Here is a 57,671-nt window from a genome sequence, read left to right on the forward strand (position 1 = left end):
TATACTTTACGAAGTTTAATTTCTCTAAAGGAAACTAGTGCTTGGCGGTAATGCGAGTTTTCTTGAAAAGATAAGAAACTAAAAAAAGACAGACAGCTACTTTCACGCTTCTCGTATAAGACAGTTAAATTTTTAAAACATTCTAAATACATTGACTTCGTTGGGGGTTATTACTAAGATAGAAAAAAGGTTTTAAGAAACAGTTGTGATCCGTGTCTGTGTTTTTGAGAAACAACCTTTTTAAAAAAGCTTACTTAGGTCATTTCGAGATTGAGAGGAGCAATTGTATATGGTAAAAAATTTATTTACTAGGTTAGAAGAAGTTTATCCAGAGATGGTGGAATTCAGAAGAGATCTCCACATGTACCCTGAACTTTCACACCAAGAGGTGAACACGCCGAAAAAAATTGCTGAATTTCTATCAAACTTGGGATTAGAGGTTAGAACCGGGGTTGGTGAAAAAGGAGTAGTAGGGTATTTAAAAGGTGGCAAGCCGGGAAAAACAGTCGCATTACGTGCGGACTTTGATGCTTTGCCGATTCAGGAAGAAAATGATGTTGAATATAAGTCTCGTGTTCCAGGAGTGATGCACGCATGTGGCCATGATATTCACACGTCTGCTTTATTAGGTGTAGCTAAAGCACTCTCTGAAGTGAGGGATGATATTAAAGGGAATGTTGTATTTATTCACCAATTTGCCGAAGAAGTCATACCTGGAGGAGCTAAGTTTATGATCGAGGATGGCTGTTTGGATGGTGTTGATGTTGTTTATGGAGCTCATGTTTCCTCTATTCATCCACTTGGGAGTGTTGGTGTAAGAGAAGGAGATATGATGGCATGCGGGGATACTTTCGAAATTGAAATTTCTGGAATTGGTGGGCACGCGGCAACTCCGCATTTGACTGTAGACCCTATTGTTTTAGGGAGCCAGACGATTGTTAACTTGCAACAGATTGTTAGTCGTAAAGTGGACCCACTAAAACCCGCAGTCGTTTCTGTTGCTGCATTTAATAGTGGGACAGGGTTTAATGTCATCCCTGATAAAGCTAGGATCACCGGAACCGTTCGAACTTTTGATGAAGATGTTCGGGACATGATCGAATCTTTAATGGAAGAAATTGTGGTGTCTACGTGCAAAGGAAGTGGAGCGGAGGCTACCTTTAACTATGTTCGAGGGTACCCAGCAGTAAAGAATGATTCATTAGAGACAAAAAGGATCGAAACCATTGCAAAAAACTTGTTCGGAGAGGAAAAGGTACTCCAAATGAACCCTCAAATGGGGATGGAGGATTTTGCGTATTATGTACAAAAAGTTCCTGGTACGTTCTTTTGGGTTGGCGGAGGAAACAATACTTTGGGAGAGGCGTACCCGCATCATAATCCTAAGTTTAATGTAGATGAACAATCGATGGTGGACATTGGAAAGTTATTCGTTTCAGCCGTTTTTGATTATCTTGGAGAAGAATGAAGTAACTAAAGTGAATGTCCGCACAAACATTTACATGTATTGAGGGGGAAGAACGTTGGATGAAGTTTTGCAAGCAGCCCAAAGTTTACCGGTATGGATTTTTGCTGCAATCGTTGTAGCGATCGTTATTTTTCAGGCGATTATATTTCTCATTGTCTCTGTTAAAACGGCTCCTGAGATTGGAATGTCTTCTGAAGAGACAAAGAGAGCTTTTCGAACCGGCGTCATTAGTAGTTTAGGGCCTTCTTTCGGAATTGCGATTGTTATTATTTCCTTAATTACTATCCTTGGTGCTCCTTTTACGCTAATGAGAATTGGCATTATAGGATCAGCACCAACGGAATTAACGGCCGCAGGGGTCGGTGCAAATGCTTTTGGGACTGAATTGGGGGCAGATGGCTTTAATCTCCAAGCCTTTACAACAGTTGTTTGGACGATGTGTCTTGGTGGAACAGGGTGGTTAATTTTTGCTGCTTTATTTACAAAATCACTCGGTAACACTCAAACAAAAGTTGTAAAGAAAAATCCTAAAATAATGGTTATTATCTCCACAGCGGCGATGTTAGGTGCCTTCGCTTATCTAGCCAGTCAACAAATGGTTCAAGGATATAGTCATGCCATTGCTGCCATTGTTTCGGGATTATCTATGATGGCGTTATTAACCTTTGCGAATAAAAAAGGGATCAAGTGGTTATCTGAATGGGCGTTAGGTATTGCGTTAATTATCGGTATGACCATAGGCCATTTTACAACATTATTTTAAAGAGGCAAGGAGGGATTGTTGAATGTCAGTACGAAAAGAAGTGGAATCAACAGGAGTTGATGAAGAACAGTCATCCAGTATGGAAACCTTTCATGATAAATCGCACTTTTGGGGACGATTAACGCTTTGGATGGTAGTCGTTGCATCTTTATTGCCACCGTTATACTTTTCTTTTATTTTGGATGCGCATCCTGGCTGGGGAGCGATTATTGGCGGACTCATTGGATATGCATCCTTTATCGGAATTATGTGGTTTTTAGAACCTATTACGTTTTATCCAACTTTGGGACGTTCCGGAACGTATCTGGCCTTTTTAACTGGAAACATTGCGAATATGTGTCTACCTTGTTCTGCATCTGCTCAAGAATCCGTTGGTGCTGAACCAGGGTCCAGGAAGGCTGAAATTGCTGGAACCTTGGGGATAACTGCTGCTTCGTTAGTTAATATTTTAGTCATTATCGCAGTTGTTTTCAGTGGTTCCTATATTATTATGATTCTCCCGGAACCTGTTGAACAAGCACTAAATTTAATACTTCCAGCTATTTATGGAGGCGTTCTGGGACAGTTTGCTCTTAAGAAACCTTTATATGGGTTAATTGCTATCACTTTAGGTATGGCTATCTTATTTGCCCCTATTTATAGTTTGATAAAAATTGTTTTGTGTGTAGTTAGTACGGTTGCTGTTTGTCTCTACCTTGAAAAATTAAAAGAATCAAAGGCGAGACATGAATAGGTTTCACAGAAAAAAATCTATAGAGGGTATACATAGGGAGGTCAACATGCGAATTAATGAAGATCGTCTTAAAAATCATTTTGAAGAACTAAGTCAAATAGGTAAGCTTGGAGATACAGGAGTATGTCGCCCCACCTTATCAACTGTTGAGAAGGAAGCATTTGAACTCGTGTTTACTTGGATGGAAGAAGCAGGGATGAAGTGTCGGATTGATCATTTTGGTAATTTAATAGGACGTAAGGAAGGAAAAGACCCCAATGCACCTGTATTAATGGTTGGTTCCCACTTAGATTCACAGCCCTATGGTGGGAGGTTCGATGGTGTAGCTGGTGTACTTAGTGGGATTGAAGCTGTAGCGACATTAACTGAAAATGAGTTTGTTCCTGATCGTCCTATTGAAGTTGTCTCCTTTTGTGATGAAGAAGGTTGGCGTTTTGGCAAGGGGCTTTTCGGTTCTAGAGGAATCCTAGGAATGTTAGATGAAGGAGAGCTTTTGAATAAAGATAAAGACGGTGTCACAAGAGAACAAGCATTACGTCACTTTGGGTGTGATCCGGATCGATCATTTGAATCGATTTATCCTCATGGTAGTATTCATTCCTTTCTAGAGCTTCATATCGAACAAGGCCCTTTATTACAAGAAAAGAATCAGCCCGTTGGTATTGTAACCGGAATTGCAGGCCCATTATGGCTAACTGTAAAAATAAAGGGGTATTCAGGACATGCGGGAACTGTACCGATGACGATGCGTCAGGATGCGCTTGTTGGTGCATCAGAAATTGTAGCTTTATTTCATGAAATCATGAAGCAGGATCCTCAGGGATCAACAGTTGGCACGGTAGGTTCACTAAGTGTTTTCCCTGATTCGCGTAATAGTATTCCAGAAGAAGTCGTGTTTACAATAGACTTACGGGATATTGATCTAGAGCGCCGGAATCATTATGAAAACCAGCTAAGAGAATGTGTTGCAAATGTTGCTGAAAAACACCAACTGTCTTATGAAATATTAGAAGATCAAAATAGTGAACCCAGTTTTTGTGATGAATGGATTAAAGACGCGATTCGCAAAGAATGTCAACAAGCCGGTCTCCATGCTCCTGAAATGATGAGTGGTGCCTTCCATGATGCTTTAATTATCTCAAATACATGTGACTATGGAATGATCTTTGTCAGGTGCAAAGATGGCATTAGTCATAACCCAGCTGAATATGCATCGTACGAGGATTTAGCTATAGGTGCGGACGTTCTATATGGCACTGTTTTGAAAATGATGAAATGAAAAGAAGTTTAATCATAACCATGGTCTATGTTGGCTATGTTCACACAAAGTAGCTGATCAAAACATTTGTGCGAAAAGCTAACGGGTTTACTTCAGAGGTGCAAACAAGTCATACATAAGCCAATACGCATGGATTTTCACATTTCACATGCGCTTTTTACGGTTATATCAAGGGTTATCTGTATATTATCAATAAAATCGCATTACATATCACACCCCTTTACTTAGGAATGGAAATAAATAATTCCATCTTGTGAGTTTTCTGCGACTTAATATGTGAATTGTTATGATAAACAAAGATATTGGCTATTTATGTTAAATGGTATTAGAGAAAATACAGAGCTTGTTTAAAGATGTACTTATAGAAGGGGAGGTCTCTGAATAAAACAAAAGGAGAGTACGTTGACTCATATTAAAAATATAGGACGTTTTTGTCTGACGGATGATAATGGATATATACTAAATGATTCAAGTTTAAAGAAGATTCAACCTGAATTTTTCGCGATGGTAGAAGAGGTAACAGAATATTATCAAACTCATTTGGGGTTAGACTTACATAGCGTATATATAAGGGGATCAGTTCCTCGTGGATTGGGTATAAATAGCGTTTCAGACTTAGATACAATAGCCATTACGAATAAAGAGACTAATGACATAGACTTGAAATGGGCAGACAAGGCTGAACAAGAATTGAATAGTAAATACAATTGTGTAAATGGAGTGGAATTTAGTTTCTATTACATTGAAGATGTTTTAGAAACCGTTAATTTTTCAATCATACCGTTTATGATTAAGACCCATAGTGTATGTGTATTTGGGGAAGATTTAAACGTGCATTTACCTAATTATAAAGCAGATAAAACACTTGGCAACGAACATCTTGTCAACCTAAGGAATCAAATTGAACGAGCAAAAGAAGACCTTTATGATAATGACGATATTGAAGATATTTTGGATTGTTGCGGATGGATTATGAAAATTATAGTTAGGGCGGGGCTTGCACTTGTGATAGAGAAAGAAAATAAATATACAAGAGACTTATTCCCAGCATTTGAGATATTTTCTAAATATTATCCAGAGAAGGAATCTGAAATGAAACAAGCAGTTAAATATGCTATTAACCCCATAGAAAATGCAAATGAAATAAAAGATTTTTTAGATGATATGGGAGGTTGGATGGTAAGTGAGTCTGAAAAGTGGTTGCAAGTTCACAACCCTAAAAAAGTCAGTAATATGAATTTATAGAAAATCTGTTTCTGATTGTGAAGATTTCTACTTAAAGTAACGGGTTAGCAAGAGTTGGAGATAGTATGGTTCAGGAGTTCCTTCTTGTGCTAACGAAGCAAAGAGTAGAAGATGATATAAAAATTTTTTTGTAAAGGAGGACTTATTCTTTGGATGCAAAATGTATAAAACTTCATGATTTTGGAAGTCCTCAAGATGTATTAAAAGTTGAAAATAAAGAAGTTGAACCTCCAAAGAGTAATGAAATCCTTGTTCGGATGTTAGCACGTCCTATAAATCCATCAGATTTAATACCGATTAAAGGGTCTTATTCTCAACGCATTTCTTTACCTCGTATTCCTGGTTATGAAGGTGTCGGAATTGTAGAAGATGTAGGGGCTTCCGTTTCTCATAGTTTTATTGGTAAACGTGTTTTACCTTTGCGTGGGGATGGAACATGGCAAGAATACGTTAAGACATCAGCAGAATTAGCAGTTCCGATACCGAAATCTATTGATGATTTTACGGCTTCGCAAATGTATATCAATCCAATTACAGCTTGGGTTGTATGTACAGAAGTATTGAAATTAAGAATGAATGATGTTTTATTGGTTAATGCGTGTGGCTCATCTATTGGACGTGTTTTTGCTCAATTATCAAAGGTTATTGGTTTTCGGCTGATTGCAGTGACTAGAAATATTAAACATACAGGAGATTTACTTCAACTTGGTGCGTCTTCTGTTATTAATACAACAGAAAAATCATTACATGAAACAGTTATGGAATTAACAAATGGACTAGGTGCTAATGCAGCTATTGATTCTGTTGGAGGTTCATCTGGTAATGATTTGGCTTTTGGTGTACGTCCAAACGGCAAATTTTTAACAATCGGTCTTTTATCGGGGGTACAGGTAAATTGGGCAGAAATTATTAATAAGGCAAAAGTAAATGCTAACATGTTTCATTTGCGGAATTGGAATAAAAATGTATCAATAGATAAATGGCAGAAGACCTTTAATCACCTTATAACATTGATAAATGATAAACAATTGCGTTTGATGGAGATAGATTCTAAATTTGACTTATTAAACGTAAGAGAAGCAGTAAATGTTGTTGAAATAAAAAAAACTAAAGGAAAAGTGTTTTTAACAAGTTGATTAATTAACTTTAATTCGTATTCAACAAGCGGAGTGCATAACAATAGTAGCGATAGCTCAATAAGCTGTCGTTGTTCTTGTTCAACGGGGAGAATTCTTAAAACTTCCTTGCATTTTATTCCTAAATAAAAGGGAATTCCTATTGGTACATCGTCAGCGAGTTGGTGCAAAACGGTCAACTTCCCTCAAAATAATTGGAAAGGTGAATTTTTCAACAAAAACTTATCTATTAAAGCCGTTCGGGAATTGAAAAAGAATGACCCGTTTCTAATAGAAGTGGATCGTATTGCTCTTCAAAAATCCGTTGAAATTGTACATGATGCCTATACTCGGTATTACAAAAAACATCATGGGATGGATTTGCCATGCGGAATAATTTATTGTAGAAAAAAATCGGTGAGTTAACCCTGTACTTTGCGCCCAAAAGGCTTAGAGAATACTTCTTTCTCTAAGCCTTTTTAATGTGAGATATACTGTGAAACCAGTTGTGATTCCCTATGTGGATGGGCTTGTGATTTACCGTTTTGCACCTTACAAACGGAAGCAAATGCGGATCTTAATAAATACCGCTATGCGGTTAGTTTCATTGTGCTACCTTTGATTTTTACAATAGAGAACGAAACCTACTATTATGAACACCTCCTTTTTTTGATTCCGGGATTACTTTTGAACATAAAAGAAGAGCTTATACTTCTCTTTCAACACCATTTATGCCAATATTAAAGTGAGATAAAATGGAATAAGGACGAGTATTGGAACCATTTAAACTATACTAAAATACACCGACATTTAGAGAGATTGGAGCAATTCAAGGATGTATCGAAATTTAGAGGACTGTGTAAATGATTTAGAAAAGCATGGCCATTTAGTTCGTATTCGAGAAGAAGTGGATCCTTATCTTGAGATGGCTGCGATTCACTTAAAGGTTTATGAGGCTGGCGGTCCTGCGTTACTATTTGAAAATGTAAAAGGTTCGAAGTTTCGGGCGGTATCGAACCTTTTTGGTACAATTGAACGTAGCAAATTTATTTTCCGCAATACGTGGAAATCCGTCGAGAATGTCATGGCTGTACGAAACGATCCCGCTAAAGCGTTAAAAAATCCTTTTAAAAATCTTAAAACGGGATTATCGGCATTGTCAGCTTTACCTTTAAAAAGTGGACGTTCCCCTGTAGCCACACAAGAAATTAACATATCTGACCTTCCGTTAATTCAACACTGGCCAATGGATGGCGGCGCTTTTGTTACGTTACCGCAAGTGTATACGGAAGATCCGGACAAGCCCGGGATTATAAATTCGAATTTGGGGATGTACCGTGTTCAGCTTAGTGGAAATGAATACGATTTGAATCAAGATGTCGGTTTGCATTATCAAATTCATCGTGGAATCGGCGTTCATCAAGACAAAGCGAATAAGAAAGGCGAACCTCTAAAGGTAAGTATTTTTATAGGCGGACATCCTTCTCACACATTATCAGCTGTCATGCCGCTGCCAGAAGGTTTGAGCGAGATGACATTTGCCGGCTTACTTGCAGGACGACGCTTTCGTTACAGCTATATTGATGGCTACTGTATTAGTAATGATGCGGATTTTGTTATTACTGGAGAAATCCATCCTGACGAAACAAAACCGGAGGGACCTTTTGGTGATCATTTAGGTTATTACAGCCTTACTCATGACTTTCCAGCCATGAAAGTTCATAAAGTATATGCTAAGCCAAATGCTATTTTGCCGTTTACGGTTGTTGGCCGTCCTCCCCAAGAAGATACGTCGTTCGGCGAGCTCATCCATGAGATAACAGGTGATGCGGTTAAACAAGAAATCCCAGGTGTAAAAGAAGTCCATGCTGTTGATGCTGCGGGAGTGCATCCTTTACTTTTTGCGATTGGTAGCGAGCGGTACACACCTTATCAACAAGTCAAGCAACCGGCTGAGATGCTTACGATTGCTAACCGAATTTTAGGAACAGGACAATTAAGCTTAGCCAAATATTTATTTATTACTGCAGAAGAGGAAAAGTCATTAAATACACATCATGAAGAAGATTTTCTAACTTATATTTTAGAGCGGATCGACCTCCGTCGTGATCTTCATTTTTATACAAATACGACCATGGATACGCTCGATTATTCAGGTGACGGACTAAACCGTGGAAGCAAAGTGGTCTTTGCAGCTTATGGCGATAAAAAACGAGAGTTATGCACAGAAGTCCCGAACGAGTTGAAGGAGTTAGGAAGCTTTAAAAATGCACAGTTGGTTATGCCGGGCGTTGTTGTTGTGCAAGGACCTGAATTTACAAGTTACACTGACGCGCAAAAGGATTTACAAAGCCTTAGTGAAGCGATTCGAGCAAAGGGCGAGCTCCCAACCTGTCCGATGATTATTGTAAGTGATGACAGTTCATTTATGAGTGAAACAACTAAGAATTTTCTCTGGGCTACATTCACGCGCAGTAATCCATCGCATGACATCTATGGTGTGAATAGCTATTATGAGAACAAGCATTGGGCTTGTGATAATCTCATAATCGATGCCCGGATTAAATCACATCACGCACCGCCGTTAGTCCCTGACCCAACTGTTGAAAAGAATATAGAGCGGTTATTTGTCAAAGGGGCAAGTTTAGCTGAAGTAAAGATATAGTTGAAGGGAAAAACATAATTAAAACAGACCACTGCATTCGTGTTAGTGGTCTGTTTTTAATAAGAGAAAGTTTTCTTTTATCAGGAAAAACTTGAATATATCATGATTTCACCCTGCACTAAACTGATACATAAAACGCTCCATATAGTAAATAAATACTTGGTTATAGTAGCCTGGAAAATACGAATTACTGGAATGCCCGGCAAATGGCATCAAGATTAAGGCTGAATTTGATTTGCCTTTTTCATCATAAGTTTGATCGAACTTTACTGAAACGGATTGATCGACAAGGCCATCGTGTGTTCCTTGGTATATTAAAGCTGGTGGGCTATCTTCTGTCACTAAAAGAGATGGATCCGTTAACTCGTTCGTTCCCTCTACGTTAACTTTTGGTGCTAATCCGTTTGCTGGATAAATGGGAATGATTCCTCGAACATTAAGTTGTGGATTTAAGTCATCATATTGGCCGCTTGCTAACCCTAGTCCAACAGCATTCGCTAATTGTCCACCTGCCGAACCTCCGGACACAAACACTGAATCTAAATTAGCTTCATAATCAGAACAATGCTCAACTAAATAGTCGGTGAATAAACCGATGTGACGAACCATGTCATCAATTGAAAAACCGCCCACAACATTTTCAGGGACTTTGGAAAACTCAAAAAGCTTTTGTTCATGACTAAGCCCGTACTGAACGTCAAAGACAACGTACCCTTGACTTGCAAAGTATTTATTCACCTGCGCACTATTCGAGGCCCCTTTATCCCCCGTCGTCCAGCCTCCTCCGTGGATTCTTATTAACACGGAATGGTTTCCTGGTAAATCATCTTGATTATCAGGTGGCATATAGGCGTCAAAATGAAGCAAAATCCCTTCGTCAACGCCCGTAGTTCCTTCATAGTATAGAATATCTTGTTCAACACGATAATCGTCCGAAGCGGTTCCAAAAAAGTAATTTGGCAGCGAAAAGGGAGTATCTGAAAAGTGCCTTTGTTCCTCAATTGGGATTACATTGTTCGGATCTTCACCGAAAGCCTCTGAATAACTGAATTCAGCCTTGTGAATCGTGAATGGCGTTGTTAACAGCGGTAAGCTTAAAATGACTGAGACCGTTATGCCAATTAGGATCACAAGAAAGTTAACGAATGGTTTATTTTTGTAGGAATACATTTTTAAAATCAATGCAGTTATGGCAAGAAATATAATGCTAAAAAATAAGGCATACTGTGGACCGAATAGTTCAACCAAATTACGACTTTTACCTATCACTAGCTGATAAGAAAAATATACCCCTATTATGATGATGATGCCTAATAAAATGATAATGCCAATCTTTATGACAGTTTTCGTGTAGGTAAGCTTTTTGGTATGGGCATGATAAGCGGAACCCTCTGACGTTCTATGATATCGCCATTTTAAGATGGCGATAATGCCACCAAAAACGAGCAAGGTAAAAATCAGGAACATCGTAACGGGACTGCGCGATGTCATATTCGTAACATCGGTCGAAACCATTCTGTTCATAATAGGAACGATAACCATGACCACAATTGTTAGAAATAAATAGAGATAATCCAAGGTTGTGTGTTTGCTTTTAAAAAGAGTGATTATCATGTTCCCAATTAGTGTCATGAGAAGGATAACTCCGTATAAATTCCACATCCAATGAGAGGCGTTCGTGACGAAGTAAAGGATCCCAAAAACGATGGATAAAGCATTAGCAGCTACTAATGCTTTTATGAAAAAAAGATGTCGCTTTCTTTTTTGAGGATTTAGGGAGCTTTCCATGTAGTTTTCTCCTTAATATAATGATGCAGATACCATTTGGGTGAAATCCCTCTGATTTTTAATTTACCTCTTAAGTGAAATAATTACTCGTTATTTACGCCATTTATCAACAGCAAAACACAGAGTTTTTTCCGGAGTATTCGTGATTTCTTAACAGCAGGGACATGAATTAATCTTATAAATCAAAAAAAATTGATTTACTTCTTGTAATTAGTAAAAAGTGGATTTATAATGAATACATCAAAAAAAATTGATTTATAGGAGGTGTTTAATGGTGAAGCTTACCATTCCTTTAAATGGAACGACGGAAGTCACAGATTTTGCAGAATATGAAAAAAGGTTTAAAGCGTTGGCAGACCAGAAGCGTCTTCATCTCCTTTCAATATTGTGTAAAGAAGGGTCCGTGTGTGTTTGTGACTTGACCGATATTTTGGATCTTCCACAATCAAAACTGTCTTATCATTTAAAAATATTATTGGATGCGGATATTATTTTAAAAGAAAAAAGAGGGACATGGAATTATTACAAAATTAATAATGAAGTGATCGACCACCTTTTATCTGAAGAACTCTGCTGCTTATTTCGCCCAGCTAAATAAAGCTGGGATTTCATTACACGAATACATCAAAAAAAATTGATTTATTTTTATCTATTACATCAAAAAAAATTGATCAAATAGGAGTGATGTTGTCATGATGGAAGCGTTTAAGAGTTTTGTAACGATTGCTACCCAGTTAACCCTTTTATTTATTGGAGTTTCGTTTCTATTAAATTTGCTTCAGGCTTACATACCTTACGAAAAGCTTGAAGCACGACTTAAAAAAGCACATCCATTGATTGGCGGTTTGATAGCATTGCTATTTGCCTTTATTACCCCCTTTTGTTCCTGCTCGACAATTCCAGTAATCGTAAATTTGCTTAAGAATAATGTAAGGTTTGGGGTTGTTATGGTATTTTTATTTGCTTCTCCAGTATTAGACCCCACGATTCTTACGATTATGACAGTCATTATGGGATGGCAGGTCACGATACTATATACCTTAGTCACGGCGTTTTTCTCCTTAACGATAGGGTTGCTTTTAGAAAATTTCGGCTTTGAAAAGTCCTTGAAAAATGTCGTCATGAGTGGGTATGAGCGTTCGGATAAGAGATTTTCTTGGAAAAATGCTTGGAAAGAAACATGGGATCTCATGAAGTCAGTTTACCCTTATCTACTGTTAGGTGCAGCGATCGGTGCAATCATTCATGGCCTTGTTCCAGCAGAGTTTATAAGCACTTATTTTGGAAGCGATGCGTGGTGGTTAATTCCATTGGCAGCGGTCGTGGGGATTCCGCTTTACATTCGGTTATCGAGCATGATTCCGATTTCTCAAATCCTTATCGTCAATGGCATGGCTTTAGGCCCCGTCATGGCGATGATGATCAGTTCAGCAGGCGCGAGTTTGCCAGAGCTTGTACTGTTGAAATCGATATTCAAAAAGGAGTTGATTGCTACGTTTGTCGTATCGGTACTAAGCATGTCAACCGTATCAGGCTTTATCTTTTACATTATCTAGATAGGAGGAATTCCAAATAGGAGTCAAATTACTCGAAGTGTTATTGCAAAAGGAACGAAAGGTACGAAAGTGCTGTGTTAGATGGAGTCAGTATATAAAGCAGCTTCTTATCGATGAAAAAGTGAATGAACAGCAGCAAGAGCTTGAAAGAAAATACTATCAAAATGGATAAAAGCATTGAACGAGTTTAGAAAAGGAGGTGAAGGAATATCGTGAAAATATTATGGAGTAAATTCAAGGGCAAGGAAAAGGTCGAGAAGGAATCAAAGTGCTGTAAGATTGAAATAAAAGAAGTTCAACAGCCATCTGCTTGCTGCCAGGAAAGAAAAAGCTCTCATTAATTTGGGGGCTTTTTTTGGATAAATGACGAATCCTTTTCGTAAAAAATTATTATTATTGCCTGTTTTCAGATTATTTACTATAATGGGAAAAATGTCGGGCAAATTCTAGTTTTATAATGTAGGTCGAACAATGAAGAGTAAGGGGAGAATGAAATGATCTCAACAAACGAAAAATTGGTTACCGCTTTACGGAGTGTTCTTCCGGAAAAACAAGTCACGATCAATCAAACGGTTTTAGAGCAACATAGTAAAGATGAGTCGTATCATGCTTCTAGTTTGCCGGATATTGTTGTTTTTCCGACAACGGCAGAAGAAGTGAGTAACACCATAAAAATAGCCGAACAAAACAAAGTGCCGGTTGTCCCATTTGGAGTGGGATCGAGCTTAGAAGGGCATGTGATCCCTTACGACCAAGGAATTACGATTGATTTTTCCCTCATGAATAAAATAATCGAGGTCAAGGAAAGCGACTTTCTTGTGAGAGTTCAACCAGGGGTCACCCGTTCTCAGTTAAATAAAGAACTGAAAAAATACGGGTTGTTTTTCACTGTTGACCCGGGAGCAGATGCCACACTTGGGGGAATGGCAGCAACGAATGCTAGTGGAACAACTTCCGTCAAATACGGAGTGATGCGCGACCAAGTACGTGATTTGGAGGTTGTTCTTGCAGATGGAACGGTCATACATACGGGTAATTTAGCGGAGAAGTCTTCATCTGGCTATCATTTAAACGGTCTCTTTGTTGGATCTGAAGGAACGCTTGGCTGCTTTACTGAATTGACGCTGCGAGTTTACGGTATTCCAGAACATATTATGGCTGCTAGAGCGACCTTTCCAACGGTGAATGATGCCGTTGCAGCGGTCGTTAGTATTTTACAAGCCGGTATCCCAATCGCAAGGGTTGAACTTGTAGATGAACCTTCAATGAAACAAGTAAACGTATATAGTGAAACAGCTTATAAGGAACAACCTACTTTATTTTTAGAGTTTCATGGGAATGAAGCCGGGTTAAAGCAGGACGTTGAATTTATGAACGAAATTGTAGCAGATCACCATTGTGAAAAAATTGATTTTGAGACCGATAACGCTGCACGAACTCAATTGTGGGAAGCGCGTCATAACTTAGCTTACGCTTATGTCCATGGAAATCCAGGGAAAAAGCTGATGGTGACCGATGTTTGTTTACCGATCTCAGAGTTAGCCGGCGCGATTGAACATGCCAGAGAGGCACTTGACTCGTTATCACTAACGGGAGGAATTGTAGGTCATGTCGGTGACGGCAATTTTCACGCCCTTTTGATGATTGATATGAACGATTCAGATGAGCTGAAAAAAGCGGATGATTTTAATGAAAAAATTGTGATGTATGCACTTGAACGTGGTGGAACGTGTACTGGAGAGCATGGTGTCGGAGTTGGGAAACGGAAATATCAAGAGAAGGAGCACGGAGACGGACTGCTTGTGATGGAAAAGATCAAACAAGCACTCGATCCTGATATGCTTTTGAATCCAAATAAAATTTTTAAACAGAAAAACAGGGGGTGACTGCATGAAAACGTTAGAAGCGATCAGTACGATAGCTGGAAAATATTTTGCGGTATGGGTGATCGGTATTGCTATGATTGCTTTTATGGCTCCGGATCCCTTTTTAACGTTATCAGGATATATCACAATATTATTAGGTGTTGTCATGTTTGGTATGGGGCTGACGTTAAAGGCGGTTGATTTTAAAATCGTCTTAACGAACCCTTTGCCAGTTATCATTGGCGTTTGTGCCCAATTTATCATCATGCCGCTTGTTGCTTTTTTGATTGCCTATCTATTAAATTTGCCAGCGGAATTAGCTGCGGGGCTCGTTCTTCTCGGTTCCGTTCCAGGTGGTACCGCTTCAAACGTCATGGTGTATCTCGCAAAAGGGAATTTGCCATTATCCATTGCGATGACGTCATTATCAACATTATTAGCACCGATTGCGACACCCTTTATTCTACTAATGCTTGCAGGTCAATGGCTCCCTGTTGATCCGATGTCAATGTTTATGTCGATTATTCAAGTCATCATTATCCCGATCGTATTAGGTATTGTCATCCGGAGATACCTTCCGAGGGTTGTTGAAAAAAGCATCACTGTCATCCCGCTAATTTCGGTTCTTGCCATTATCATCATTGTATCTGCTGTTGTCGCGGGGAATGCAAGCAATATCGCTTCAGCAGGCCTGCTTATTTTTACCGCTGTAGCCCTTCACAACGCGTTCGGATTGCTCATCGGTTACTTAACAGCGCTTGCGTTAAAGCTTGATGAAAGTAATCGAAGAGCGATTTCGATTGAAGTCGGTATGCAAAACTCAGGTTTAGGGGTAGCATTAGCCGCTGCTCACTTTGGACCATTAGCGGCTTTACCTAGTGCCGTTGCGGCTGTCTGGCATAACATTTCCGGCCCGATCCTCGCTACTTATTGGTCAAAAAAACAAGTGAACTTAGATCAGCCGTTTAACGCAGAAGTGCCGGAAAGTGAGAACAAGGCTCAGATTTGATCTGCTCATGGTTAAATAATAAAAAACGAGTGCAAAACCAATCGGTTTTGCACTCGTTTTTCTATGTTATTTGTAATGTTTTCTCCACCTTATTGGAGTCTCTCCTTCAAACAAGTCACTTTCTACTTCTATTCCTCTCCTACTCGAATCAACTGCTTCCCAATATTGTTTCCAGCAAATAGTCCGAGAAATGAGTCGGGAATATTTTCAAAACCATCGTTAATGGTTTCTTCATAGGTTAGCTTGCCTTCTTGAAGCCACTTTCCGAGCTCGCGCGCTCCTTCTTGAAATTGATCAGCGTAATCGCCTACAATAAACCCTTGAATACGAACACGCGATTTAATTAAATACGTATGAATACGCGGCCCAATATCGTCGCCTGTTTTATTATAAGAAGATATCGCTCCACACTGTGGTATTCGTGCAAAGGTGTTCAGTAGAGGGTATACAGCTTCAGAGACAGTACCACCCACGTTATCAAAATACACGTCCACTCCATCAGGGCACGCATCCTTTAAAGCTTGGTGAATGTTATCAGTTGTTTTGTAATTAATTGCCATGTCAAACCCGGCTTTGTTTTTCAAGTAGTCAATTTTTTCATCAGAACCAGCAATTCCAACGACTTTTGCCCCTTTAAGCTTTGCAATTTGGCCTGCGATCATCCCAACAGCCCCTGCGGCACCAGATACGACCACCGTTTCGTTTTCTTTTGGGTCTCCTATTTCTGTCATTCCAAAATACGCGGTTAAACCGGGCATTCCGAGAACACCCAAATAGGATGATATTGGAGCCAGGTTCGCATCTATTTTTCTCACCTGGCTTTCCTTAGCAATCGAATATTCCTGCCACGCTAAATTGCCGATTACATAATCTCCTTCACTAAGGTGGTCCCCTTTAGAACGTGTAATTTTTCCTACGATTCCTCCCGTAAGGACTTCATTTAATTTGAATGGTTCAACATAAGACTTAACGTCCTCCATACGACCTCTCATGTACGGGTCAACGGAGACATAAAGGGTCTGAATAAGCACTTCGCCATCTTTTGGTTCAGGGATCGTTGTTTCTACAAACCGAAAATTCTCTTTTGTTGGTGTTCCTATAGGGCGTTTCGCTAGCATAATTTGTTGCATCGTCGTCATTGATAGTCCCTCCTCTAAGATAATGTCTTTTCATTATAGGGATTATTTACCTGTAAACGCGAAGAATCTGCTTATGGAAAGACAAAAAACTGTTTCGGGATACCTATAAAAAAGGTGCCTGACCCCCGGTACGTTAACGCGTTAACGTACTGGGGGTCAGGCACCATCTAGCAATCAATGGCTATTTTCCTCTTTTCTTTTTCGAACCTCCCACCCCTACACGAATAGTATATAGGCAGAGGTCCATAATCTTTGTCCGAACTTACTTCAAATAAAAGGAAAGTGATAACGGTGCAGTTTTTTTATACGGTTCGCCCGGGTGATACGTTGTTTGCGATTGCAAGGAGGTGGGAACTTCCGGTTGACTCCTTGATTGCTGCGAATAATTTGCATCCGCCATACACGATTACTGTGGGCCAGCAGTTGTCGATTCCACTAGGAGTTAATGTCGTCCGTGTACAACCGGGAGATTCAGTCTTTCAGATTGCGCAAACCTATCAGGTGCCGATATCTGTCATTATAGAAGCTAATCAGCTTCAGCCCCCTTATGTCATTCATGCTGGCCAGCTGCTAAATGTGCCACCTGGCGTGCCTTATTATACAGTTCAACCTGGAGATACTTTGTATCAAATTGCTCGACGATTTAATGTAACAACGAAAGGAAGCCCTAATCATGAGCTCATTCGTGAAGTCAACCAGCTTCCATCGTCTGATCTTTTCCCTGGGATGAGGCTAACGATACCTTACGTGCCTCCTGGTGACCAAGGCTTAATTGCTTATAATTCAGATCGAGGCGGGGATTTCGATATTTGGTTATATAACCCCCGAAGCGGAGTGAATGTGCAGCTAACCAATGAATTGGCTGACTCGTTTTCAAATCCGATATGGTCAGAGGATAGCACTAGAATTGCTTTCATAGGTAAGAACAGAGTCCTTTATGTGATTCAAGTAATGACCGGTGCAATTGCCCAAATAGACCAATTGGAAGAAGGAGCAGAAATTGCTTGGTCGCCTGATAATGAAAGGCTCGCTTATACGAAACAAGATCACATCCTCTTGTATAACGTCGTGTCACATCAAGCAGAAAGCATTGCGGAGCCGGGAGCAACGGATGTCCAATGGTTTCCAAGCGGAGAAGAATTGTTGTATCAGGCGCCTGATGCATCAGGATTCAGTCAGCTATACCGTATTCAAACAGACGGAACTGGGAAAAAACAAATAACAAGCAATACAGAAGGCCGGCTTAACAATGCCCAGCTATCTCCGGACGGTACGTTTGCACTATATACAACTCCAGGTGTTAGTATCTCGATTATTCACACCGTGGAAATCGAAACAGGGAATGTCTTTGAAATAAGAGGAGGGCCACTTGCCAAAAATTATTTCCCGATATGGTCGCCTGATTCGATGCAGATTGCCTACAACGCTACCGCGTTTGAAGACAGAGGGTATTTTTCGCAAATCAGAACCGTGGGGCGCCGAGGGGAGACTGATACGATTTGGGCGCTTTCTAATTGTTTTGCGACACCCGTAACCTGGTCATCAGATGGAGAAAAAATCGCTTATCTTAGCGGTTGTACCGAACAGGATTTTGCCCACGAAATGTGGAGTGTCGATTTAGATCACCCCGTTCCGATCCAGCTGATTGAAGGAGTAAGAATCATGTCTTTCACCTGGTCTCCAGCTCCGATTGGTGACTTGTCGAGAGAAACCTATACCAACCCGATTTACAACGTGAGCTTTCAATATCCATCGCACTGGAAAAAAGTAACCGATGAAAGGTACGAAGGAAGGGATGGTTTTTTTCAAATTTCCGCGATTTCAGCAGGTGAACACATCGATGTGGTATGCCAAAGAGAAGCCTTTCACCCTTTATTGCCCTACGGATCCATGCCCAAAGTCTTTAAAACTCAGATTGAAAACGAGGAGGCATGCTACATTTTCCCCTCTGCAGACCAACCTGTAGACATGTTGAGACAGGCAGCCGTTATCGTAAGGTATCAGAAGCCTATACAAATTCAAGGTACAGCGTACAATTACTTTATTTTGTGGGCAGATGAGCAGCATATTAATGAGATCACTTCTACTCTCAACTTTTCTCATTAACATTAGAAATTCGGGATTTGCTTTTTGGGGGAGGTCGTAAAGGTTGTTGCACTCATTTGCCCCTAGACTACTCTCCCAAGTTTGGAGGGAAACTATAGACGAAAACAGAGAATGGTGCGAATTTTGCCGAAATTTAGCATGTAAATTTACATGATGGCATGATAGACTTCATAAGAGGATGTTCAAAAAGTCCGCTAAAAATAGCTGTCGTAGAATGTGATCTCCTGTTAAATATCACTACGTCCTGCGGCGAACGCAGGAGTCCCCCATCCTGAGGAAGTTCGTTGACATATGTCTCTTCCTCTGCTAGTGAAGCTACGAAGAGTATCCGTCGAGACAGCTCGTAGTGATGGCTACGACGTCTTGCTCGTCGCCTCGACCTACTCGGCTCTTTTGAACACGCACTATAAGGCGATTTGTAATCGTAACCACAGCGAAATGAGTTATGTATTGGAGTGTGGATACATGCTAGCGTTACTAGAAAATTATCGAGACGGAATTTTAGAGACCATCTTCGGAAACGTCAATCATTGTATCGTCGTAGTGAATCATGAAGGTTTGATATCTTATATGAATGATAGCTATTGTCGTTTTTTAGAAGTCGATATAAAAGAGGTCCAAGGGAAGCATGTTACCGATGTGATTGAATATACACGAATGCATATTGTAGCTGAGACTGGAAAAGAAGAAATGGCAGATCTTCAATATATTCGTGGCAACTACATGATTGCCGACCGTATACCGTTGCGTTCTGATGGAAAAGTGGTTGGGGCGCTTGGTATGGTCCTGTTTCGTGATACGGAAGAATGGATGAAGATGAATAGTCACATCAAAGATCTCCTCCTTGAACTAGAAACGTATCGTAATCAAATGAAAAAACAAAACGGTGCCACGTATTCGCTTCATGATATCATTGGCAGTTCCCCTGACATTCAACATCTAAAGAATAAAATTAAAAAAGTGGCACCTGGAGATGTTTCTGTCTTATTAAGGGGAGAAAGTGGGACAGGGAAAGAGTTGTTTGCCCATAGCATTCATCAGTTGAGTGAGCGTAACACGAAGCCGTTTGTCAAAGTCAATTGTGCAGCCATTCCAGAACATTTACTAGAGTCTGAATTATTTGGATATCAAGAAGGAGCTTTTACAGGGGCAAAAAAAGGCGGGAAGCCAGGTAAATTTCAGCTTGCAAACGGCGGTACGATTTTTTTAGATGAAATTGGCGATATGTCATTGCAGGCACAAGTGAAGATTCTAAGAGTGTTGCAGGAGGGAGAAGTGGAAGCCGTTGGGGCTGTTGAGGCTCAGAAGGTCGACGTACGGATTATTGCTGCGACGAATCAGCCCTTAGAGAAGCTTATCGAAACTCAACAGTTTCGCGAGGACTTGTTTTATCGAATTAACGTCGTTCAGGTCGATATCCCGCCACTTCGAAAACGCCCGGAAGATTTACGTCTGTTGGCGAAATTTTTACTTCATAAAATGACTGAGCGGACTGGAAAACGTGTGGTTGATTTTGGAGCGAACGTATATGATTGTTTCTTTCAGTATCAATGGCCAGGTAATGTCCGCGAGCTTGAAAATATTATTGAGGCTGCCGTTTATCTGACCAATACCGAGATCATTGAAGTAGACGACTTACCGGACCACCTTCAACCTAATACCTCTATATTAAACGAGAATCATAGTTTAAAAGAACTCATGGAGCAGACAGAAAAACAGGCCATTGAACGGACGCTAAAGAAGGTGCAAGGAGACAAAGGAAAGGCTGCAAAAATGCTAGGTATCGGAAAATCCAGTCTGTATGAGAAGACAAAGAAATATGAGTTATAAACCATTCCAGAAATCCGGAAAACCGTTCCGATATTCTGGAATGGTTTATTTTTCGTTGTTCATGTAAAGGTTTTCATCATTGTTGCAAAAAAATCCACGCACCCTTTTCGAAAATTCAGAATCATCGTGGTGTTTCGTGTTAAAACATACGACTTCTATTAAAATTGTTGTTCAAAAAGGAGGACAGATTGACTAGAAGCAGATCTTGTTTGACTAGAAAGTGAGCTTGTTTGACTAGAAAAGGATCTGATTTGACCAGAAAAGTATCCGGTTGACTAGAAAAAGATCTGATTTGACCAGAAAAAGATCCAGTTTGACTAGAAAAAGATCTTGTTTGACTAGAAAAGATCTCATTGACCAGAAAAGGATCCCGGTTAACTAGAAGACTTTAAAAGAGAGTTGGCATGATATTTGCACTATATAAGCCTAGAAGGGAGTGTCATGAGTATGAAAAAAATGTATCCATCATTTCAGGAAGCTGTAAAAGAAATCAAAGATCATTCGACGATTATGGTTGGAGGGTTTGGTTTAGTTGGAATTCCTGAGAATCTTATTCTTGCTTTAGTAGAAACGAAAGTGAAGCACTTAACGGTGATTTCAAATAACTGCGGAGTCGATGACTGGGGGCTTGGGCTGCTTCTTAAAAATAAACAGATTGATAAGATGATTGGTTCCTATGTAGGTGAAAACAAGGAATTTGAACGTCAAGTTATAGCTGGTGAACTAGAGGTCGAGCTGACCCCGCAAGGAACATTGGCTGAACGTATTAGAGCGGGAGGTGCTGGTATTCCAGCCTTTTATACACCAGCAGGCGTAGGGACTCCGCTTGCAGAAGGGCAAGAGGTTCGTACATTTAATGGGAAGGATTATCTTCTGGTAACGGGATTACGTGCAGATTTCAGTCTGATCCGAGCAGCGAAAGGGGACCGACACGGAAATCTGGTCTATAACAAGACAGCACAGAATTTTAACCCGATGATGGCAGCAGCTGGTTATACAACGATTGCAGAGGTAGAACAAGTGGTGGAAACAGGAGAGTTGGATCCTGAAACGATCCATACACCGGGAATTTATGTTCAAGGGTTAATTGAGGGTCAGCAAGAGAAACGAATTGAACGTTTAACTGTAAGATCACAAGGATAACTGGAGGGGATAGGAATGGCAGTAGAGATGGATAAGTCATTAGTCAGAGAGAAGATTGCGAAAAGAGCTGAGCGAGAAATTGAAAGCGGTTTCTATGTGAATTTAGGAATTGGGATACCGACGATGGTCGCGAATTACATCCAACAGGATAAAGAAGTGGTTCTTCAGTCTGAAAACGGCTTAGTTGGAATTGGGAGGTCACCATACGAGGAAGAGGTGGATCCTGATTTGATCAATGCCGGGAAAGAAACGGTCACAGCATCAGTTGGCGCTTCTTATTGCAGCAGTGCCGAATCGTTCGCGATGATCCGAGGAGAACACCTTGACCTTGCTATTCTTGGAGGGATGGAAGTCTCTGAGCAGGGAGATCTAGCGAATTGGATGATACCAGGCAAAATGATTAAAGGCATGGGTGGAGCGATGGATATTGTCCATGGCGCCAAGAAAATCGTCATTATCATGGATCATGTAAATAAACACGGGGAGCCGAAGATTTTAAAGGATTGTCACCTTCCGTTAACGGGAGAAGGGGTAGTCAACCGGATTATTACGGATCGTGCTGTGATGGACGTGTGCGAAAACGACTTAATACTCGTGGAAGTAGCAGAAGGGTGGACTGTTGACGAAGTGATGCAATCAACGGAAGCGGAATTGACAGTTAGTCCTGAACTTGTAGAAGCAGCATTTTAAACAGGAGCAAAAGGAGATGTTTTCGATGGTAGATAACAAAGTCGTTTTCATTACAGGAGCTGCAAGTGGAATAGGATATGAAATTGGCGTTGAATTTGCTAAAAACGGAGCAAAAGTTGCTTTCAGTGATGTTAATGAAGAGAAAGTAAACGAAGCAGTGGATAAGCTCGCCGACGAGGGATATGACTGTATCGGTCTCAAGTGTGATGTAACCAATGAAGAAGAGGTAAAACAAGCGATTGACGAAACGGTAGAAAACTACGGAAGACTTGATATTTTAATTAACAATGCAGGGTTACAACACGTAGCATCGATTGAAGACTTTCCAACAGAAAAATTCGAATTTATTACAAAAGTGATGTTGGTTGCACCGTTTATGGCTACGAAGCACGCGTTCCCAATAATGAAAAAGCAAGGTACAGGACGGATTATAAATATGGCTTCCATCAATGGATTGATCGGCTTTGCTGGAAAAGCTGCCTATAACAGTTCAAAGCATGGCGTGATTGGACTGACAAAAGTCGCTGCATTAGAAGGGGCAGAACATGGGGTTACCGTAAATGCTGTTTGTCCGGGCTATGTAGACACCCCGCTCGTACGAAATCAATTACAGGATTTAGCCGACAACCGAAATGTTTCTTTGGAGGAAGTAGTTGAAGAGGTCATTTACCCTTTGGTTCCGCAAAAACGTTTGTTATCTGTGCAGGAAATTGCTGATTATACGCTGTTTTTAGCCAGTGACCGAGCAAAAGGAGTAACAGGACAAGCGGTCGTCATCGATGGTGGCTACACGGCTCAATAACGTCTGAACAAATCGTGGAGGAATGAGAAAATGGAAAACGTTTATATTCTAGAAGGAGCACGGACACCTTTTGGTAGTTTTGGTGGAGCACTGAAAGATGTTGACCCGACCGAATTAGGTGTCACAGCAAGTAAGGAAGCGATTCGCCGAAGCGGGATCGCACCTGAGGATATTGATTTTACTGTGATGGGAAATGTCATTCATTCAGCGAAGAATGCGCCTTATTTATCTAGACATATCGCACTTCAAGCGGGAATTCCAATCGAAAGTTCGGCTCTAGCTGTTAACCGGCTATGTGGATCTGGTCTTCAATCCGTCGTTTCCGCTGCCCAGTCGATCATGTTAGGAGACGGAGCGACAGCGCTTGCAGGTGGCGTAGATAGTATGAGCTTGGCCCCGTACGCATTGAGGGGGAGTCGGTTTGGTACAAAGCTTGGTACACCGCAAGTAGATGACATGCTTTGGGCAGCTTTGACAGATGAATATATCGGCAAGGGAATGGGCGTTACCGCTGAAAATCTCGCGGAGAAATACGAGATTTCCCGTGAAGAACAAGATGCCTATGCCTCGCAAAGTCATCAGCGAGCCACGACTGCACGAAAGCTTGGTAAGTTTGAGGAAGAAATTGTTCCAGTCGTAGTTAAATCTCGAAAAGGTCCTCACCTAGTCGAGGTAGACGAGCATATTCGAGAGGATACAACGACGGAGGGACTTGCGAAACTAAAGCCTGCATTTAAAAAAGACGGAACGGTAACCGGCGGAAACGCAAGCGGCATTAACGATGGCGCAGGAGCGGTTATCCTTTCTGGTGAACAATTTGTCCAAAAGAAAAGCCTGAAACCTTTAGCCAAAATCATCTCCTGGGGAGTAGGAGGCGTCAATCCATCCTACATGGGGATTGGCCCAGCACCTGCGATTAAACGGGCTTTAGGAAAAACAAATGTAACGTTAGACGATATCGGCTTGATTGAAGTCAATGAAGCCTTTGCTTCTCAATATTTAGCGGTGGAAAAAGAATTAGGCTTGAATCGGGATATCGTCAACGTCAATGGAGGAGCGATTGCGCTCGGTCATCCAGTCGGAGCGAGTGGTACTAGAGTCTTGTATTCTCTTATCAAAGAGCTGAAACGAAGAAATGAGCAATATGGTATTGCCTCCTTGTGTATCGGAGGCGGACAAGGAATTGCGATGGTAGTAGAAGCCTTGTAAGGCAGGAGATAGATCGGGATTGATATAAACTACTTTTTTAACAGGTTGGAGGAATATTCATGTTTGGTATTTTCCTTGGTCTCATCGTTTTGATGGCCTTAGCCTATTTGGGCTGGTCCATCATTTGGGTGGCCCCGATTGCTGCTGGTGTAGTAGCAATAACAGGTGGCCTCGATTTATTAGATGCCTATAAAGATACGTATATGGGCGGGTTTGTTTCATTTGCAAAAGATTGGTTCCCGGTCTTTATGCTTGGTGCCATATTCGGAAAATTGATGGAAGATACCGGGATGGCAAGATCAGTAGCCGTTGCGTTGACAAAAATCATCGGTACGAAACGGGCAATCCTCGGAGTATTAGTATCTGCAGCCGTCTTAACCTATGGTGGTGTCAGCTTGTTCGTTGTTGTCTTTGCTGTATATCCACTTGCTTTATCGTTATTCCGTGAGGCGAATATCAGTAGAAGGCTAATTCCAGCGACTGTGGCGTTAGGTGCCTTTACGTTTACGATGACGGCCTTACCAGGGACACCGCAAATTCAAAACCTTATTCCGATGGAGTACTTTCACACTAGCGCCACAGCGGCACCTGTAATGGGGATCGTTGCTGCAGCTGTGATGGCTGTTGGCGGCTATTTATATTTGCGTTGGCGGGAAAGAAAGCTAACTAGTAATGGCGAAACATTCACCGAACCAAAGGATAAGAAAATAATCGATGTTGAGGACGATCACCCTCATTTTCTGTTGTCCTTGTTGCCACTGTTAACTGTCCTTATTACATTGAATATTCTCAATTGGGACATTGTTACCGCATTGATTTCGGGTATCATTTTAATTATGGTATTAAACGTGATGAAATTGAAAATGTTTGTTAAATCTATCAATAACGGCGCAAGTGGATCAGTTATTGCGATTATTAATACGAGTGCAGCAGTAGGATTCGGTACAGTTGTACGTGAGGTTCCCGGATTTGAGCGGCTTACGGAATTATTGATGGGGGTAAGAGGAAATCCGTTAATTTCAGAAGCCATTGCGGTCAATGTCCTTGCCGGAGCTACCGGATCAGCATCCGGAGGGATGGGAATTGCCCTTGAAGCACTGGGCTCCAAATATTATGAAATCGCGATGAATACCGGTATTAGCCCAGAAGATTTCCACCGAATTGCATCTCTTTCATCAGGTGGATTGGACGCGCTGCCTCATAACGGAGCTGTATTGACGTTATTGACAATCACCGGAATGTCTCATAAAGATAGCTACAAAGATATCTTTATTGTCGCCGTCCTTATTCCTGTAATTTCGGTTGCTGTCGTCATTCTTCTCGCTTCAATTGGCATTCTTTAATGAGCAAAAAAATCGCAGGCCTTAAACCGGATCGGGTTTACTTTTGAGTTTAGAAAAATCTACCCTTCAAGGTCTAGCTTCAGCGCCTACGAGCTCGAGCTCACTTTAGCCTGTCAGAAGAAACCAAAAAGCAGCTTCAATCTACCAGTCGAAAGTGCTTTTCGCTTGTAACCAAAGCGTTTTCGCTTTTCTTTATGAGGTGCAAAACTGTAAATCACTGACCAACTTGTTTCACATATAAACATTAAATAGGCATAGAGAAAAAAAGTATTTCTCTATGCCTTCTTCAACTATTGCTTTTATTGAAGAAGAAAAGCTTACTCGCCAAGTTGAACCAAATATCTTTTTTCTTCCCCGTTGTACACAACGATTAAAATGTCTTTTCTTTCTTTTGGTGCAAGGATCTTAGTTCCGATGGGTAATTTATTTGCCATCCCTTCAGATATTTATCCTAATTGTTCCTCTTTTGTTAAGTCTTCGTTTTAATCCAATCCATACCCGTTTTATAAACTTTCCCATTAAATTCAAAGATGTCTGCATCTGAATTTAATTTTAAAACTTGCTCCTTACTCAAATAACCACCTTCACCTTCTCCAGGACTAAACCGAACAACCTGTTATTATAGTGGGGATAAAAAGCAATATTAGAGCAATCGAGAATAATCTCATAAAAACACCCCTTTTAGAATTAGACTAATTCTCTAATGTTAAGTTGCACCTGTTGGAAGCGCAGGGACGGTTCGTTGCTTCTTTCAGTCACTTCTTTACAATTACTTATTAAAGGAATCTGTTTTATTATTGTTTTACTCACATCCTCACCCCTGTTATTAACTTTTGAAATCAATTCAATCATCTCAACTTGTAAATTTCTATGAAAGAGCTACACTTCCTTCTTTCAATAAATTCTCCATAATACTCTTGAAACTTACGTAACGTAATGATTTATTCTTAAAGAAGAATAACATACGTAAGGAATGATTTTATATGACAAACCGAATAATAAAAACACTTATATTCAATAAACAAATACGTCTTTACCTTATTAATAATACTGAATTAATAGATGAAATCATGCAAATTAATGAGTGTTCTAATAAAGTAGCTAAAACTGCACTGGCTAATTCAATTACCATTGCGAGCTTACTATCTGCAACACTTAAAGGAAATCAAAGGTTAAGTGCTAATCTAATCATGAGCAATCCAAAAAGTAAAATTCATACGGACGCTGATGCCCATGGCAACATACGTGGCTATGTAAATAATTATTTACTTTCACAGGACCAATATAGAACAGTAAAACAGCTCATTGGATTAAAAGGCTCAATTAGAATGATAAAAGGTGTAGATATGAACCAATTTACAGGAATAACAGATATGCCATATCAAAATTTAGACAAAGACTTTTCTCACTACTTTAAACAGAGCGACCAAACGGATACTTTATTCAAGACTGATATTGAATGGGAAGAAGATAATACGATCAAGTATAGTTATGGTTTATATGCACAACTACTCCCTAATTCGTCCAAAAATCTTTTGGATATTGTGGAAGGGAAATTTGATATGTTACTTCCAATTCTAAGGAACCTTCATTATTGTACCGAAAAAGAAATTAAAAATTTATTAACTCAGTACTTTGCATCAGTAGAAATAATCGGTTACAGTAGTGCTCAATTTTTCTGCGGTTGTTCAAAAGTGATGTTTTATGGATTGTTACATTCAATAGATAAGTCCGAGTTGAAAGAGTATGTCCAGTCAGGTACACCAATAAAATCAACATGTAATATTTGTGGAAGAAACTACTATTTTAATACAGATGAAATTAAGCCGTATCTTCAGGAGAGATCTAACTAATGAGTAAGTATTGGAGAACTGGGGAAATTGCCGAAATTACTGGATTATCTATTAGGACTTTAAGGTATTACGATCAAATTAAATTGTTGAGTCCCACCGAATACACGAACTCAGGACACCGTAGATATACTCATAATGATTTACAAAGCCTGCTTGAAATAATTTCTTTAAAGCAAATGGGGTTTTCTTTAGAAGAAATTAGAACTTTAAAAGAACAAAGTGATCATTCAACTGTCTTAAAGATTCTTAACAACCAAATTCAACGAGTAAAATCGAATATTGAAGTCCAACAACAGCTGTTAAAACAATTAGAGCATGTTCATGAAGAATTTTCTCACTCCAAAAATAATTATATTTCATTACAGAGTTTAACAGCACTATTTGAACTCATGAGGACCAATCAAACTCAGTATTTTAGTCAAAGTCAAATAGATATGATTCGAAAACGTTATTATTCCATTGATGAAACCACGCTTCGTATGGGAGAAATAGAATTTAATTCAATATTAGAAGAACTAAGAGATAAAAAGGAGAAAGACATTCCTCCTCATGACGAATCGGTTATTAAAATAGCAGCAAGATGGAATCGAATTATTGAAACAATTTCACCTAAAGGCAGTGAACTTCACAGAAATGCAGAACTGTTTTATTCTGATAATCCAGACTTTGCAACTAAAGTAGGTTTAGAACCTTCCTTATATCAATATTTATACGAAGCATTGTCATATATAGAAGAAGACAGCTAACTATTATGTTAGCTGTCTTCTTCTTCTTATTTAATAAACCTGCTCTTGTTAAATAGCGTAGCGACAGCTTCTTGTGCTATTGCCCCCGTTAAGTACAACATTTAACAAATTCATCTCTAGTGATTATAAATAATCTTCTATGTTTTCTACTTCCACTTGTCCGCTTTCAGTTAGAAATTGACTAACCAAATGTATGTGTGCACTACCAATCAATAATAATATTCGTTCATCGGCATTTTCTATTAGTTTTATAATATTATTGTATATGATTAAATTTCTTTGGTACCACCATTTAACCCAATCTATCCCTACATAGTCCATACCTTCACCAATTTGAGCTATATTTAGATACAGCTCATGATCGATTTGTATTCTTTCTTTTTGGTTTACACTTTTTATGGCTTCTAAAATAGATAAACCGTTTATTTTAGGTTTTATTTTTGGTATGTAAACTTTAGTAATTAAATCATACAATTTTGTTTGATTTGTTTCTGCCCATTCTAGAACTTCGCCAATACTTCTACTACCAATATTGCCCATCCAATCGATTGCAAATATCTTTTGATGATTTCGTAATTCACATATTCTAAATCCGAGTTGATGGACCTCATTTGAAGTTAATTCAAAATTATTATCGATATATTCTTCGTATCTTTGGTTAAGAGCGACTTCTTTTTCCTTTTCTACTTCTACTGCAACCTTTGTTGGTTTGTAATTCTCTAATTTCTCAACAACTTCTAATACTTCTTTTTGTTTATTTACTGCTAACATATTACCTGCGTCTATTTGAACCATATCTGGGGACCCTCCAAAATGAAAGGTTCCAACGACCAAAACTTTAGGTTTTACTTCTTTCATTTTTTAATCCCCTTTGATATTTAGAATATTTAAGAAGCCTTCCCCTTTAGCTTATTCCAGTTTGTGGACATAAAAAATGAGCTGGCAATCGCAACTCAATACTCTCCGTTGAATAATTCACTTGTAAGCTCACGCACGCAAACGAAAATAGTGCAAACGTTGCAACTAAATTCAAATTAAGAAAAATAGAAGGGATTTTAACAAAAGGTATTGTCAATGAACTGCAGGCGTTTTATAATATGGTTACTGAGTGAAACCGTTTTCACACTTTCCGTAAAAGCAAAGTGTTATTTTAAAATAGTTTTGTGCAAACGTTTGCCTTAGGTTGTGTAGGTGGTTCTTTTGAAAGCATCCACCTTGCGCTTTTCTTATCAAAACAAAAGTAATAGTCATTTCATTATTTTTAGAAGCTGAGAGTTTACTAGCAAGAAGATCGTTTGACTATGATTGGGAGGTGGGAAGTAACAAGTTTGGTGAAGAGAGTATCGTTATTTTCAGGGTAATATTTTAATTAAATGAAGGGGGAATATTTATGTTTAAAAAGTCAACGTTTTTAGCATTTGTATTATTGTTAACTTTGTCTATGGTACTAGCTGCATGTGGAGCGGAGGAAGAAGTACCAGAAGAAGCTGAATCAGATGGAGAAGAAGCCGTTGATTTTGAAGTTGTGCCTGAAGAAGGGGCGGAGTTAATGCTATGGAGTGATGGTGACGAGCAGTTGGAGTGGGCTGAACTCATGGCTGAAAAATTCGAAGGTGAATACGGTGTGCCAGTACAAGTAGAAGAAGTAACTCAAGAAGATGCACCAGAACGTTTAGCTACTGATGGCCCTTCTGGACAAGCAGCTGACGTCTTTGCTTCTACTCATGATCGCATTGGCCGTGCAATTTCTGCCGGATTGGTCCTTGAAAACTTCTGGCCAGAAGAATATGAAGAAGAGTTTATGGAGGCAGCCATTACTGCAACATCATTTGAGGATGAGCTTTTCGGTTACCCATCAGGTATCGAAACATACGCTTTATTTTATAACACGGATTTAGTAGAGGAAGCACCTGAGACAATGGACGAGCTGCTTGAAGTAGCGAGTGAGTTAACGGAAGGTGATCGCTATGGATTTATGATGGAGCCCCAAAATCTTTACTTTGTCTATGCGTTCCTTGGCGGATATGGTGGTTATGTTTTTGGTGATGAAGGCACAGATATCAATGATCTTGGTTTAAACAATGAAGGTGCTGTCCAAGGTACAGAATTATTACTCCGCATTCGTGATGAGGTAGTTCCTGGTATGGCAAATGAGGACATCACTTATGATGTTAGAACAGCTCTATTTGAAGAAGGTAACTTAGCGTTTGATATTAACGGTCCGTGGGCTGTGCGGGGTTATGAAGAAGCAGGAGTAGACTTTAATGTTGTGCCACTTCCGGAGCTTGAAAATGGTGAAAGCCCAACAAGTTTTTCAGGAACTCGTGGTTTCTACGTTAATGCATACACAGATTACCCAGATGCTGCTTCATTATTAGCACAATTTATTACAAACGAAGAGAATTTACTGGAAGCTTATGAAATCACTGGTGCCTTGCCGCCGCGCTTGGAATTAGTAGAACATGACGATATTCAAAGTAATCCAATTTCAGTTGGCTTCCTAGAGCAAGCATCCCATGCAGTTCCGATGCCAAATGTTCCAGAAATGCCTCTTGTTTGGGATCCAATGGAAGCGGCATTTACTGAAGTTTGGAATCAGGACGTTGACCCTCAAGAAGCTTTAGATCGAGCGGTCGACACAATTGAAACAGCAATTGAAGAGCAACAAAACTGATAACCTAATGAATGGACCTCAGTGAGTGTGGTGGCATGTTCAAAAAGGAGGGCAAAAAACGTCTGACTTTTTGAACATCTCTAATAGGTAACTCCCCCTAACCACCTCCCTGACATCCATTCATTTCTACTAGACTGCGTGTATAAAAAGTTCAAAAGTCTATTTATCTAGTGTGGAGGGGGAAAAGTGGTGTCTAATAATTTAGAACTTCAAGTGTCCCATAAAGACAAAAGCCATCGCAAAATAGCGACTTTGCTGTCTGTTCTCTTTATGGGACTTGGACAACTATACAACAAGCAATATTCGAAGGGTATTTCTTGGGCGTTGTTTGAAATCATTGCGTTAATTTTCTTTATAAAACCGATTTCCCAAGGTCTTTACGGATTAATTACGTTAGGTGAAACGCCGCAAGTGAGAGAACGTGGTCGCGTGGTTGATCCGGGTGACCACTCCATTTTATTAATGGCTGAAGGGCTGTTAATGCTTATGGCTCTTGTTGCCGTCTTAGCTATTTACTTCTTTAGTATTCGCGACGCCTACCTTGTCGGGAAGTTGCGTGAGCAAGGAAAAAGAGTTATGAACTTCAAAGAAACCGTTCGTAATGTCTGGGAAAATGGTTATGCCTACATTTTAATTACTCCTACGGCTATATGTATGATTTTGTTAACCGTATTCCCTCTTATTTTCACTGCTTTAATTGCTTTTACGAACTATTCTTCGCCGAACTATTTACCGCCTAGAGCTTTAGTCGACTGGGTTGGAATTGATCAATTTATTCGTTTATTTACGATGGAATCATGGCGAGGGACATTCCTTGGTGTATTTTCCTGGACGATTATTTGGGCAGTCCTTTCTACATTATTGGTTGTGTTTGCCGGTCTTTTTGTTGCGGTAGTGTTATCGCAAAAAATCGTTAAGTATCGAAAGTTTTGGAGAAATATTTATATCATTCCGTGGGCTGTACCTGGATTTGTTAGTATCTTGATTTTCAGGAATTTGTACAATGGCGAGTTTGGCGTTTTCAATGATATGTTGCGCTCTGTTGGGCTGAATGCCATTCCGTGGTTATCTGATCCAATGTGGGCCAAGGTATCGGTATTATTGACAAACCTTTGGTTAGGGTTCCCATTTTGGATGGCTCTATTTACGGCTGTACTGACGACGATTAGTAAGGAGTTATATGAAGCAGCCGAAGTAGATGGTGCAACAATCGTCCAACAATTTCGTACGATCACATTCCCAATCGTTATGGTAGCGGCAATTCCTTTGATGGTTTTTACTTTCGCTTTTAACTTTAACCAACTGACATTTATCTATTTAATGACAGAAGGCGGACCATCAAATGCCAATTACACCTACGCAGGTCATACGGATATTTTATTATCATGGATATTTAAAATGACGCTAGATAACGGTCAATACGCAATTGCTTCGGCTGTTGCTTTAGTAGTATTCCTGATCATTGCTGGGTTTGCGTATTTCAATTTAAGAAATACAAAATCCATGAAAGGGGATGTGTAATAGAAAATGCCTAGTCCTAAATTTAAAAAAACAATAAACCGTTTTATTGTCTATAGTATTTTGGTCACGTTAGCGATCATTTGTCTTTTTCCTGTTTACTTTGTTTTTATTGGATCAGTAAACCCTGGCTCATCGCTACATTCATCACAAGTTTTTCCAAGTCCAGCTGATTGGAATTGGGGGCATTACTTAGCTCTTTTTCAAGAACATGACTATTTAACTTGGTATCGAAATACGATGTTTATTGCAGTGTCAAATATGCTCATTTCGACTACATTTGGAGTATTTTCAGGTTACGCGTTTTCAAGGTATCAGTTTAAAGGGAAGAAGCAAGGTTTGATGGCAATCATTATTCTACAAATGTTCCCAACGATTATGGGGATGATTGCGATTTATACACTATTAGGATCGTTCGGACTTTTGGATACTCACCTCGGTTATATTTTAGTGTTAGCAGCTGGAAGTGTAGCCTTTAACACGTGGATTGTGAAAGGGTTCTTTGATGGGATTCCAAAAAGCTTGGAGGAAGCGGCGCGTATTGACGGGGCATCGAATACGGCTATTTTCATTAAGATTATGCTTCCATTAGCAACGCCGATTATATCATTTGTAGCCTTTAATAGTTTTATTGCGGCAAGTATGGACTTTATTATGGCGGAAGTTATACTCCGCTCAAGTAGTAATTGGACGTTAGCACAGGGCTTATTCACCTTAGTATCAGGGCAAGCAAACAATAATTTCACAGTATTCGCAGCTGGGGCTGTTCTCATTTCCTTACCACTGATGGTATTGTTCTTTGTTTTCCAACGCTACATTGTGGAAGGGTTAACGGCTGGGGCTGAAAAAGGGTAAGATATTTGAAAAGTAGGTGCTTCGTTTGTTTAAGAGGTTTAAATTTTTATCTATTATTCTGTTAGTGCTCGCTGTAGGTATGTTTTTATATTCTGCATTATTAATGTGGATTGTAACGACAACCTAGGCGTTGATTGTTCAAAGAAAGTATAAGCGGACAGCTACCTTTACGCCTCTCGTCTAAAGGGGAAAATAGCCTTTGAAATTTAAAGCATGGGGCAAAAGCGTTGCCCGCGGCATAGAAGACACCGTGAATCCGAACGAAGTGAAGGGAGAACGGATGTCGCAGTTGTGCCCGCCCTGGGGTGAAAACGTCCGCCTGTAACGGATTCGAGCGGTAATCTTCTCTTATCCAAAAGCAAACCTTTAGATATAGCATTAATATAAGAGGAGTACTCTTTTCCTTTCATCATGATTGATAGAGTTCACGTATCAAGTAGGAGGTCAATAAATATGGTAAACGTAACGGTATGGAATGAAAACCGGCATGAACAAAAGAATCCTGTTGTAAGAGACATTTATCCAGAAGGGATTCACGGAGCCATTGCTAGCTTTTTAAAGGAAGATCAAGTCGAAGTGAAAACGGCGACGCTGGATGATCCAGAGCATGGATTAACAGATGACATCCTAAACACGACAGATGTCCTCATCTGGTGGGGACATTTAGCTCATGACGAAGTAGACGATGCTATTGTTGATAAGGTGAAAGAAAGAGTTCTTGATGGCATGGGATTAATCATTCTTCATTCAGGACATTTTTCAAAAATCTTTAAAACGTTAATGGGAACAACATGTGACTTGAAGTGGCGTGAAGCAGATGATAAGGAGCGCCTATGGATAGTTGAACCTAGTCATCCAATTGTAGATGGAATAGGTGAATATATAGAGCTTGAAAAAGAAGAGATGTATGGAGAGCATTTTGATATTCCAGCACCTGATCAACTGATTATGATGAGCTGGTTCGAAGGCGGGGAAGTCTTTCGAAGCGGTTGTACGTATCAACGAGGAAACGGTAAGATTTTTTACTTCCGTCCTGGACACGAAACTTATCCAACGTACCATAACGATGAAATTCAACGCGTCATAAAAAATGCTGTGAATTGGGCAAAGCCGGCAGATCGTTCACGACCAGTCTATGGAAATGCCAAACCACTCGAGACAATCAAGGAAAAAACTGATTCATGAGGAGGAGTAACGATGAGTAAAGTTAGAGTAGGAATTATTGGTTGCGGGAGTATTGCAAAAAACCGTCATCTCATAGAGTATTTCGGAAACAAACATGTCGAGATTGTCGCTGTATGCGATATCGTTGAAGAACGCGTTCATCATTTTGCAAGTGAATATAACGCTAAAGCGTATAAAAACTATGAAGACTTGCTAGCAAATCATGAAATAGATGCTGTTAGTGTCTGTACACCGAACTACTTGCACGCTCCAGTCTCGATTGCAGCTTCACAAGCAGGGAAACACGTACTTTGTGAAAAGCCAATGGCTACTTCCCGTGAAGACGCAGAAAAAATGATCGATGCAGCAAAGCAGAACAATAAAAAGCTCATGATTGCACATAACCAGCGATTTGTTCCTTCTCATCAAAAAGCAAGACAATTGATTGAAAGCGGTGAGGTTGGAAAGATTTATAGTTTCCGTACTGCATTTGGTCACGGAGGTCCAGAAGGCTGGAGTGCAGAAGGAGAAGATACGTGGTTTTTCAAAAAGGACCAAGCTTTTATCGGAGCCATGGGTGACCTTGGTGTTCATAAGACGGATTTACTGCGGTTTATTCTAGGTGAAGAATTTACTGAAGTCGGTGCGTTCGTTGAAACGAGTGCCAAACAACAGGTAGATGTCGACGATACAGCAGTGTGTGTATTGAAAACAGAAAGCGGCATTATCGGAACACTTGCTGCGAGCTGGTCGTATGTAGCGAAAGAAGATAACTCTACGATTATTTACGGTGAACAGGCGATCTTGCGCTTAGAAGACGATCCAGTCAACTCTCTCATTGTCCAATATAAAAACGGCGATGTTGTTAAATATGAGCTTGGCGGTATCCAAACAAATGAGGAAGACGGGCAAAACAACACAGAGGTGATCGATCAGTTTATCTCTGCTATTACTGAAGATTCAGAGCCAGCTATAACGGGGGAGGAAGGCTTAAAATCCCTTCAAGTTGTTTTATCTGCTCTTGAATCAAGTGAAACGAAAAAAATTACGACGTTATAGTGCGTGTTCAAAAAGGAGGACAAAAAGAGCCGAGAAGATCGAGGCAGGCTAGAAGCAAGCTAACGAGCTTCCCCAGGATGGGGTAATTTCTGCGTTGTCACAGGACGTGGCGGAATTTAGCAGGAGGTCCTATTCTTCGACAGCTAATTTTCCGGGACTTTTTGAACATCCTCTTATAGGTGAAGGAGATCACAATGAAAAAATTACGAATGGGGATTGTTGGTGCTGGGGGGATTGCTCAGGATCGACATATCCCGGCCTATAAACAATTGTCAGACGCTGTGACAGTTGAAGCTGTCTGTGATGTGAATCTAGAAGCAGCAAAAGCAGCTGCTGAAAAATTTGAGATTAAAAAAGTTTATTCAGATTACCAAGATCTATTTCGTGAAGTCGATGCTGTTACCATTTGTACCCCGAATAAATTTCACGCGGAAATTTCAATCGCCGCACTTCATGCCGGTGTTCACGTTCTCTGTGAAAAGCCAATGGCAATGAATACAAAAGAATGTGAAGCGATGATTCAAGCTGCTGACCAAGCAGGAAAGGTCCTTTCGATTGGTTATCATTATCGATTTATGAAAGATTCGCAGGCTGCTAAAAATGTCATTATGCAAAATGAAATCGGTGAACCAATTGTTGCGAGAGCACAAGCATTAAGAAGAAGGAAAGTCCCTGGCTGGGGTGTGTTTACAAATAAAGAACTACAAGGTGGAGGAAGTCTCATAGATTACGGCTGCCATTTCTTAGATTTGTCGCTATGGCTACTTGGAAACCCAACACCCGTTGAAGTGATCGGGAAAGCGTATAACCAATTAAGTAAAATGCCAGACCAAGTGAATCAATGGGGGAGTTTTGACCACGACACGTTCGATGTGGATGATCATGTTACCTCTTATATTACGTTTGAGAATGGCGCATCGATGTTATTTGAGACATCATGGTCTGCCAATATCAAAGAAGATGTTGAAAGCGTAAGTATATCGGGTCAAACCGGAGGCATCGATTTATTTCCGTTTCAACTAAATCAAGCGAAGTATGGCATGCTCGTAAATAGTCAAGCAGATTGGATTCCAGGAGAAGACAATCCGGGTCTCTATCAAGTGAGAAACTTTATTGATTGTTGTTTAGGTCGTGATGAACTCATTGTGAAACCAGAGGAAGCTTTACAAGTGTCCAAAATTATCGATGCGATTTATAAGAGCAATGAAACGGGTCAAAGTATCAAATTAACCTAGGAGGATAAAAGGATGAAATTAGGTGTGTTTACTGTATTATTTTCGCAAAAAAATGTCGATGACATGCTCGATTACGTGAAGGAATCAGGCTTGAAGGCTGTTGAAATCGGCACAGGTGGTTATCCTGGAAATGCTCATTGTGAGATAGATTCTCTGTTAGAAAGTGAAGAAAAGCGCAACGAATACATGGAAAAGGTGACGTCTCGCGGTTTAGAAATTAGTGCGTTTAGTTGTCACGGGAACCCAATTTCTCCTGATCAAGCATTTGCTAATGAATCCCATGAAGCACTAGTAAAAACGATTAAGCTTGCAAGTCTCATGGGTGTTCCCGTTGTGAACTGTTTTTCAGGGACAGCAGGAGATCATGAAGGGGCAAAATATCCTAACTGGCCAGTTACACCTTGGCCAAATGAATACGGAGACGTTTTAACATGGCAATGGGAAGAAAAGCTCGTTCCTTATTGGAAGGAATGGGCCCAGTTTGCGAAGGATCATGACGTAAAAATTGGCTTGGAGTTGCATGGTGGCTTTTTAGTTCACACGCCCTATACGCTGCTTAAATTAAGAGAAGAGACATGCGATGCCATTGGGGCAAACCTCGACCCTAGTCACTTGTGGTGGCAAGGCATTGACCCTGTAGCAGCAATTAAAATTTTAGGAAAAGAAAATGCCCTCCATCACTTCCATGCAAAAGATACGTATATCGATCAAGATAACGTGAATATGTACGGATTAACCGATATGCAGCCGTATGGAGAGGTGCAAACAAGAGCATGGACATTCCGTTCTGTTGGTTGCGGCCATAGTATTCAGGAATGGTCAGATATGATCAGCGCATTACGGACTTATGGCTATGATTATGTTGTCAGTATTGAACACGAAGATCCGATTATGTCCATTGAAGAAGGGTTTTCCAGAGCCGTGAAAAACCTAAATTCAGTATTAATAGAAGAAAAACCTTCAGATATGTGGTGGGTTTAATTTTAATTAAGATTAGAAGCTAAAATGCAGAGAGTTTCCATTCTATGCATTTTAGCTTCAATACACTACTTAAGTCCACTCTCATTTTAAAGAATCTGTAAATAAGGGGTTGATGCCGGTGGCGATTACTATAAAAGATGTTGCCAAACGGGCCAATGTTGCACCTTCGACGGTATCTCGAGTAGTCGCGAACAGCGCTCGAATTAGCGAGAAAACGAAAGTACGTGTCAGGCAAGCAATGGAGGAGCTAGGCTATCATCCTAACTTTAATGCAAGAAGTCTTGCGAACAAGAGCACGAAAACGATCGGAATCATCATGCCGAATTCCGCTAAAATTGCTTTCCAAAACCCTTTTTTCCCGGAAGTTATTCGCGGTATTAGTATGATGGCTCATCAAGAAGGTTATGGTCTATACTTGTCAACTGGGCAAACTGACGATGAAATTCTTGAAGAAGTAAAACACATGGTATACGGAGGAAGAGTAGATGGGATTTTACTCTTGTATTCTAGAGTGAACGATCATATCATGCCGTTTTTGAATGAACAAAATTTTCCGTTTGTTTTAATAGGCCGGCCTTATAATATAAATGAAGATCAGATTACTTTTGTTAATAATGATAACTTTAAAGCGGCAAAAACAGTAACTGAATATTTGATGTTGCTAGGTCACGAAAGAATAGGGTTTGTTGGTGGTAACCTAGATACCGTTGTAACCTATGATCATATGAAAGGATATGAGCATGCATTAACCTATGCCAATATTCCAGTCGTAAAAGATTATCTCGTTCACCATGAAGAGGTAAAAGAAGGTGGGCAGGACGCTGTCATTGACTTAATGTCGATTGAAAAGCGACCTACAGCGCTTATCGTGGCCGATGATATTATGACATTTGGCGTGTTAAGAATGCTTGGAGATATGAAGATTCAAGTTCCCAATGACGTATCCATTGTAAGCTTTAATAATGTGATGATATCAGAGCTATCGTCTCCAACGATGACAACCGTCGATATTAATATTTATGAATTAGGTTTGCAAGCAACGACATGTTTACTTGATAAAATGAATGACCCTGACTATGTCGACAAAAAAGTTATTGTTCCTCATAAGCTAATTAAAAGGCAATCATGTAAATAGGAGGACAATCATGAAGAAAAAATGGTGGAAAGAAGCAGTTGCATATCAAATTTACCCTCGTAGCTTTATGGATACAAACGGTGATGGAATAGGCGATATTCAAGGAGTCATTTCAAAGCTGGATTATTTAAAAAATCTAGGAATCGATGTGTTATGGATTTGTCCTATCTATCGTTCACCCAACGATGACAACGGTTACGATATCAGTGATTATAAAGGAATCATGGAGGACTTCGGAACGATGGCTGATTTTGATCAGCTATTAAAAGAAGTACATTCTCGTAATATGAAACTAATCATGGACCTTGTGATCAATCATACATCTGACGAACATCCTTGGTTCATTGAATCTCGTTCTTCCAAAGACAACCCTTATCGAGATTATTATATTTGGCACCCGGGTGAAAAGGGGGAAGAACCAAACAATTGGGAATCAATCTTTGGTGGATCCGCTTGGGAGTACGATGCAAAAACAAAAGAATATTTCATGCACGTATTCTCACGGAAACAACCAGACTTAAACTGGGAAAATCCAAAGGTTCGAAAAGATCTATATCAAATGGTGAATTGGTGGTTAGATAAAGGAATTGACGGTTTTCGGGTAGATGCCATCTCTCACATTAAAAAGGAACCTGGATTCCCTGATATGCCGAACCCTGAGAATAAACGATACGTTCCATCTCTTAAAGGCCATATGAATCGAAAGGGTATAGATCATTTTCTAGAAGAACTGAAGCAAGAAACGTTTAATAAGTATGATATCATGACCGTTGGTGAAGCAAATGGTGTAAAAGTAGAACAGGCCGAGGATTGGGTAGGTGAAGAGAAGGGTTGTTTCAATATGATCTTTCAGTTTGAGCACCTCGATCTCTGGGGGAAAAACACAGATGGTGGTTTGGATCTCCCTGCCCTAAAAGAAACGCTTACGAAATGGCAAAAGCAACTTCATGGCATGGGATGGAACGCCTTGTTTTTAGAAAACCATGACCAGCCTCGCTCCGTTTCAACTTGGGGTAACAGTGATGAATACTGGGATAAGTCCGCAAAAGCTCTTGCTACAATGTATTTTTTAATGCAAGGAACGCCGTTTATTTATCAAGGACAAGAGATTGGAATGACCAACGTTAAGTTCTCTTCGATTGAAGATTATAATGATGTGGCCATTAAGAACTTGTATCACAATGAAATCGAAAATGGCAAAGCACACCACGAAGTAATGGAAATCATTTGGAAAAACGGGCGCGATAATTCAAGAACACCTATGCAATGGAGCAGTGAAGAGAATGCAGGCTTCACTACAGGAAAACCTTGGATAAAAATCAATCCGAATTTCAAAGAAATCAATGTCGAGCAATCGATGCAAAACCCAACTTCGATTTATCATTATTATAAGAAGCTCATTCAATATCGCAAAGAACAGCCTGTCCTTATTTATGGAAGGTATGACCTTATCCTAGAAGACCATGAAAAAATCTACGCATATACGAGAACGTTAGACAATGAAAAGGTTTTAATCATGACCAACCTCTTCTCTGAAAAAGCCAACGTTACCTTGCCTGCTTCTTTAACGAACAAAACAAAAGAATTACTCATCAGTAATTACGAAGTTAATCACGAAAAAGACAGCAACGATATGACATTCAAACCTTACGAAACCAGAGTTTATAAAGTAACCTGAGGTGCCTGACCCCCACCGCGTTAACGCGGTGGGGGTCAGGCACCTTTACTTTCGTTTGAGGACTCTCGCGGGTACGCCAACAGCGACACTTCCATTAGGTACATCATTAATGACAACGGATCCCGCCCCAATAGTACACCTTTCTCCAATTGTTACGTTTGGAATTACAATTGTCCCAGTGCCTAAATCAGTTAATTTTCCTACTGTCACATTCCCTGCTAAATGACTGCCTGGTCCGATGTTGACGTAGTCACCGATTGTACAATCGTGATCTACACTGGCGGAGGTATTAACGATGCAGTTTGCCCCGATAATGGCTTGCGGATTTATGATTGCACCTGCCAAGACCGAGCTTCCTACACCAATTGGTGAGCTGTTGGAAACTACACTTTTAGGGTGAATCACAGTGGTTAGCGATAAGTTGTGCAAGAGTAAAAGTTCAGCTTTTTGTTTTCGTGTTTTAGGGTTTCCGATCGCAACATGCCAAGTGTCAACTTTAGCACTCCAAGTTTTTATATTGTTTACTGAATCCGGATACAAATGATACTTATCAAAAAATGAGTTAACGGAAGTTGAAGAGAAGAAGATAAAATCGTGTTGCTGATGAAGCTTCTCCAAGATGTCTGTAATTACTTTTGCATGTCCTCCAGCTCCGATAATCCCGAGCATGATCCTTAACCTCCGTTTTTAAACGAGTTGTTTTTTTCCATCAGAAGTGAAGCGATTTGAAAATCTTCTTCGGTGTCAATATCAATAGATTCCATAGGTGACATGACGTAGGGGGAGGTGTTTTCACTGTAGAAAGATTTCTCCGATTTTAGAAGAGACGTTTTCACTGCATAAATGGCCCCGTTTAAACGAAATGCGGGTTGATTGTCTTTAAATTGCTTCTTTAAAGTTGAATTTGAAAAATAAGGTGCGATCCTTCCTTCATTGGTAACTTCTATAAGCGAATTTAAAGCATATTCCATTGGACAGACACTTAATACGGAATCCGCCTTTTTTTGATGGAGCAGTCGAAGAGCTTCATCAATATGCTTTTCTGTACGTAAAGGAGAGGTGGGCTGTAATAACACAACAACGTCAGGCTCATAGCCTTCTCTGTTTTTTAATTCGGTTAAGACATGTAGGCATGTATCAATCACACTTGAATGGTCTTGGGCTAATTTTATAGGACGTAAAAAAGGAATTTCTGCACCGGCACTCTTTGAAATTGTCGCAATCTCATCGTTTTCTGTGGAAACGATGATCCGATTCATAAGGGAAGATTTTTTGGCAGCTAGAATACTATATTCAATCATTGGTAAGCCATTTAAATACGCTATATTTTTCCTAGGTAACCGCTTTGACCCCCCTCGAGCCGGAATGATTCCAATGATTTCGTTCACTTTCTCACTTCCTTTAAAGCGTTTACAATGATTCTGCGAACTAATACAGAAGGTCTTCCTGATGAATGAATGGTATCCCTTAAAAAACTTTGACTTTGATTAGAAAGTACGTTTAAGAACCCTGATGCATTCATCATTTTTGTAAAAACATTAGATAATTGATTTGCATTGGTTATCGGGGGACCCGCTCCAGCTCTTACAAGATGAGAGTGGAAATTATTATTTTGAAGCTCATAATGGTAAGGAATCGGAGGTTGTAGAACAAGGAGCCCTTTTCCTAACATGGCAGCTTCTACGCTAGTGGTAGAGGAGATTGTCATCACCAAATCCGTATTGGTAAGAATGTTATATAAGTTATATTCAGCTGGTGAAACGATCATGTTTTTTTGGTTTTTAATGTAGTTATTGTAGTCAATTTTGTCTCCCGGATGCGAGCAAACTACTACTGTAATAGGGTATTCTGGCTTCAAAGCCTTGTTAATCCAATTAACAATCATTGCATTAACACTTTCTTGGAAAGGCTGTGTCGTGTACGTGATGATTTTATGGTGAGAAGGAATATTGAATTCTTGAAGGAGCTTTGCTTTAGATATTTGACTTCTTGCTTTATATTCAAAACTTATATTGCCAGTTTCATAAATACTTGTAGAAGGGATGCCTCTTTTTTGAAGCCAGTTTTTATAGTTTTTTCCCCACGCACAATAATGCGAAGCCCTTGTAGGGATTAATGTGCGGTCACTATATAATAGGTGAGGAATGTGGATGAAGGGTAAATTGAATTTTTGGGAAAGTAACGACAAGGCTGTACCGGGATTTATAATTTCTGCTTGGTCAATAATAACTTTAATCGGGAATCTACGTACCATTTTTTCTAGTGTACTAACAATACGCGTTGCGATATTTAGGTGTCTCATTAGCCATTCTTTGAACGAATCGGTTTTGAAAATTGGATTGAGTTGATTATTATTTAGGATCAAATTGGCTCTGAGTAGGATGTCAGAGAACTCTACCTTAGGTACTTGTTCTTTTCTTAAATGATGATAAAAATCAAACACCTGTATGTTATTGGGGAGCTTTATATTTTCCAGATACTTTTGATCGTCTTTACGTCCGATCATGAGTAGGACCTTATGTTGTGAAAGTTGTTTCATTGCAAAGGTGACCATGCTTGCAGGTAAAATGATCATGTTGCGGTGTGGGACAGCAGATAAGTTTCTTTCTACCTTGGGAGAACGAGCTAATGTTTGTTGTACCTCTTTCATAGTGAATAACAAGTGTTTATTTTGTATTGCTGAAACATATCGTTGGTTACTTTGGTTTTCACTTACATGATCTCGAATATAAGAGTGAAAGTACCTGACAAGAACTAAGGGCAACTCTATTTGAAGATGTTTTAGAGAGGAAAATGTTTCAAAAAATTCTTTTGTCAAGCTAAAGTTTAAAATTGCATGATTGTTTAATGTTTCTTCGCCATACATTTTGTTTATGCTCCTTCCATTACCTCGTTCTCAAAAATCTAAATATCACTCACCTTTTTCTCTTCTTGTAATGCGTTTACAATGGTCCTCCGAATGAGTACAGAAGGTCTGCCCTTTGAATGTATTGTACTCTGAAGAAATTTTTGACTTTGTTTTGAAAGGAGACTTAAATATTTGGGATCATTTACTATTTCTTTCATCTGTTTAGATAACTGACTTTGACTAGCTATTGAAGGGCCTGCTTTAGCTCTAGCTAGGTGAGAATTAAAATTGTTATTATTGTGTTCATAATGATAGGGAATTGGAGGCTGTAATACGAAAACGCCTTTTCCAAGCATAGCTGCTTCAATGCTGGTATTTGATGATATCGTCATGACTACATCTGTATTAAGCAGTAAGTTATAAAGGTTAAGGTCTGTAGAGGTAACGATGACATTGTGATGTTTGAATAAAGCATGATAATTAACTTTGTCAAAAGGATGAGGGCGGATGAGTAGAGTAATGGGATCTGAGTGGTCAACTGCCCTCTGGATCCAATTTACAATCGTTTCATTTACACTAGCGGTAAAGGGCTGGGTAGTAAAGGTAATGATTTTATGATGAGAGGGAATGTTGTATTTCTGACGTAATGGAGTTTCAAATAGATAATTGGCTCGTTTTTTATACTCAAAATTTAAATTGCCAGTTTCATATATACGAGATGTAGGAACCCCCCTTTTTGTTAACCAGTTTTTATAATGCTTTCCCCAACTGCAATAGTGTGAAGCTCTTGTTGGGATTAGTGAGCGATCGCTAATGAGCACTTGTGGAATATGGATAAATGGCAGGTTGTACTTCTTCGCCAGTAGGGAAAGTGTCGTTCCAGGATTGACTATTTCCACATGGTCAATGATCACTTTAATTGGCGTCTTTCGAACGAGTGATCCTAGCATTTTTATGGTTTTAATAGCTGTCTTAAGGTTTTTAAAAAGCCATTTTTTAAATTGGTTACTTTTAAAAATAGGAGATAGTTGTTTGCTTTTGAGAATCGTTTTAGCTTTACGAATAATGTTAGCAAAACTCTTTTCTGGAGTTTTTTCATACCGTAATCTTTTATGAAAATCAAACACTTGCATATGCTTTGGTATCGTTACACTTTTTAACGTTCTTTTATCTTCTTTATTCGATATTGTAAACATCACGTTGTACTGCGAAAGTTGATCAATGGCAAAGGGGGCCATTCTTGCAGGCATAAGGATCATTTTGCGATTAGCAACGGCAGATAAGTCTTTTTTTAACCGAGGGTTACGAGCTAATGTCCGTTGCGCATCTCTTATATTAAATAAAGAGTGCTTTTTTTGCATCATTGACACATAGTGGGTGTTTTTGAGATTTGAATCAACATGTCTTTTAATATAGACATGAAATACTCTTGTAAGGACTAAAGGCAATTCAATGTCACGATATTTTAATGAGGAAAACGTCTCAAAGAACTCTTTTGTAAGGCTGTATCGTAAGGTATGGTGTGGGTTTAATTTCTCTTCGCCATACAATTTGAAAACCGCCTCCTTTCATTTTTTTGGATGAAAATTACCGACCGTTTATTTTCTTACTTCGTTTAACGCTTTGACGATGATTCTACGGATTAATACGGAAGGTCTGCCCTGTGAATTTATTGTTTGTGAAAGGAAGGTTTGGCTCTGGTTCGAAAGTTCGTTTAAGTATGCTGGTTCATTTGTCATTTTCATTAGTATTGTTGATAACTGGCTTTGATTGTTTATAACGGGACCAGCACCAGCTCTTACAAGATGGGAGTTAAAATTATTATTATGAATGTCGTATTGATACGGAATTGGAGGCTGCATAATCAGGATTCCTTTGCCTAACAGTGCCGCTTCGATGCTCGTTGTCGAGGAAATGGTCACCACTGCATCTACATGACCAAGAATGTTATATAGGCTATCTTTTTGAGAAGTAACAATCAAGTTATGTTGATTATTTATTAAATGATTGTAATCGGTTTTATCACTTGGATGTGGACAAATAATGAGTGTTATTGGCAAGGAAGGTTTCAACGCCTTTTTTATCCAATCCACAATGGTTATATTCACACTTTCAGCAAAGGGTTGGGTAGTAAAGGCAATGACTTTGTGATGAGATGGAATATTGAATGTTTTATGGAAGTTTTCTTTTGACGGGTTTTTAAGTGTTTTATACTCGAAATTGATATTGCCAGTTTCATATACGATAGCTGAAGGGATGCCTCTTTTTTCAAGCCAGTTCTTATAGTTTTTTCCCCATACACAATAATGAGAAGCCCTAGTTGGAATTAAGGACCGATCACTAATTAACACTTGGGGAATATTGATGAATGGTAAATTGAACTTTTTTGATAAAAGGGAGAGTGTTGTGCCTGGGTTGACAATTTCCACTTGATCAATCATGACCTTAATGGGATATCTGCGCACCACCCTCTCAAGAAGACTAATGAAGTGAATCCCTACGATAATGTATTTATTGAGCCACTTTCTAAATGATTCCGTCTTGAAAATGGGATTGACTGTATTTTTACTGCTTATAATCTTGATCGCTTTTTGTTGTGTTATAGAGAAATTTCTTTTAGCAACTTGTTCTTTTTTAAAATGATGATAAAAGTCAAACACCTGCATATTCTTTGGTAGTGTTACATCATTAAGTGCTTTTTGATCCTCTTTATTAGCGATAATAAGCAAAATATTAAGTTTTGAGAGTTGTTTCATTGCAAATGCTACCATTCTTCCAGGCATAAGAATCATGTTTCGATGCGGGACGACGGATAGGTTCCTTTCAACCTTTGGATTACGAGCTAATGATTGTTGTACATCTTTCATCGTGAATAACCGATGCTTTTTTTTCATAGTCGAAACGTAGGATTCATTATTAAGATTTTCATCCACATGCTCACGGATGAATACATGAAAGTACCTGATTAAAACTACAGGTAATTCGATATTTTGATATGTCAAGGTGGAAAACGTTTCAAAAAACTCTTTTGTTAAACTATACTTTAATGCTTCATGATTATTTAATGTTTCGTTTCCATACATCGTTAACGACTCCTGCCATTTTTGATTAAATCGTAATATGATTTGACTCTTCTTTGTTGATCCTCAATCGGAAGTAATCTTGGATCAGAATCCTTTAAAAAGGCGTCGATCATGTTGTAAAAACCGGGCTTATAGTCAAGGTCATTCTTATTGTCGAGTTCTTCTTTTTCGTATTGAAACGAGGCTGCTTTTTGAATATAAAGTTCTTCCATTGGTTGTAAAATTAACCGGTGATTTTTTGTCATTAACCAAATTCCCCAGCGACCAGGTGAACTCCAATTTGCGTGATAAGAAAAGGGTACACCTTTCATTGTTTTTCCAGCCCCTGAAAATATGGATGCACTTGGATGCCAATCAAGAGTCCCGGAGGTGTGACAGACAAGAGTATCGGGTTCGCCGCATAAATAAAAAGCCGTATCGGTAACATGAGTAGAATTGGCCAGTAACCAATTTTCTTTTACTTTTGCATTTATCGTTGAGGAAGCAATAAGGTGGCTTAGTTCTGTAAAGTCAAAGTGAAACGATGTAATACCACCGTCTGCTTCAATGATTTCTTTTGCTCTAATCGTTGATGCATAAAAACGTCGATTATAAGCGACATAGACGGTTGCGTTTTTTTGTCTCGCTTTTTCTGTAATCTTTTTGATTTCTTGGCCATCTACACCGCCTGGCTTCTCCAGTAAGATTTTCTTAACGCCACTTTCTAGTAAACTTAAAGTAACTGGGTATAGTTGCTCCACATTTACAGCGACGATAGCGTTGGAAGGGAGGGAGTCCCGCCCTTTTCGCCCTTTTATAAACGTATCAATACCGCCTGCTTCTGCTCGAACACCCGTTGTTTTAGTAAACGTACTCGCTGAGAACTCACTGCGCCCAACGCAAATGTAGCTTTTATTTAGGTCGGTCAGTACCTTTGCATACTCAATTGCTATTTTACCTGCGCCAACGAGTAAAATTGGCTCCGCTATGTGATCGGACATTTGCTTATACCTCCGTATCCATTTTTTATTAGATGCCCCGTTAATGATTGAAGCAAAGGAGTATGCAGTTTCCAAGAATCCGAGAAAGTAGGGAGGTTACAAGGGGTGTTATCTAATATTTGTTGTACAGCGACTTGAGTATATTGGCTTTGAAGCGGAATGGTGAAGTCGACCTCAAACCATTGCCAATTTAAAGTTGCTTTTGAAATCCAGGCCTTCTTTTCTTTGGGACGTAACATAACCCGATAGTGGGGTGAAGTTATCACAGTCACGGATGGTATATCTGTTTCCTTAAAGGACGTCATCGTCATTCGACTTCCATTACTTCCGGTCGCTTGAAGTGTACCTGTGAATTCCAAAAAACCTGGTCTTTTACTTGAAATAGGAGAGCGGTCAAGTAAGGAAGAATCGACTATGAAGCTTGATTCCTCTGCTAAAAAAGAGAGAAGATCGAGGTGGTGAATGGCATTCGATCCGATGTTTAAATGGGAACCGCTTACGTGATAGTTAAGGTTACTGGTAGGCTCCTTGGTACTGATTTTTAATGTTTGAAAAAATGGGGTCGTTCTTAACGGACAGTTTACCCAAGCTTTGACGTTTCCTTCAATTAATTGTTCATTAATTTCACAGAAGTCATCTGGGTGTTGGAAGAGAACTTTTTCTAAAAGGAGAGACCTTACTTCTTTGTTTAGCAGGATAAAACGAACGACTTCTTTTCTAACATTTGCAGGGGTAGCAATAATGACAATATCAAGCTGATCCGGAAGTGAAGCTAAATCATTAAACGAATGAATGACCTGATTGAACGGAGGTTCTGGTCCGACTTTATACGCTTTCTTTGCTTGAGCAATCGAATCTTGACTAGCATCAACTAAAAATAGATGACAGGGCCGATTGATGAGTTTAAGAGCTTGCAGGTGACGTCTTCCAATCTGACCCAAACCAACAATGGCAATTTTATTTACAGTCAAGCTTTGCTTCACTCCTTTGTGGCCAACTACCATGTACTTAATCCTCCATCAACGATCATGTTTTGTCCTGTAACATAGGAAGAGGCGTCAGATGCTAAATAAATGAGAGCACCAATCAATTCATCAGGCTGCCCCATCCGTCCTAAAGGTGTCCTAGATGAATAGTTTTGTTTGAAAGCATCATTTTGTCCGCTTTCTATCCCACCAGGTGTTAACATATTAACCCGGATGCCTTTGTCTGCCCAGTAGGCGGCTAAGTATTTCGTCAATCCCCAAACAGCCGCTTTTGAGGTGGAATATACAGCTGGCGTATTAATAGACGTACCTAAGTAATCTGAACCTTTATATATTCTTTGGTCAGGTGCAATAATGCCATAGATCGATGACGTTTGAATAATAGTGCCATATTTTTGTTTTACCATTTCTTTCCCTACTTTTTGAGCAACGAGAAACATCCCATCAATATTTACAGCCATCACTTCTCTCCACTGGTCGAGGTCATAATCTTCAAATTTGGTAAAGTATCTATTCAAATCTGCCGTTTTGGTAGCTGCATTATTGTGTAAAATCTCAATTTTGCTATACTTTTTCATCGCTTCCTCGACCATGGCTTCTACTTGTTTGGGTGAAGAGACATCACACCCGATGCCGAGGCAGTCTGTTTGATAGTCACTTGTTAGTTCCTTTGCAAATTGCTGACAGAGTTGTTCATCGATATCGACGACAACGACATTTGCCCCAAATTCAGCTAATCCAGCGCAAAACCTCTTTCCTAAAATCCCTAAAGCGCCTGTGACAAGGGCTGTTTTCCCATGTAATTGAAAGTGATCACTATATAATGATTTCATCAACAAATACCTCTCTGTTTTCTTGTTGTGACCTTTGACCTGCGATCAACACTTTCATTAATATAAGTGTTGAATGCGGAGAAATAGCAGGTACACCTGTATCTATCATGTTAAAAAAGTGCCACAATGCTCTTCTGAACATGGAAAAATTATCTTGAATTGTAACCATCGTTTGCTTTTCCGTTCCCCAAATTTCGATTTGAAAGGGGACTTGTGAGGCGCTTAAAAGAGTGGCCAATGTATCGATTTGAAAGAGCGTCCCGTTTTTCATCGAAAGGGCGATCGCATCATGGTTTTTTGACAAAGAAATCACCGAGTGTGGAGGCGAAGAAATCGTCGGTAACATCGCTTCTAACAAATGAATACCGTATTTTTCCCACGATAAAGGCCCTATGGCTCTGATTAGTGGTAGGTCTCCGTATTCAGCACCATTTTTATGAAAGTCATCTAACTCTTTTGCATAACGCATGGCTGAACAGGACATGAGGGTGCCGTTTTCAAGGAAAGGTTTAAAATAACGTAGTTCGTCCTGGTTGATGGAAAGAGGTTTATCTATAAAAACGGGCAGGTTTTTTTCTAAAAAACTAGCGGCAATCTTTTTGTGAGATTCATAGTCGTCGCGAGCAATGATGACGGCATCTACTTGTTCTGCCAAGTCAGAAAGGTTTTTTACTTCATTTTTAATAAAACAAGCCTCACAAAGCTGTTTCGTAAGCTCGGGATTTTGTGTCCAGGCATGCGTAACGTTGATATCATTGAAGCCAAATTCAGAAGGGTCTCTTACTTCCAGGTAATCAAGAATGACCTTCCAACCTGCAGCTTTCATTGCTTGACGATCATAGCCATTTATAATCGAAGAAAAGGAAAAAGGGTGTCCATTGCCTTCGTTTAGCCCGATAATCCCTACTTTCATTACCATATCGACCAGCCACCATCTACACAGATATGCTGCCCCGTCATGTAGCTTGAAGCATCAGTACATAATAAAGCTACTGCCCCTTTAATCTCATGAGGCTTACCGATTCGATTCATCGGATTTTTCGCAGATAATTTATTTATAAAATCTTGATTTTGTTGTGTGACTTCATGAGGAAAAGCACCTGGACTAAGACAATTGACGCGAATGTCATGTGGCGATAAAAAACTAGCTAAATATTTCGTAAATTGAATAACCCCTGCTTTAGCAGCACCATAGCTTGGTGGATTCGTAAACTCTATTCCGTCATACATTCTATAGTCAGGAGCGACGTGACCATACATCGAAGTAATGTTTAGGATGACGCCTTTCTTACTCTGTAAGCCGGGTAACGCACGCTTAACACAATAGAAGACGGAGTTTAAACTCATATCAATATCATATTCCCAGTCTTCGTCAGAAATGGACTCAAATGAATTTTTGTTACCTGACCACGCATTGTTTACGAGAATATCTAATCCTTCGTAATGATCGTGAATGTCTTTAAACAGCTTTTCGACTGACTCTTTATTCATCAAATTTATTTTCATCGGAATGACATCTGTTTTTTCTCCGAATTTTTTCTTTAATTCATCGCATTTTTGTCTGCATTTTTCCTCGTCCCGACTAGCGATAATCACACGCGCACCTAACTCGGCAAGAGATTCACTTATTTCGCTTCCTAAATAGCCTGCTCCTCCCGTGACAAGTGCGGTTTTTCCTTTTAAAGAATACAGTTCCTTAAGGGTTTTCATCCTTTAACCTCCTTTCAAGCAAGATTTCACCTAATGTAAAATCAACGTCATCATCGATATCAACTGAACGATTTTTAGGCATGAATACTGCTCCAGTTGGAGGGGGTAAAATATGGTGATCGTTTTGCATGAAAGCAGGAATGGCAAATCCATAAACAGCCCCATTTAACTGATAGGCTTCAGGTAATTGTTGTCGAGGCAACCAAGGATTTGCTCCGGATATAAAGATGGTTGGGGCGTTGTTCGTTACCTTCCATGCGCGATGGGGATTCAATTCTGCTTCCGTAAAGGTTGCAACTGAATGATATTTTGTTGTTATGTCGGTAAGGAGCTGCAGACACTCCCTAATATCTTCGTTTGTTCTAAGTGGACTCGTTGGCTCCAGGTATAGAAAATAATCATAAATCTCGGCATCTTTCAAGTGAGAAAGAACGCTTTTTATTACATCTATAGGCATGGAGTCATCTAAAGCTAAGTGCGGTTCCCTCATCATAACCTCAGCACCATAATGATGAGAAATCTCTGCTATTTTTTTATCGTCTGTCGAGACAATAACGCGGTCAATCTCTTTTACTTGGGTTGCCACTTCAATGGTCCAAGCAATAAGCGGCTTTCCGGCAAAAGGCTTAATGTTTTTATAAGGGATGGATTTACTCCCACCCCTTGCAGGAATAAGAGCAATAACTTTTTTATTTTCACTCATACAGTACCTCCCCTTCTTTTATTTAAAGGCTCTGTTCACAAACTTAAAAAACACAAAACGTCAGTAATTCTCCAAGAAGATATTTTAATTCTACTCAAACCCCTATATTAAAAAAGACGCAACCGTCTTATCATTCATGGGGATACTTTTTTCGTCTTTTAACTTCGTCATGGCAACCAACGTACTTAAATAGGTGGGTTCAGAACTTATTTTAGAAAACAGCTGCTTAAATTCACCAAATTCCTTTACAAATATTGGTGTTCCTCTTAAATAATAAATTGTTGTCTTTTTTGAATAAAAGACAACAGGCTTCTCTAAAAGAAGTGCTTCATACGCAACAGTTGAAAATGGTGTGATGACAATATCTGACTCCTCGATTAAGGTATGCAGCGAAAAAGAGCCGTGGTTATACATAGTGGAGTAATTAGGGTTAATTAACGTCGAGTAACGCCTCTTACGTTGGTCGGGATGTAATTTGTAGCGAATAAGTAGTCTGTTAGCTAAAGGCTGGGCAGCTTTTTCAATCGTTTGAATCATCTTTTTATTAAATCCGTAACCTAAAGGCTGAAGTGCGACTAAAACACGTTTTTTTTGATGAGAAATTGAGTGAAAAGGGGTGCGAGATTGCAAGCTTCTTGGAAAGAGCGGTGGAACAATCATTATTTTATCAGCAGGAACACCGTAAGATTCTAGATATTTTTTATGAGACTCCCCCCAAACAAGGTTCACATCTGCATTTACTGGTAAATGAGCAACCTCGCCAAACACCCCGTGTTGAAAATTGATCGTTTGAACATTTCTTGTTTGAGCAAACGTGGTGATTAATGCTCCGTGACGGTTAATGGTCGATCCATAAAGTGTTTTTGAAATAGGGTACTTTTCAAATAGTGTATTAACCTTTCGAATGTTACTAAGCAGCTTTTTCACTTTTTTATTAAGCCATGAAATGAACGTTTTACTTTTAAAGAAACGGGGAGTGGCAGATTTTTTTATCACCTTCTTGATCTTGTTTAGTACACGTTGTTCTTTAGAAAATAAAAACGCTGTCTCAGGTAGGGACTGTAAGTAAATCAAAGGTCGGCAATGTTCATTTTTTAGCATCTTCTTATATTCATGGCGGTGATGAGCGAGGTAAAGAAACTTCCTGTTTTTTATATTTGCTGTTAACGGATAAAGGTCTGCTCTTACTAGTACATAGCCTTCTTTTCTTTTTACTGTTGATTTAATCAAGTAAGGCTCGCAGGCTTTTTGAATATTGGAATGTAGTTTGGTACCTTTTTTTTCAAGGCGAGCGCTTTTATAATGCCGCGCTACATACTTTTGAAACTCTCTTAATAATGGAAGAGTAATTGGGACGTTATCGTAGGTAATGTTAGAAAATAGCTTGAGAAAGTCGATTGAATGAAGCCAAATCATTTGATTTTTTCTTTGCATAGTCATCACGCGCCCTCTTGTTCAAGCGTTTTAATCAAGTTCCTAATTTCCTTGTCAGTCATCATTTGAACTTCGTCTGAACGAGATAAAGGAGTCTCATTAGGTTGGAAGTGAAAGAAGTTCTCTCTTTTCTCAGGGAGAATGACGTAAAGATCTGCATCCTCAACGATGTGTTCCATTTCGTTAAGGTAAATCAACTCCTCATAAAGCTTTTCACCTGGACGTTTGCCAATTTGTTTAATTGGCGGCATGTTCATCCCTTTCTTTTGATAATAGTCATTCATCGTTTTAGCTAGGTTTAAAATACTCAATGCTTGCATTTTGAAAATAAACGTTTCTCCACCTTTTGAATAATAGATCGATTTTAGCGTTAATTGCGCAGCGTCTGAAATGCTCATAATAAACCGGGTCATCTTTGGATCTGTGATCGTTAAAGGGGCGCCTGATTTTGCTTGCTCCATAAACAAGGGGATAACCGAGCCTCTGGAGTTAATGACATTGCCAAACCGGACGGAACAAAACGTCGTTCCTTTGTTATTTAGCATTGTGTTGGCATTGTTGAATAACTTTTCTGAAATGAGCTTTGTCGCTCCCATTGTATTTGTCGGGTTAACAGCTTTGTCTGTACTAATATTCACTACCTTTTTTACTTTGTTAAGAATACAAGCCTTGATCACATTTTCACTCCCGAGAATGTTTGTTTTTACTGCCTCGAACGGATGCTCTTCACATACAGGGACTTGCTTTAATGCTGCGACATGAAAGACTAGGTCGATTCCCCTTGTTGCATACTCTACTGATTGATAATCGCGAACGTCACCTAATTGGAAGAAAATATTCGGATGACGCTGCATCCTTTGTTTCATTAAATATTGCTTGCTGTCATCTTTATTAAAAACAACAATGCTCTTAGGTTGGCAGTCAAGCAAGGAAGAAACGATATGTTGGCCAATTGAACCCGTTCCGCCTGTAACTAGTATTTGTTTGTCTTTGAAATAATGTTTAAGTGCTGAACGATCATCCATCTGACTCCACCTCTGAATTTTGTCACTTACTAGATAGGGTATGAATGCTGGGACGAGGTTGCGATAGTAAGAGAGAACTATTTTCAACTATGGCGGTAAAAACAATCATGAGCGGATGGAGGGAGGTATGGTTTCTAGTCAAAGGGGTGCGTTATCTAGTCAATAAGTACGTCAATCTGGTAATTCGCCTGCACTCGCCTTACAAAAAAGGGCGAAAAGGAGTGATCTATAAAGGCAAAGGTCTATGGCAAGCATGGCTCCCATACATTTACTAAAATTGAGAACTATTTTTGAACCTCCTAATAGGGAAGAAAGGACGCGATGATGGATGATTGTACCTTTGTCGAGACCCGATATATCAGAGCTTGAAAAGCAATACGTAAATGAAGTTCTCGATTCCGGACAATTAAGTATGGGAGAGAAAACGAAACGGTTTGAAGCGTTATTTCGTGAACGATTTGGCGCCCGCTATTCAGTAGCGATGAATAGTGGCACGAGTGCACTTCACGTGGCAGTTAAATCTCTCGGTTTAAAAGAGGGCGATGAAGTGATTACGACGCCTTATAGCTTCATAGCTTCCGGTAACTGTTTACTTTATGAGGGAGTAAAACCGGTTTTTGTTGATATTGATCCGTTAACATTAAATATGAATACGATAAAAATAGAAGAGGCCGTTACGGCTAAAACAAAAGCGATTCTAGCTGTTCATATTTTTGGGCAGCCTTGTCAAATGGATGATGTAAGAAGAGTTGCACAGAAATACGGTTTGGTCGTTATTGAAGATGCGTGTGAAGCTATTGGCGCTGAGTGGAAAAAAGAGCACGCAGGACGAATGGGAGACGCTGGTGTGTTTGCTTTTTATCCTAATAAGCAAATGACAACCGGAGAAGGTGGCATTCTCCTAACAGACCGTGAGGATGTTTACAAAATGGCTGCTGCTTTACGTAACCAAGGCAGAAGCTTAACGAGTGACTGGCTCGACCATGATTACGTCGGTTACAACTACCGTATGTCTGAATTGCAGGCGGCAGTGGGAGTAGGTCAGATGGAAAGGCTCAATGAAATACTGGCAAAAAGAGACCGAGCTGCGGACCGTTATTTGCAGTTGATCAAGCAATCGCAGCTTCCCGTAACAACTCCGGAGCTAATCAAAGGCGGAAAAATGAGCTGGTTTGTGTTTATTGTTGTTTTACCAAAGTCGGTAAACCGAGAAAAAATAATCACGAGTCTTTTAAAAGAAGGCGTGCAATCAAAACCGTATTTTCCCTCGATTCATTTACAGAAAAGCTTTTGTAAAAAATTCGGGGATCAAGCAGGGAGATTTCCTTACAGTGAGGAGATGTCAGCGCGTACGCTAGCGATTCCATTTTATTCAACGATTACAGAGCGGGAACAGGCTTTTGTTATCAAAGCTTTAAAGAAAGCGCTAGCCTAGAAGGAGGGACGATCATGACGTTCAAAATGGGTGGGAAATTAATTTCAGAAGCAGAACCGATGTTGATCATCGCTGAAATTGGAGTGAATCATAACGGCTCGATGGCACTCGCTAAAAAAATGATTACCCTTGCAAAACAGGCAGGAGCAGATGCCGTTAAGTTTCAAACCTACCAAACCGAAAGTCTCGTGACAGCAGATAGTGAACTAGTAGATTACCAGAAAAAAAGTAACGTCACTTCTCAAAAGGAAATGCTTGAAAAGTATCAGCTGACGCAAGGTGATTTTACAGAGTTAAAAAGGTTTTGTGAACAAACGGGGATTTCGTTCATTTCTACTCCCTTTGATATAAAAAGCGCAGAGAGCCTTGAAAAACTAGGGGTAGACGCTTATAAAGTTGGAAGTGGAGATCTTACTTTTTACCCGCTATTAGCTCAGCTCGCAAGCTATAAAAAACCGCTTATTCTCTCAACAGGTATGGCGACTTTAGAAGAAGTGCAAGCCACTGTTGACTTCCTTCCTAAAGGGCAAGATTTTGCGCTTCTACATTGTACATCTGCATACCCAGCCCCTTTTGAAGATCTTCATTTGCGCGTGATCGAAACGTTCCAGCATCACTTTCCTTGTGTCATCGGCTATTCTGATCACTCGTTTGGATTAGAGGTTCCGTTTGCGGCTGCGAGCTTAGGGTACAAAATCCTTGAAAAGCATTTTACACTCGACCGTACTTTGGAGGGACCAGACCATGCAGCCTCTGTAGAACCTGAAGAATTTGCAGAAATGGTTCGCGGAATTAGGAAAATCGAAGCGGCCTTAGGTACAACAGTGAAGCATCTAACCCCATCGGAAGTAGAGACAAAACAGAAAGTCCGGCGCGGGATTTACGCAGCAAACGATTTACCCCAAGGCCACATCATCTCCACTAAAGATGTAACGTATTTGCGTCCTTCTCATCAAATGGAAGCTTGTGATTATCAACAAGTACTAGGAAAACAGCTCGACGTTGCAAAGAGAAAGGGTGATCCTTTATTATGGAAAGACTTGCGAGGAGTAGTAGGACGTGATGGTTAGCAAAAAACTCCTCTGTTTCACAGGTACACGCGCTGATTACGGGATTTATCGTCCGCTCTTATTTGAACTGGAAAAAGCCTCCGACATTCAGTTGCAGCTTGTTGTAACTGGCATGCACCTCTTAAACGAATACGGTCAGACGATTGAGGAAATTAAAAAAGACGCATTTGATATAGTAGCTGCACCTCAAGTTTTATTTAAAGGTGACTCAACTTATGCGATGGCCCAATCTGTAGGTATGGCAACGCTTTATTTTTCCGACGTTCTTGATCAATCAAAACCAGATGGCGTTCTCCTATTGGGAGACCGCGGTGAAATGCTCGCCGCAGCAATAGCAGCTCATTATCAAAACATTAAGGTCTTTCATCTTCATGGAGGAGAAACATCAGGCTCAGCAGATGATCGCGTGAGGCATGCAATTTCAAAGCTTTCGAACTATCATTTTGCAGCGTCATTTCAATCAAAAGAACAATTAGCTCGAATGGGTGAAGAAGAAAGCTGTATTTTCGTCTCGGGGTCTTTAAGAAAGCATGATGTTCAGTGGCTGACAACACTTGATCGAACGGTAAGAGATGAATGGGTAAAAAAATACAGACTAACGTCTACTCAAAAGAAACTGTTATTTGTCATGCACCCGGATTCCAAGGAGTCCGTTTCCTATCGGGAACAAATTGACATAGTATTGAAATCATTAGATAAGGTAAAAGACGTTCAAATCTTGATACTGGGGACGAACAGTGATGCGGGTGGAGGCATTTTTAGAGAACGAATTGAATCCTTTATATCCGGTCACAAGCATGTAACCTATATTGAATCGATTCCTCCTAATGAATACTTATTTTTACTTTCAGAAATGGATCTGTTTATTGGAAACAGCAGCAGTGGAATTATTGAAGCCCCTTTTTTTCATCTGCGATT

50 protein-coding genes (1 of these 50 running past the window's edge) are annotated in these 57,671 nt (G+C 39.7%); 34 read left to right on the top strand and 16 right to left on the bottom strand.

Annotated features, from left to right (window positions below):
- Positions 1–289: 289 nt before the first annotated feature.
- From CDZ94_RS17135 to CDZ94_RS17170, 7 genes are all read left to right on the top strand, one after another.
- Positions 290–1,468, top strand: a complete 1,179-nt coding sequence (locus CDZ94_RS17135; protein ID WP_096439128.1) for a M20 metallopeptidase family protein — start codon at positions 290–292, stop codon at positions 1,466–1,468.
- 55 nt (positions 1,469–1,523) lie between these two features.
- Positions 1,524–2,231: a DUF5058 family protein gene (locus CDZ94_RS17140; protein WP_096439130.1), complete on the top strand. Its 708-nt coding sequence runs from the start codon at positions 1,524–1,526 to the stop codon at positions 2,229–2,231.
- A 22-nt stretch (positions 2,232–2,253) separates the two neighbouring features.
- Entirely contained in the window at positions 2,254–2,964 is a 711-nt protein-coding gene (locus CDZ94_RS17145; RefSeq protein WP_096439132.1) for a small-conductance mechanosensitive channel, read from the top strand.
- A 46-nt stretch (positions 2,965–3,010) separates the two neighbouring features.
- Positions 3,011–4,243: a M20 family metallo-hydrolase gene (locus CDZ94_RS17150; protein WP_096439134.1), complete on the top strand. Its 1,233-nt coding sequence runs from the start codon at positions 3,011–3,013 to the stop codon at positions 4,241–4,243.
- A gap of 402 nt (positions 4,244–4,645) precedes the next feature.
- Positions 4,646–5,488: a nucleotidyltransferase gene (locus CDZ94_RS17155; protein ID WP_096439136.1), complete on the top strand. Its 843-nt coding sequence runs from the start codon at positions 4,646–4,648 to the stop codon at positions 5,486–5,488.
- Between the two features lie 149 nt (positions 5,489–5,637).
- A complete protein-coding gene (locus tag CDZ94_RS17160) occupies positions 5,638–6,624 on the top strand; it encodes a zinc-dependent alcohol dehydrogenase family protein (protein WP_096439138.1) in 987 nt (328 codons plus the stop codon).
- Positions 6,625–7,438: 814 nt separating this feature from the next.
- A complete protein-coding gene (locus CDZ94_RS17170; protein WP_096439141.1) occupies positions 7,439–9,268 on the top strand; it encodes a UbiD family decarboxylase in 1,830 nt (609 codons plus the stop codon).
- Between the two features lie 108 nt (positions 9,269–9,376).
- On the opposite strand, the gene CDZ94_RS17175 is transcribed toward CDZ94_RS17170, so the two are convergent.
- A complete protein-coding gene (locus CDZ94_RS17175; RefSeq protein WP_096439143.1) occupies positions 9,377–11,056 on the bottom strand; it encodes an alpha/beta hydrolase in 1,680 nt (559 codons plus the stop codon).
- 271 nt (positions 11,057–11,327) lie between these two features.
- On the opposite strand from CDZ94_RS17175, the gene CDZ94_RS17180 reads away from it, so the two are divergent.
- The 5 genes from CDZ94_RS17180 (at position 11,328) to CDZ94_RS17195 (ending at position 15,486) form a co-directional block, all read left to right on the top strand.
- Positions 11,328–11,654 (top strand): ArsR/SmtB family transcription factor, encoded by a 327-nt coding sequence (locus tag CDZ94_RS17180; RefSeq protein WP_096439145.1) that lies wholly within the window; start codon positions 11,328–11,330, stop codon positions 11,652–11,654.
- Positions 11,655–11,751: 97 nt separating this feature from the next.
- Positions 11,752–12,612: a permease gene (locus tag CDZ94_RS17185; protein ID WP_198520890.1), complete on the top strand. Its 861-nt coding sequence runs from the start codon at positions 11,752–11,754 to the stop codon at positions 12,610–12,612.
- 37 nt (positions 12,613–12,649) lie between these two features.
- Positions 12,650–12,784, top strand: coding sequence for a hypothetical protein (locus CDZ94_RS21880; RefSeq protein WP_280951867.1), 135 nt, complete (start codon positions 12,650–12,652; stop codon positions 12,782–12,784).
- Between the two features lie 322 nt (positions 12,785–13,106).
- Entirely contained in the window at positions 13,107–14,498 is a 1,392-nt protein-coding gene (locus tag CDZ94_RS17190) for an FAD-binding oxidoreductase (protein ID WP_096439149.1), read from the top strand.
- A 4-nt stretch (positions 14,499–14,502) separates the two neighbouring features.
- Positions 14,503–15,486 carry a bile acid:sodium symporter family protein gene (locus tag CDZ94_RS17195; protein ID WP_096439151.1) on the top strand — a complete coding sequence of 328 codons (984 nt, stop codon included), beginning with the start codon at positions 14,503–14,505 and terminating at the stop codon, positions 15,484–15,486.
- Between the two features lie 128 nt (positions 15,487–15,614).
- Here CDZ94_RS17195 and CDZ94_RS17200 read toward each other — a convergent pair whose 3' ends face one another.
- A complete protein-coding gene (locus CDZ94_RS17200) occupies positions 15,615–16,625 on the bottom strand; it encodes an NADP-dependent oxidoreductase (RefSeq protein WP_096439153.1) in 1,011 nt (336 codons plus the stop codon).
- Between the two features lie 291 nt (positions 16,626–16,916).
- Between CDZ94_RS17200 and CDZ94_RS17205 the strand changes: the two genes are divergently transcribed.
- The 9 genes from CDZ94_RS17205 to CDZ94_RS17245 all read left to right on the top strand — a co-directional run bounded on the left by CDZ94_RS17205 (position 16,917) and on the right by CDZ94_RS17245 (position 28,347).
- The gene (locus CDZ94_RS17205) at positions 16,917–18,731 is read left to right on the top strand and encodes a LysM peptidoglycan-binding domain-containing protein (protein ID WP_096439155.1); all 1,815 of its coding nucleotides are present in this window, start codon (positions 16,917–16,919) and stop codon (positions 18,729–18,731) included.
- 465 nt (positions 18,732–19,196) lie between these two features.
- Complete coding sequence (locus CDZ94_RS17210; RefSeq protein ID WP_096439157.1) at positions 19,197–20,561, top strand: sigma-54 interaction domain-containing protein; 1,365 nt, start codon at positions 19,197–19,199, stop codon at positions 20,559–20,561.
- 447 nt (positions 20,562–21,008) lie between these two features.
- Complete coding sequence (locus CDZ94_RS17215; protein ID WP_096439159.1) at positions 21,009–21,704, top strand: CoA transferase subunit A; 696 nt, start codon at positions 21,009–21,011, stop codon at positions 21,702–21,704.
- A 15-nt stretch (positions 21,705–21,719) separates the two neighbouring features.
- Positions 21,720–22,394 (top strand): 3-oxoacid CoA-transferase subunit B, encoded by a 675-nt coding sequence (locus CDZ94_RS17220; protein WP_096439161.1) that lies wholly within the window; start codon positions 21,720–21,722, stop codon positions 22,392–22,394.
- 25 nt (positions 22,395–22,419) lie between these two features.
- Positions 22,420–23,196: a 3-hydroxybutyrate dehydrogenase gene (locus tag CDZ94_RS17225; protein ID WP_096439163.1), complete on the top strand. Its 777-nt coding sequence runs from the start codon at positions 22,420–22,422 to the stop codon at positions 23,194–23,196.
- 30 nt (positions 23,197–23,226) lie between these two features.
- The gene (locus tag CDZ94_RS17230) at positions 23,227–24,405 is read left to right on the top strand and encodes an acetyl-CoA C-acetyltransferase (RefSeq protein WP_096439165.1); all 1,179 of its coding nucleotides are present in this window, start codon (positions 23,227–23,229) and stop codon (positions 24,403–24,405) included.
- A 59-nt stretch (positions 24,406–24,464) separates the two neighbouring features.
- Entirely contained in the window at positions 24,465–25,748 is a 1,284-nt protein-coding gene (locus tag CDZ94_RS17235) for a GntP family permease (protein WP_096439167.1), read from the top strand.
- A 983-nt stretch (positions 25,749–26,731) separates the two neighbouring features.
- Complete coding sequence (locus tag CDZ94_RS17240) at positions 26,732–27,601, top strand: Hsp33 family molecular chaperone HslO (protein WP_096439169.1); 870 nt, start codon at positions 26,732–26,734, stop codon at positions 27,599–27,601.
- The gene (locus tag CDZ94_RS17245) at positions 27,601–28,347 is read left to right on the top strand and encodes a MerR family transcriptional regulator (RefSeq protein ID WP_096439171.1); all 747 of its coding nucleotides are present in this window, start codon (positions 27,601–27,603) and stop codon (positions 28,345–28,347) included. Before CDZ94_RS17240 ends, CDZ94_RS17245 begins: the two co-directional genes overlap by 1 nt.
- A gap of 123 nt (positions 28,348–28,470) precedes the next feature.
- Here the strand turns inward: CDZ94_RS17245 and CDZ94_RS17250 are convergent, their stop codons facing one another.
- The gene (locus CDZ94_RS17250; protein WP_096439173.1) at positions 28,471–29,205 is read right to left on the bottom strand and encodes a DUF5694 domain-containing protein; all 735 of its coding nucleotides are present in this window, start codon (positions 29,203–29,205) and stop codon (positions 28,471–28,473) included.
- Between the two features lie 532 nt (positions 29,206–29,737).
- Between CDZ94_RS17250 and CDZ94_RS17255 the strand changes: the two genes are divergently transcribed.
- The 10 genes from CDZ94_RS17255 (at position 29,738) to CDZ94_RS17295 (ending at position 40,646) form a co-directional block, all read left to right on the top strand.
- On the top strand, positions 29,738–31,021 hold the full coding sequence (locus CDZ94_RS17255; protein ID WP_096439175.1) for a sugar ABC transporter substrate-binding protein: 1,284 nt from the start codon (positions 29,738–29,740) through the stop codon (positions 31,019–31,021).
- A 189-nt stretch (positions 31,022–31,210) separates the two neighbouring features.
- Positions 31,211–32,542 (top strand): carbohydrate ABC transporter permease, encoded by a 1,332-nt coding sequence (locus tag CDZ94_RS17260; RefSeq protein WP_245415752.1) that lies wholly within the window; start codon positions 31,211–31,213, stop codon positions 32,540–32,542.
- Between the two features lie 6 nt (positions 32,543–32,548).
- Positions 32,549–33,394 carry a sugar ABC transporter permease gene (locus tag CDZ94_RS17265; RefSeq protein ID WP_096439179.1) on the top strand — a complete coding sequence of 282 codons (846 nt, stop codon included), beginning with the start codon at positions 32,549–32,551 and terminating at the stop codon, positions 33,392–33,394.
- 199 nt (positions 33,395–33,593) lie between these two features.
- Positions 33,594–33,719 carry a hypothetical protein gene (locus CDZ94_RS21885; protein WP_280951868.1) on the top strand — a complete coding sequence of 42 codons (126 nt, stop codon included), beginning with the start codon at positions 33,594–33,596 and terminating at the stop codon, positions 33,717–33,719.
- 128 nt (positions 33,720–33,847) lie between these two features.
- On the top strand, positions 33,848–34,579 hold the full coding sequence (locus CDZ94_RS17270; RefSeq protein ID WP_096439181.1) for a ThuA domain-containing protein: 732 nt from the start codon (positions 33,848–33,850) through the stop codon (positions 34,577–34,579).
- A gap of 12 nt (positions 34,580–34,591) precedes the next feature.
- Positions 34,592–35,617 carry a Gfo/Idh/MocA family protein gene (locus CDZ94_RS17275; protein ID WP_096439183.1) on the top strand — a complete coding sequence of 342 codons (1,026 nt, stop codon included), beginning with the start codon at positions 34,592–34,594 and terminating at the stop codon, positions 35,615–35,617.
- A 194-nt stretch (positions 35,618–35,811) separates the two neighbouring features.
- Positions 35,812–36,852 carry a Gfo/Idh/MocA family protein gene (locus CDZ94_RS17280; protein ID WP_096439185.1) on the top strand — a complete coding sequence of 347 codons (1,041 nt, stop codon included), beginning with the start codon at positions 35,812–35,814 and terminating at the stop codon, positions 36,850–36,852.
- Positions 36,853–36,864: 12 nt separating this feature from the next.
- The gene (locus CDZ94_RS17285; RefSeq protein WP_096439187.1) at positions 36,865–37,833 is read left to right on the top strand and encodes a sugar phosphate isomerase/epimerase family protein; all 969 of its coding nucleotides are present in this window, start codon (positions 36,865–36,867) and stop codon (positions 37,831–37,833) included.
- 118 nt (positions 37,834–37,951) lie between these two features.
- Positions 37,952–38,968: a LacI family DNA-binding transcriptional regulator gene (locus tag CDZ94_RS17290; RefSeq protein ID WP_096439189.1), complete on the top strand. Its 1,017-nt coding sequence runs from the start codon at positions 37,952–37,954 to the stop codon at positions 38,966–38,968.
- 10 nt (positions 38,969–38,978) lie between these two features.
- The gene (locus CDZ94_RS17295; RefSeq protein ID WP_096439191.1) at positions 38,979–40,646 is read left to right on the top strand and encodes a glycoside hydrolase family 13 protein; all 1,668 of its coding nucleotides are present in this window, start codon (positions 38,979–38,981) and stop codon (positions 40,644–40,646) included.
- Positions 40,647–40,691: 45 nt separating this feature from the next.
- Here CDZ94_RS17295 and CDZ94_RS17300 read toward each other — a convergent pair whose 3' ends face one another.
- The 13 genes from CDZ94_RS17300 to CDZ94_RS17360 all read right to left on the bottom strand — a co-directional run bounded on the left by CDZ94_RS17300 (position 40,692) and on the right by CDZ94_RS17360 (position 54,248).
- Positions 40,692–41,315, bottom strand: coding sequence for an acetyltransferase (locus tag CDZ94_RS17300; RefSeq protein ID WP_245415753.1), 624 nt, complete (start codon positions 41,313–41,315; stop codon positions 40,692–40,694).
- Positions 41,316–41,320: 5 nt separating this feature from the next.
- Positions 41,321–42,034: an acylneuraminate cytidylyltransferase family protein gene (locus CDZ94_RS17305; protein WP_096439195.1), complete on the bottom strand. Its 714-nt coding sequence runs from the start codon at positions 42,032–42,034 to the stop codon at positions 41,321–41,323.
- Complete coding sequence (locus CDZ94_RS17310) at positions 42,031–43,512, bottom strand: glycosyltransferase family protein (RefSeq protein WP_096439197.1); 1,482 nt, start codon at positions 43,510–43,512, stop codon at positions 42,031–42,033. Before CDZ94_RS17310 ends, CDZ94_RS17305 begins: the two co-directional genes overlap by 4 nt.
- 38 nt (positions 43,513–43,550) lie before the next feature.
- Positions 43,551–45,044 (bottom strand): CDP-glycerol glycerophosphotransferase family protein, encoded by a 1,494-nt coding sequence (locus tag CDZ94_RS17315; protein WP_096439199.1) that lies wholly within the window; start codon positions 45,042–45,044, stop codon positions 43,551–43,553.
- A 48-nt stretch (positions 45,045–45,092) separates the two neighbouring features.
- The gene (locus CDZ94_RS17320) at positions 45,093–46,577 is read right to left on the bottom strand and encodes a glycosyltransferase family protein (protein WP_096439201.1); all 1,485 of its coding nucleotides are present in this window, start codon (positions 46,575–46,577) and stop codon (positions 45,093–45,095) included.
- Positions 46,578–46,579: 2 nt separating this feature from the next.
- Positions 46,580–47,557, bottom strand: a complete 978-nt coding sequence (locus CDZ94_RS17325) for a Gfo/Idh/MocA family oxidoreductase (protein WP_096439203.1) — start codon at positions 47,555–47,557, stop codon at positions 46,580–46,582.
- The gene (locus tag CDZ94_RS17330; protein WP_096439205.1) at positions 47,542–48,561 is read right to left on the bottom strand and encodes a Gfo/Idh/MocA family oxidoreductase; all 1,020 of its coding nucleotides are present in this window, start codon (positions 48,559–48,561) and stop codon (positions 47,542–47,544) included. The genes CDZ94_RS17325 and CDZ94_RS17330 overlap by 16 nt, the downstream gene beginning before the upstream one ends.
- The gene (locus CDZ94_RS17335; RefSeq protein ID WP_096439207.1) at positions 48,555–49,376 is read right to left on the bottom strand and encodes an SDR family oxidoreductase; all 822 of its coding nucleotides are present in this window, start codon (positions 49,374–49,376) and stop codon (positions 48,555–48,557) included. Before CDZ94_RS17335 ends, CDZ94_RS17330 begins: the two co-directional genes overlap by 7 nt.
- A complete protein-coding gene (locus tag CDZ94_RS17340) occupies positions 49,360–50,295 on the bottom strand; it encodes a Gfo/Idh/MocA family oxidoreductase (RefSeq protein WP_096439209.1) in 936 nt (311 codons plus the stop codon). Before CDZ94_RS17340 ends, CDZ94_RS17335 begins: the two co-directional genes overlap by 17 nt.
- Positions 50,289–51,086: an SDR family oxidoreductase gene (locus CDZ94_RS17345; protein ID WP_096439211.1), complete on the bottom strand. Its 798-nt coding sequence runs from the start codon at positions 51,084–51,086 to the stop codon at positions 50,289–50,291. Before CDZ94_RS17345 ends, CDZ94_RS17340 begins: the two co-directional genes overlap by 7 nt.
- Complete coding sequence (locus tag CDZ94_RS17350; protein ID WP_096439213.1) at positions 51,073–51,789, bottom strand: acylneuraminate cytidylyltransferase family protein; 717 nt, start codon at positions 51,787–51,789, stop codon at positions 51,073–51,075. The genes CDZ94_RS17345 and CDZ94_RS17350 overlap by 14 nt, the downstream gene beginning before the upstream one ends.
- 102 nt (positions 51,790–51,891) lie before the next feature.
- A complete protein-coding gene (locus CDZ94_RS17355; RefSeq protein ID WP_096439215.1) occupies positions 51,892–53,229 on the bottom strand; it encodes a CDP-glycerol glycerophosphotransferase family protein in 1,338 nt (445 codons plus the stop codon).
- Complete coding sequence (locus tag CDZ94_RS17360) at positions 53,229–54,248, bottom strand: polysaccharide biosynthesis protein (RefSeq protein ID WP_096439217.1); 1,020 nt, start codon at positions 54,246–54,248, stop codon at positions 53,229–53,231. The genes CDZ94_RS17355 and CDZ94_RS17360 overlap by 1 nt, the downstream gene beginning before the upstream one ends.
- Before the next feature lie 328 nt (positions 54,249–54,576).
- On the opposite strand from CDZ94_RS17360, the gene CDZ94_RS17365 reads away from it, so the two are divergent.
- The 3 genes in view from CDZ94_RS17365 to neuC are tightly spaced (at most 14 nt apart) and all read left to right on the top strand, a layout consistent with a single transcriptional unit that may run on beyond the window.
- Positions 54,577–55,683: a DegT/DnrJ/EryC1/StrS family aminotransferase gene (locus CDZ94_RS17365; RefSeq protein WP_096439219.1), complete on the top strand. Its 1,107-nt coding sequence runs from the start codon at positions 54,577–54,579 to the stop codon at positions 55,681–55,683.
- Between the two features lie 14 nt (positions 55,684–55,697).
- Complete coding sequence (locus CDZ94_RS17370) at positions 55,698–56,753, top strand: N-acetylneuraminate synthase family protein (RefSeq protein ID WP_096439221.1); 1,056 nt, start codon at positions 55,698–55,700, stop codon at positions 56,751–56,753.
- Positions 56,746–57,671: the 5' portion of a UDP-N-acetylglucosamine 2-epimerase gene (gene neuC, locus CDZ94_RS17375; RefSeq protein WP_096440966.1), read on the top strand. 193 nt of this gene lie beyond the right edge of the window; 926 of the gene's 1,119 nt are visible here — the first part of the coding sequence; it begins with the start codon at positions 56,746–56,748; its stop codon lies off the right edge, out of view. Before CDZ94_RS17370 ends, neuC begins: the two co-directional genes overlap by 8 nt.

This window comes from Alteribacter populi, assembly GCF_002352765.1.
GTDB lineage: Bacteria > Bacillota > Bacilli > Bacillales > Salisediminibacteriaceae > Alteribacter > Alteribacter populi.

What these genes read in the sequence shown, in the direction of transcription:
- CDZ94_RS17320 (WP_096439201.1), bottom strand. Translation starts at nt 46,577, where the DNA reads ATGTATGGAAACGAAACATTAAATAATCATGAAGCATTAAAGTATAGT.
- CDZ94_RS17220 (WP_096439161.1), top strand. Translation starts at nt 21,720, where the DNA reads ATGGCAGTAGAGATGGATAAGTCATTAGTCAGAGAGAAGATTGCGAAA.
- CDZ94_RS17275 (WP_096439183.1), top strand. Translation starts at nt 34,592, where the DNA reads ATGAGTAAAGTTAGAGTAGGAATTATTGGTTGCGGGAGTATTGCAAAA.
- CDZ94_RS17340 (WP_096439209.1), bottom strand. Translation starts at nt 50,295, where the DNA reads ATGGTAATGAAAGTAGGGATTATCGGGCTAAACGAAGGCAATGGACAC.
- CDZ94_RS17245 (WP_096439171.1), top strand. Translation starts at nt 27,601, where the DNA reads ATGAGTAAGTATTGGAGAACTGGGGAAATTGCCGAAATTACTGGATTA.
- CDZ94_RS17180 (WP_096439145.1), top strand. Translation starts at nt 11,328, where the DNA reads ATGGTGAAGCTTACCATTCCTTTAAATGGAACGACGGAAGTCACAGAT.
- CDZ94_RS17145 (WP_096439132.1), top strand. Translation starts at nt 2,254, where the DNA reads ATGTCAGTACGAAAAGAAGTGGAATCAACAGGAGTTGATGAAGAACAG.
- CDZ94_RS17200 (WP_096439153.1), bottom strand. Translation starts at nt 16,625, where the DNA reads ATGACGACGATGCAACAAATTATGCTAGCGAAACGCCCTATAGGAACA.
- CDZ94_RS17365 (WP_096439219.1), top strand. Translation starts at nt 54,577, where the DNA reads ATGATTGTACCTTTGTCGAGACCCGATATATCAGAGCTTGAAAAGCAA.
- CDZ94_RS17270 (WP_096439181.1), top strand. Translation starts at nt 33,848, where the DNA reads ATGGTAAACGTAACGGTATGGAATGAAAACCGGCATGAACAAAAGAAT.
- CDZ94_RS17175 (WP_096439143.1), bottom strand. Translation starts at nt 11,056, where the DNA reads ATGGAAAGCTCCCTAAATCCTCAAAAAAGAAAGCGACATCTTTTTTTC.
- CDZ94_RS17240 (WP_096439169.1), top strand. Translation starts at nt 26,732, where the DNA reads ATGACAAACCGAATAATAAAAACACTTATATTCAATAAACAAATACGT.
- CDZ94_RS17150 (WP_096439134.1), top strand. Translation starts at nt 3,011, where the DNA reads ATGCGAATTAATGAAGATCGTCTTAAAAATCATTTTGAAGAACTAAGT.
- CDZ94_RS17370 (WP_096439221.1), top strand. Translation starts at nt 55,698, where the DNA reads ATGACGTTCAAAATGGGTGGGAAATTAATTTCAGAAGCAGAACCGATG.
- CDZ94_RS17195 (WP_096439151.1), top strand. Translation starts at nt 14,503, where the DNA reads ATGAAAACGTTAGAAGCGATCAGTACGATAGCTGGAAAATATTTTGCG.
- CDZ94_RS17360 (WP_096439217.1), bottom strand. Translation starts at nt 54,248, where the DNA reads ATGGATGATCGTTCAGCACTTAAACATTATTTCAAAGACAAACAAATA.
- CDZ94_RS17280 (WP_096439185.1), top strand. Translation starts at nt 35,812, where the DNA reads ATGAAAAAATTACGAATGGGGATTGTTGGTGCTGGGGGGATTGCTCAG.
- CDZ94_RS17170 (WP_096439141.1), top strand. Translation starts at nt 7,439, where the DNA reads ATGTATCGAAATTTAGAGGACTGTGTAAATGATTTAGAAAAGCATGGC.
- CDZ94_RS17210 (WP_096439157.1), top strand. Translation starts at nt 19,197, where the DNA reads ATGCTAGCGTTACTAGAAAATTATCGAGACGGAATTTTAGAGACCATC.
- CDZ94_RS17235 (WP_096439167.1), top strand. Translation starts at nt 24,465, where the DNA reads ATGTTTGGTATTTTCCTTGGTCTCATCGTTTTGATGGCCTTAGCCTAT.
- CDZ94_RS17310 (WP_096439197.1), bottom strand. Translation starts at nt 43,512, where the DNA reads ATGTATGGCGAAGAAACATTAAACAATCATGCAATTTTAAACTTTAGC.
- CDZ94_RS17325 (WP_096439203.1), bottom strand. Translation starts at nt 47,557, where the DNA reads ATGTCCGATCACATAGCGGAGCCAATTTTACTCGTTGGCGCAGGTAAA.
- CDZ94_RS17345 (WP_096439211.1), bottom strand. Translation starts at nt 51,086, where the DNA reads ATGAAAACCCTTAAGGAACTGTATTCTTTAAAAGGAAAAACCGCACTT.
- CDZ94_RS17225 (WP_096439163.1), top strand. Translation starts at nt 22,420, where the DNA reads ATGGTAGATAACAAAGTCGTTTTCATTACAGGAGCTGCAAGTGGAATA.
- CDZ94_RS17135 (WP_096439128.1), top strand. Translation starts at nt 290, where the DNA reads ATGGTAAAAAATTTATTTACTAGGTTAGAAGAAGTTTATCCAGAGATG.
- CDZ94_RS17295 (WP_096439191.1), top strand. Translation starts at nt 38,979, where the DNA reads ATGAAGAAAAAATGGTGGAAAGAAGCAGTTGCATATCAAATTTACCCT.
- CDZ94_RS17330 (WP_096439205.1), bottom strand. Translation starts at nt 48,561, where the DNA reads ATGGTAGTTGGCCACAAAGGAGTGAAGCAAAGCTTGACTGTAAATAAA.
- CDZ94_RS17300 (WP_245415753.1), bottom strand. Translation starts at nt 41,315, where the DNA reads ATGCTCGGGATTATCGGAGCTGGAGGACATGCAAAAGTAATTACAGAC.
- CDZ94_RS17285 (WP_096439187.1), top strand. Translation starts at nt 36,865, where the DNA reads ATGAAATTAGGTGTGTTTACTGTATTATTTTCGCAAAAAAATGTCGAT.
- CDZ94_RS17190 (WP_096439149.1), top strand. Translation starts at nt 13,107, where the DNA reads ATGATCTCAACAAACGAAAAATTGGTTACCGCTTTACGGAGTGTTCTT.
- CDZ94_RS17215 (WP_096439159.1), top strand. Translation starts at nt 21,009, where the DNA reads ATGAAAAAAATGTATCCATCATTTCAGGAAGCTGTAAAAGAAATCAAA.
- CDZ94_RS17335 (WP_096439207.1), bottom strand. Translation starts at nt 49,376, where the DNA reads ATGAAATCATTATATAGTGATCACTTTCAATTACATGGGAAAACAGCC.
- CDZ94_RS17350 (WP_096439213.1), bottom strand. Translation starts at nt 51,789, where the DNA reads ATGAGTGAAAATAAAAAAGTTATTGCTCTTATTCCTGCAAGGGGTGGG.
- CDZ94_RS17185 (WP_198520890.1), top strand. Translation starts at nt 11,752, where the DNA reads ATGGAAGCGTTTAAGAGTTTTGTAACGATTGCTACCCAGTTAACCCTT.
- CDZ94_RS17230 (WP_096439165.1), top strand. Translation starts at nt 23,227, where the DNA reads ATGGAAAACGTTTATATTCTAGAAGGAGCACGGACACCTTTTGGTAGT.
- CDZ94_RS17355 (WP_096439215.1), bottom strand. Translation starts at nt 53,229, where the DNA reads ATGACTATGCAAAGAAAAAATCAAATGATTTGGCTTCATTCAATCGAC.
- CDZ94_RS17250 (WP_096439173.1), bottom strand. Translation starts at nt 29,205, where the DNA reads ATGAAAGAAGTAAAACCTAAAGTTTTGGTCGTTGGAACCTTTCATTTT.
- CDZ94_RS17265 (WP_096439179.1), top strand. Translation starts at nt 32,549, where the DNA reads ATGCCTAGTCCTAAATTTAAAAAAACAATAAACCGTTTTATTGTCTAT.
- CDZ94_RS17255 (WP_096439175.1), top strand. Translation starts at nt 29,738, where the DNA reads ATGTTTAAAAAGTCAACGTTTTTAGCATTTGTATTATTGTTAACTTTG.